Annotated in this window: 56 protein-coding genes (2 of these 56 only partly in view); 23 read left to right on the forward strand and 33 right to left on the reverse strand. The window is 49.9% G+C overall.

The window, feature by feature from the left end:
• The 5 genes in view from OGY13_RS12690 to OGY13_RS12710 are tightly spaced (at most 37 nt apart) and all read right to left on the reverse strand, a layout consistent with a single transcriptional unit that may run on beyond the window.
• Positions 1–186: the beginning of a GntP family permease gene (locus OGY13_RS12690; protein WP_213752255.1), read on the reverse strand. The gene continues 1,209 nt to the left of window position 1, outside the view; 186 of the gene's 1,395 nt are visible here — the first part of the coding sequence; its start codon is at positions 184–186; the stop codon falls past the left edge of the window.
• A 37-nt stretch (positions 187–223) separates the two neighbouring features.
• Positions 224–1,147: a 3-hydroxyacyl-CoA dehydrogenase family protein gene (locus OGY13_RS12695; RefSeq protein ID WP_286637649.1), complete on the reverse strand. Its 924-nt coding sequence runs from the start codon at positions 1,145–1,147 to the stop codon at positions 224–226.
• Positions 1,137–2,342 carry an acetyl-CoA C-acetyltransferase gene (locus OGY13_RS12700; protein WP_060682196.1) on the reverse strand — a complete coding sequence of 402 codons (1,206 nt, stop codon included), beginning with the start codon at positions 2,340–2,342 and terminating at the stop codon, positions 1,137–1,139. Before OGY13_RS12700 ends, OGY13_RS12695 begins: the two co-directional genes overlap by 11 nt.
• Before the next feature lie 10 nt (positions 2,343–2,352).
• Positions 2,353–3,009, reverse strand: coding sequence for a CoA transferase subunit B (locus OGY13_RS12705; protein WP_213752254.1), 657 nt, complete (start codon positions 3,007–3,009; stop codon positions 2,353–2,355).
• Between the two features lie 2 nt (positions 3,010–3,011).
• Positions 3,012–3,719 carry a CoA transferase subunit A gene (locus OGY13_RS12710; protein ID WP_003020020.1) on the reverse strand — a complete coding sequence of 236 codons (708 nt, stop codon included), beginning with the start codon at positions 3,717–3,719 and terminating at the stop codon, positions 3,012–3,014.
• Positions 3,720–3,861: 142 nt separating this feature from the next.
• On the opposite strand from OGY13_RS12710, the gene OGY13_RS12715 reads away from it, so the two are divergent.
• On the forward strand, positions 3,862–4,752 hold the full coding sequence (locus OGY13_RS12715) for a LysR family transcriptional regulator (RefSeq protein ID WP_213752253.1): 891 nt from the start codon (positions 3,862–3,864) through the stop codon (positions 4,750–4,752).
• A gap of 19 nt (positions 4,753–4,771) precedes the next feature.
• On the opposite strand, the gene OGY13_RS12720 is transcribed toward OGY13_RS12715, so the two are convergent.
• Genes OGY13_RS12720 through OGY13_RS12750 form a run of 7 tightly spaced genes read right to left on the reverse strand, consistent with a single transcriptional unit; the run spans position 4,772 to position 11,689 of the window.
• Positions 4,772–5,707, reverse strand: a complete 936-nt coding sequence (locus OGY13_RS12720) for an ABC transporter ATP-binding protein (RefSeq protein ID WP_032943466.1) — start codon at positions 5,705–5,707, stop codon at positions 4,772–4,774.
• Positions 5,700–6,686, reverse strand: a complete 987-nt coding sequence (locus tag OGY13_RS12725) for an ABC transporter ATP-binding protein (RefSeq protein WP_071446392.1) — start codon at positions 6,684–6,686, stop codon at positions 5,700–5,702. The genes OGY13_RS12720 and OGY13_RS12725 overlap by 8 nt, the downstream gene beginning before the upstream one ends.
• On the reverse strand, positions 6,683–7,579 hold the full coding sequence (ddpC, locus tag OGY13_RS12730; RefSeq protein WP_153687242.1) for a D,D-dipeptide ABC transporter permease: 897 nt from the start codon (positions 7,577–7,579) through the stop codon (positions 6,683–6,685). The genes OGY13_RS12725 and ddpC overlap by 4 nt, the downstream gene beginning before the upstream one ends.
• The gene (locus tag OGY13_RS12735) at positions 7,576–8,598 is read right to left on the reverse strand and encodes an ABC transporter permease (protein WP_008784784.1); all 1,023 of its coding nucleotides are present in this window, start codon (positions 8,596–8,598) and stop codon (positions 7,576–7,578) included. The genes ddpC and OGY13_RS12735 overlap by 4 nt, the downstream gene beginning before the upstream one ends.
• Positions 8,599–8,642: 44 nt before the next feature.
• The gene (locus tag OGY13_RS12740; protein ID WP_137377925.1) at positions 8,643–10,205 is read right to left on the reverse strand and encodes an ABC transporter substrate-binding protein; all 1,563 of its coding nucleotides are present in this window, start codon (positions 10,203–10,205) and stop codon (positions 8,643–8,645) included.
• Between the two features lie 15 nt (positions 10,206–10,220).
• The gene (gene ddpX / locus OGY13_RS12745; protein WP_003832991.1) at positions 10,221–10,808 is read right to left on the reverse strand and encodes a D-alanyl-D-alanine dipeptidase; all 588 of its coding nucleotides are present in this window, start codon (positions 10,806–10,808) and stop codon (positions 10,221–10,223) included.
• Between the two features lie 14 nt (positions 10,809–10,822).
• Positions 10,823–11,689 (reverse strand): MurR/RpiR family transcriptional regulator, encoded by an 867-nt coding sequence (locus OGY13_RS12750; protein WP_286637651.1) that lies wholly within the window; start codon positions 11,687–11,689, stop codon positions 10,823–10,825.
• A 401-nt stretch (positions 11,690–12,090) separates the two neighbouring features.
• Here OGY13_RS12750 and hdeB point away from each other — a divergent pair, with 401 nt between their 5' ends.
• The 5 genes from hdeB to OGY13_RS12775 all read left to right on the forward strand — a co-directional run bounded on the left by hdeB (position 12,091) and on the right by OGY13_RS12775 (position 16,850).
• Positions 12,091–12,420, forward strand: a complete 330-nt coding sequence (gene hdeB / locus OGY13_RS12755) for an acid-activated periplasmic chaperone HdeB (protein ID WP_003019999.1) — start codon at positions 12,091–12,093, stop codon at positions 12,418–12,420.
• A 155-nt stretch (positions 12,421–12,575) separates the two neighbouring features.
• Complete coding sequence (locus OGY13_RS12760) at positions 12,576–14,522, forward strand: methyl-accepting chemotaxis protein (protein WP_213752251.1); 1,947 nt, start codon at positions 12,576–12,578, stop codon at positions 14,520–14,522.
• Positions 14,523–14,698: 176 nt separating this feature from the next.
• Positions 14,699–15,013: a helix-turn-helix domain-containing protein gene (locus tag OGY13_RS12765; RefSeq protein WP_032943458.1), complete on the forward strand. Its 315-nt coding sequence runs from the start codon at positions 14,699–14,701 to the stop codon at positions 15,011–15,013.
• Complete coding sequence (locus OGY13_RS12770; RefSeq protein ID WP_213752250.1) at positions 15,006–16,277, forward strand: type II toxin-antitoxin system HipA family toxin; 1,272 nt, start codon at positions 15,006–15,008, stop codon at positions 16,275–16,277. Before OGY13_RS12765 ends, OGY13_RS12770 begins: the two co-directional genes overlap by 8 nt.
• A gap of 54 nt (positions 16,278–16,331) precedes the next feature.
• Positions 16,332–16,850 carry a hypothetical protein gene (locus OGY13_RS12775; protein WP_213752249.1) on the forward strand — a complete coding sequence of 173 codons (519 nt, stop codon included), beginning with the start codon at positions 16,332–16,334 and terminating at the stop codon, positions 16,848–16,850.
• Here the strand turns inward: OGY13_RS12775 and OGY13_RS12780 are convergent.
• From OGY13_RS12780 to OGY13_RS12800, 5 genes are all read right to left on the reverse strand, one after another.
• Positions 16,847–18,214 (reverse strand): glycoside hydrolase family 10-like protein, encoded by a 1,368-nt coding sequence (locus OGY13_RS12780; protein ID WP_213752248.1) that lies wholly within the window; start codon positions 18,212–18,214, stop codon positions 16,847–16,849. The genes OGY13_RS12775 and OGY13_RS12780 overlap by 4 nt on opposite strands.
• 12 nt (positions 18,215–18,226) lie before the next feature.
• Positions 18,227–18,514, reverse strand: coding sequence for a VF530 family protein (locus OGY13_RS12785; RefSeq protein ID WP_213752247.1), 288 nt, complete (start codon positions 18,512–18,514; stop codon positions 18,227–18,229).
• Between the two features lie 134 nt (positions 18,515–18,648).
• Entirely contained in the window at positions 18,649–19,977 is a 1,329-nt protein-coding gene (locus tag OGY13_RS12790; protein ID WP_182315360.1) for an HlyD family type I secretion periplasmic adaptor subunit, read from the reverse strand.
• Positions 19,977–21,716 carry a type I secretion system permease/ATPase gene (locus OGY13_RS12795; protein ID WP_103285216.1) on the reverse strand — a complete coding sequence of 580 codons (1,740 nt, stop codon included), beginning with the start codon at positions 21,714–21,716 and terminating at the stop codon, positions 19,977–19,979. The genes OGY13_RS12790 and OGY13_RS12795 overlap by 1 nt, the downstream gene beginning before the upstream one ends.
• A 10-nt stretch (positions 21,717–21,726) precedes the next feature.
• On the reverse strand, positions 21,727–27,060 hold the full coding sequence (locus tag OGY13_RS12800) for a peroxidase family protein (RefSeq protein ID WP_213752246.1): 5,334 nt from the start codon (positions 27,058–27,060) through the stop codon (positions 21,727–21,729).
• A 644-nt stretch (positions 27,061–27,704) separates the two neighbouring features.
• Here OGY13_RS12800 and OGY13_RS12805 point away from each other — a divergent pair.
• Together OGY13_RS12805 and OGY13_RS12810 are read left to right on the forward strand one after the other, a co-directional pair.
• Complete coding sequence (locus OGY13_RS12805) at positions 27,705–28,892, forward strand: OmpP1/FadL family transporter (protein WP_208744305.1); 1,188 nt, start codon at positions 27,705–27,707, stop codon at positions 28,890–28,892.
• A 237-nt stretch (positions 28,893–29,129) separates the two neighbouring features.
• On the forward strand, positions 29,130–29,759 hold the full coding sequence (locus OGY13_RS12810; protein ID WP_008784772.1) for a winged helix-turn-helix transcriptional regulator: 630 nt from the start codon (positions 29,130–29,132) through the stop codon (positions 29,757–29,759).
• A gap of 117 nt (positions 29,760–29,876) precedes the next feature.
• Here the strand turns inward: OGY13_RS12810 and OGY13_RS12815 are convergent, their stop codons facing one another.
• The gene (locus OGY13_RS12815) at positions 29,877–30,263 is read right to left on the reverse strand and encodes a KPN_03583 family lipoprotein (protein ID WP_111465586.1); all 387 of its coding nucleotides are present in this window, start codon (positions 30,261–30,263) and stop codon (positions 29,877–29,879) included.
• A 254-nt stretch (positions 30,264–30,517) separates the two neighbouring features.
• Here OGY13_RS12815 and OGY13_RS12820 point away from each other — a divergent pair, with 254 nt between their 5' ends.
• From OGY13_RS12820 to OGY13_RS12835, 4 genes are all read left to right on the forward strand, one after another.
• Positions 30,518–32,500: an alkyl/aryl-sulfatase gene (locus OGY13_RS12820; protein ID WP_213752245.1), complete on the forward strand. Its 1,983-nt coding sequence runs from the start codon at positions 30,518–30,520 to the stop codon at positions 32,498–32,500.
• Between the two features lie 153 nt (positions 32,501–32,653).
• Positions 32,654–32,920 carry a type II toxin-antitoxin system TacA family antitoxin gene (locus OGY13_RS12825; protein ID WP_008784769.1) on the forward strand — a complete coding sequence of 89 codons (267 nt, stop codon included), beginning with the start codon at positions 32,654–32,656 and terminating at the stop codon, positions 32,918–32,920.
• Positions 32,908–33,390 carry a GNAT family N-acetyltransferase gene (locus OGY13_RS12830; protein WP_063941970.1) on the forward strand — a complete coding sequence of 161 codons (483 nt, stop codon included), beginning with the start codon at positions 32,908–32,910 and terminating at the stop codon, positions 33,388–33,390. The genes OGY13_RS12825 and OGY13_RS12830 overlap by 13 nt, the downstream gene beginning before the upstream one ends.
• Before the next feature lie 610 nt (positions 33,391–34,000).
• The gene (locus tag OGY13_RS12835; protein WP_016157965.1) at positions 34,001–34,156 is read left to right on the forward strand and encodes a hypothetical protein; all 156 of its coding nucleotides are present in this window, start codon (positions 34,001–34,003) and stop codon (positions 34,154–34,156) included.
• Positions 34,157–34,191: 35 nt separating this feature from the next.
• Here the strand turns inward: OGY13_RS12835 and OGY13_RS12840 are convergent, their stop codons facing one another.
• The 9 genes from OGY13_RS12840 to OGY13_RS12880 form a co-directional block, all read right to left on the reverse strand.
• Positions 34,192–34,479 carry a type II toxin-antitoxin system HicB family antitoxin gene (locus OGY13_RS12840; protein ID WP_016157964.1) on the reverse strand — a complete coding sequence of 96 codons (288 nt, stop codon included), beginning with the start codon at positions 34,477–34,479 and terminating at the stop codon, positions 34,192–34,194.
• Positions 34,480–34,824: 345 nt separating this feature from the next.
• Positions 34,825–36,114 carry a secretin GspD/PilQ domain-containing protein gene (locus tag OGY13_RS12845; RefSeq protein ID WP_016157963.1) on the reverse strand — a complete coding sequence of 430 codons (1,290 nt, stop codon included), beginning with the start codon at positions 36,112–36,114 and terminating at the stop codon, positions 34,825–34,827.
• Positions 36,095–37,156, reverse strand: coding sequence for a zonular occludens toxin domain-containing protein (locus OGY13_RS12850; protein WP_015979776.1), 1,062 nt, complete (start codon positions 37,154–37,156; stop codon positions 36,095–36,097). Before OGY13_RS12850 ends, OGY13_RS12845 begins: the two co-directional genes overlap by 20 nt.
• Entirely contained in the window at positions 37,156–37,497 is a 342-nt protein-coding gene (locus OGY13_RS12855) for a minor coat protein (protein WP_286637655.1), read from the reverse strand. The genes OGY13_RS12850 and OGY13_RS12855 overlap by 1 nt, the downstream gene beginning before the upstream one ends.
• 2 nt (positions 37,498–37,499) lie before the next feature.
• On the reverse strand, positions 37,500–38,912 hold the full coding sequence (locus tag OGY13_RS12860; RefSeq protein ID WP_286637659.1) for a phage attachment proteinphage attachment protein, G3P family: 1,413 nt from the start codon (positions 38,910–38,912) through the stop codon (positions 37,500–37,502).
• Between the two features lie 67 nt (positions 38,913–38,979).
• On the reverse strand, positions 38,980–39,204 hold the full coding sequence (locus OGY13_RS12865) for a major coat protein (RefSeq protein WP_015979773.1): 225 nt from the start codon (positions 39,202–39,204) through the stop codon (positions 38,980–38,982).
• Between the two features lie 91 nt (positions 39,205–39,295).
• Entirely contained in the window at positions 39,296–39,394 is a 99-nt protein-coding gene (locus tag OGY13_RS12870; protein WP_015979771.1) for a tail virion protein G7P-2, read from the reverse strand.
• A 2-nt stretch (positions 39,395–39,396) separates the two neighbouring features.
• Positions 39,397–39,687, reverse strand: a complete 291-nt coding sequence (locus OGY13_RS12875) for a hypothetical protein (protein WP_015979770.1) — start codon at positions 39,685–39,687, stop codon at positions 39,397–39,399.
• A gap of 22 nt (positions 39,688–39,709) precedes the next feature.
• Positions 39,710–40,825, reverse strand: a complete 1,116-nt coding sequence (locus OGY13_RS12880) for a phage/plasmid replication domain-containing protein (RefSeq protein ID WP_016157960.1) — start codon at positions 40,823–40,825, stop codon at positions 39,710–39,712.
• A gap of 178 nt (positions 40,826–41,003) precedes the next feature.
• Here OGY13_RS12880 and OGY13_RS12885 point away from each other — a divergent pair, with 178 nt between their 5' ends.
• The 5 genes from OGY13_RS12885 to OGY13_RS12905 all read left to right on the forward strand — a co-directional run bounded on the left by OGY13_RS12885 (position 41,004) and on the right by OGY13_RS12905 (position 42,861).
• Complete coding sequence (locus tag OGY13_RS12885) at positions 41,004–41,195, forward strand: hypothetical protein (protein ID WP_016157959.1); 192 nt, start codon at positions 41,004–41,006, stop codon at positions 41,193–41,195.
• Positions 41,196–41,315: 120 nt separating this feature from the next.
• Positions 41,316–41,630 (forward strand): hypothetical protein, encoded by a 315-nt coding sequence (locus tag OGY13_RS12890; protein WP_114049861.1) that lies wholly within the window; start codon positions 41,316–41,318, stop codon positions 41,628–41,630.
• Position 41,631: 1 nt separating this feature from the next.
• Entirely contained in the window at positions 41,632–42,108 is a 477-nt protein-coding gene (locus tag OGY13_RS12895; RefSeq protein WP_286637665.1) for a hypothetical protein, read from the forward strand.
• A 35-nt stretch (positions 42,109–42,143) separates the two neighbouring features.
• A complete protein-coding gene (locus OGY13_RS12900) occupies positions 42,144–42,503 on the forward strand; it encodes a hypothetical protein (protein WP_085353958.1) in 360 nt (119 codons plus the stop codon).
• A gap of 31 nt (positions 42,504–42,534) precedes the next feature.
• Positions 42,535–42,861 carry a hypothetical protein gene (locus tag OGY13_RS12905; protein ID WP_286637669.1) on the forward strand — a complete coding sequence of 109 codons (327 nt, stop codon included), beginning with the start codon at positions 42,535–42,537 and terminating at the stop codon, positions 42,859–42,861.
• A 292-nt stretch (positions 42,862–43,153) separates the two neighbouring features.
• On the opposite strand, the gene OGY13_RS12910 is transcribed toward OGY13_RS12905, so the two are convergent.
• The 6 genes from OGY13_RS12910 to OGY13_RS12935 all read right to left on the reverse strand — a co-directional run bounded on the left by OGY13_RS12910 (position 43,154) and on the right by OGY13_RS12935 (position 50,375).
• On the reverse strand, positions 43,154–44,341 hold the full coding sequence (locus OGY13_RS12910; RefSeq protein WP_060682211.1) for an OmpP1/FadL family transporter: 1,188 nt from the start codon (positions 44,339–44,341) through the stop codon (positions 43,154–43,156).
• 92 nt (positions 44,342–44,433) lie between these two features.
• Positions 44,434–45,549 (reverse strand): DUF4056 domain-containing protein, encoded by a 1,116-nt coding sequence (locus OGY13_RS12915; protein WP_079934033.1) that lies wholly within the window; start codon positions 45,547–45,549, stop codon positions 44,434–44,436.
• Entirely contained in the window at positions 45,550–46,662 is a 1,113-nt protein-coding gene (locus OGY13_RS12920) for a BamA/TamA family outer membrane protein (RefSeq protein WP_250153083.1), read from the reverse strand.
• 17 nt (positions 46,663–46,679) lie between these two features.
• The gene (locus OGY13_RS12925) at positions 46,680–47,618 is read right to left on the reverse strand and encodes a hypothetical protein (RefSeq protein WP_008784763.1); all 939 of its coding nucleotides are present in this window, start codon (positions 47,616–47,618) and stop codon (positions 46,680–46,682) included.
• Between the two features lie 28 nt (positions 47,619–47,646).
• Positions 47,647–48,762: a BamA/TamA family outer membrane protein gene (locus OGY13_RS12930; protein ID WP_375714245.1), complete on the reverse strand. Its 1,116-nt coding sequence runs from the start codon at positions 48,760–48,762 to the stop codon at positions 47,647–47,649.
• Positions 48,762–50,375, reverse strand: a complete 1,614-nt coding sequence (locus OGY13_RS12935) for a mechanosensitive ion channel family protein (protein WP_213752217.1) — start codon at positions 50,373–50,375, stop codon at positions 48,762–48,764. Before OGY13_RS12935 ends, OGY13_RS12930 begins: the two co-directional genes overlap by 1 nt.
• A gap of 626 nt (positions 50,376–51,001) precedes the next feature.
• Here OGY13_RS12935 and OGY13_RS12940 point away from each other — a divergent pair.
• The 6 genes from OGY13_RS12940 to OGY13_RS12965 all read left to right on the forward strand — a co-directional run.
• Entirely contained in the window at positions 51,002–52,594 is a 1,593-nt protein-coding gene (locus OGY13_RS12940) for an arylsulfatase (RefSeq protein WP_079934031.1), read from the forward strand.
• A gap of 81 nt (positions 52,595–52,675) precedes the next feature.
• Positions 52,676–53,971, forward strand: coding sequence for an anaerobic sulfatase maturase (locus tag OGY13_RS12945; RefSeq protein ID WP_213752216.1), 1,296 nt, complete (start codon positions 52,676–52,678; stop codon positions 53,969–53,971).
• Positions 53,968–54,972 (forward strand): AAA family ATPase, encoded by a 1,005-nt coding sequence (locus OGY13_RS12950; RefSeq protein WP_213752215.1) that lies wholly within the window; start codon positions 53,968–53,970, stop codon positions 54,970–54,972. Before OGY13_RS12945 ends, OGY13_RS12950 begins: the two co-directional genes overlap by 4 nt.
• On the forward strand, positions 54,972–55,877 hold the full coding sequence (locus OGY13_RS12955; RefSeq protein WP_153753081.1) for a DUF58 domain-containing protein: 906 nt from the start codon (positions 54,972–54,974) through the stop codon (positions 55,875–55,877). Before OGY13_RS12950 ends, OGY13_RS12955 begins: the two co-directional genes overlap by 1 nt.
• The gene (locus OGY13_RS12960) at positions 55,878–56,318 is read left to right on the forward strand and encodes a DUF4381 domain-containing protein (RefSeq protein ID WP_213752214.1); all 441 of its coding nucleotides are present in this window, start codon (positions 55,878–55,880) and stop codon (positions 56,316–56,318) included.
• Positions 56,311–56,784: the beginning of a VWA domain-containing protein gene (locus tag OGY13_RS12965; RefSeq protein WP_071446458.1), read on the forward strand. Its footprint extends 504 nt past the window's final position; only the first 474 of its 978 coding nucleotides appear in the window; the start codon lies at positions 56,311–56,313; its stop codon lies off the right edge, out of view. Before OGY13_RS12960 ends, OGY13_RS12965 begins: the two co-directional genes overlap by 8 nt.

The following is a 56,784-nucleotide window of genomic DNA, read 5'->3' on the forward strand; positions in this document are numbered from 1 at the left end:
CAGCTTCACAAAACCGACCATTTTTTCCATAAACAGGCCGGTGAAGGCAGGGCCGACGGCGCTGGGTTCGGTAAGCAATACAGCACCTAATGCTGCGATGGGGGCAAACAGAATGACGCTGTATCCGCGATAGGCTGCCAGCATCAGCAGGCCCAGCGCTGCCAGGGCGATTAATACACTCATCATGACTCCTTATTATTATATTGGGGTACAGAAAGAGACGTTATGGCTTCAGGGCAAATCGCAGCTGATGCTCCCTGCGTTGCTGGATGTATTCCTTGCGCGAATCATCCCAATGATAAAAATCCTGACCACTGCGTACACCGGTATTACCGTTGGCGACCTTGTCAGCGACCAGCGTCATCATGTCGCTGCCGGTTGCCAGTTCCGGAAGCAGATGCCGACAAATGTCCTGCACCGTAGAAAGTCCGGTCATATCAGCAGCCTCCAGCGGACCGACCATTGCATAGCGACGTCCGAGCGAGGCGCGCATCACCTGATCAACCACTTCTGCGCTGGCGATGCCGCTTTTAACGATATGTAGCGCTTCACGCAGCAGGGCAAACTGCAGTCGATTGCCAACAAACCCTGGAGCGGCGCGGTCGAGCACCACCGCCTCAAGTTGCATCGCGATCAGTTGTTGTTGCAATTCATGGAGATATTCCGGCTTCGTTGCGGTGCCAGGTACAATTTCGACCAGCGGAATAAAATGTGGCGGGTGCCAGAAATGGGCGATCAGCAACCGTTCGGGATGGGCGAGTTTTTCTGCCAGCGCATCCGGCGGCAGGCCGCTGGTATTACTGGCAATAACGGCCTCCGGCGCGATCAGCTCTTCCAGTTGCGCATACAGTGCGTGTTTGAGTTCGAGCCGCTCCGGGATCGCTTCAATCAGTAACCGGCATGCGGCAATATCCTGTAGCGAGGTTGTGCCGTGCAGGCGAGCCACGACCGTCGCTTTTTCACCAATTGCAAATTGATCGGTGACAATCAGCTCATCCAGGATACCGCCAGCAACTCCGCTTATTTCTGCAATTCGGCTGCTATCGGTATCGTATAACCAGACATCGTAACCAAAACGGGCGAAGTGGGTAGCAATGCCGACACCCATTAACCCCGCGCCCAGAATGCAGATAGGCTTACTTTGCATGAGCTACCCCCTGCGGACGTTCTACCGCCAGCGCCACACCTTGACCGCCACCTACGCACAGCGTAGCCAGCCCTTTAGCTGCATTGCTGCGAGCCATTTCGTGCAGCAGTGTTACCAAAATTCGGCAACCTGATGCGCCAATCGGGTGCCCCAGCGCAATCGCACCGCCGTTCACGTTTACCCGGTTGCTGTCCCAGTTCAGGGATTCGCCAACCGCCAGCGCTTGCGCAGCAAAGGCTTCGTTGGCTTCGATAAGATCCACGTCATTTAGCGTCCAGCCAGCACGCTTCAGGCACTGGAGTGACGCTTCTACCGGCCCAATGCCCATAATGGCGGGATCGACGCCAGAAACCGCGTAGCCCGCCACCTGGGCAAGCACTGGCAGATTGAGTTCCGCCGCTTTGGCGGCGCTCATCAACATCACCGCGGCGGCACCATCATTGATGGATGATGCATTTCCGGCGGTCACCGTGCCGTTACCCGGACGAAACGCCGGTTTAAGTTGCGCCAGCTTGTCGGCCTGAGTATCCGGGCGAGGTTGTTCGTCACGGTCCACCACACGTGGCGGCTTTTTGCCCTGTGGGACGCTGACCGGCGTGATTTCCGCGTTAAAACGACCCGCTTCAATGGCGGCGGCAGCTTTTTGCTGGGAGTGCAGGGCAAAAGCGTCCTGCTGCTCACGACTGATTACGAACTTATCCGCCAGATTTTCGGCAGTAATACCCATGTGATAGTCGTTGAACGCATCCCACAGGCCGTCATGCACCACGCTGTCTTTCATACTGGCATGACCCAACCGCAGACCGGCCCGCGCGCCGTCGAGATAATAGGGCGCATTGCTCATGCTCTCCTGGCCCCCGGCAATCACGATTTGCGCATCGCCACAGCGAATCGCCTGTACCGCCTGATGCACCGCCTTCAGACCCGAACCACACACCAAGTTGATGGTTAACGCGGGCGTGGTGACCGGCAGTCCTGCCCGTAACGCCGTTTGTCTGGCCGGATTCTGACCGCAGCCCGCAGTCAGAACCTGACCTAAAATCACCTCATCAATTTGCTCAGGCACCACAGCCGTTTTTTCCAGCAGCGAACGGATCACCACTGAACCAAGCTCAACCGCGGAAAGTGGTGCCAGCGCGCCATGAAAACTGCCAATTGGGGTGCGCGTTGCCGCGACAATGACAACATCCTGCATGGTCAGCTCCTCAGCTAAAGTGCATTTCGGGGACAGTTTCGGGAACGATCAGCTTGCCGGCGGTTCTGGCGACAATTTCATCCACGCTGATGCCCGGTGCACGTTCACGCAGAATGAACGCACCGTCGGTAATTTCCAGCAGAGCCAGGTCGGTAAGCACACGTTTGATGCAGGCCACGCCGGTCAGCGGCAGGGTGCAGGTGGGAAGCAGTTTGGACTCACCGCTTTTGGAAGCATGGGTCATTACCACAATGATATTGTCGGCTCCGGCAACCAGATCCATCGCGCCGCCCATGCCTTTCACCATTTTTCCGGGGATCATCCATGAGGCGATATTGCCGTTAACATCGACTTCAAACGCACCGAGCACCGTCAGATCAACGTGGCCGCCGCGGATCATGGCGAAGGATTGCGCCGAGTCGAAAATCGCCGCGCCTTTACGCGCCGTCACAGTCTGTTTCCCGGCGTTGATCATGTCGGCATCAATTTCGTCTTCTGTGGGAAACGGGCCCATACCCAGCAAACCGTTTTCTGATTGCAGCATCACATCCATGCCATCAGGGATGTAATTTGCCACCAGCGTGGGAATGCCGATTCCAAGGTTGACGTAATATCCGTCTCGCAGCTCGCGGGCGACTCGCATCGCCATTTGTTCACGCGTTAACATGGTCAGGCTCCTTTCTGGCGCAGGGTGCGTTGTTCAATACGTTTTTCAAACTGCCCCTGAATGATGCGGTTAACGAAAATTCCGGGAGTGTGAATCGCAGCAGGGTCCAGTTCTCCAGGAGGGACAATTTCTTCGACTTCCACGACGGTAATGCGCCCGGCGGCGGCCATCAGCGGATTAAAATTCTGTGCGGTGTGGCGATAGATGACGTTGCCGTACCAGTCGGCTTTCCAGCCTTTAACCAACGCAAAATCACCGGTTATCGCCTGCTCAAGGATGTAAGGGCGTCCGGCAAACTCGCGAACCTCTTTCCCTTCCGCCACGGGGGTTCCATATCCGGTCGCGGTAAAAAATGCCGGGATCCCCGCGCCGCCCGCGCGCAACTGCTCTGCCAGCGTACCCTGTGGCGTCAGGATGGCTTCCAGTTCGCCGCTAAGCACCTGTTTCTCAAACAGGGCGTTTTCCCCCACATAGGACGCGACCACTTTGCGCACCTGACGCGTTTCCAGCAGCACGCCAAGGCCAAAGCCATCCACGCCGCAGTTGTTTGATACAACGGTAAGTCCCTGAACCTCCCGACGGCGTACTTCGGTAATCAGGTTTTCAGGGATCCCACATAGACCAAAACCACCTGCCAGCAGCGTCATGTTGTCGGTCAGTCCTTCCAGCGCCTCTTGATAAGTGGCAACACGTTTATCCAGTCCAGCCATACACTTGCCTCCCCAGTTGTCCTTGCCGACATCATTGGGGGTGAAAAATGATTTGTTAATTTTAAATTTGTGACTCACTCATTGGGTTTTTTTATCAATTTAATGTTAATTAAAGGTATTCAACAAGTTAAAGGAATGCGAAATGGGAATGAGCATCAAACAGTTACGCGCGTTTTTAGCGGTAGCTCACACTCTGAATTTTGCTCATGCCAGCGAAAGACTGAATATGTCGCAACCCGCGTTAAGCCTGGCGATTAAAGGACTGGAAGATTCGCTGGGCGGGGCGTTACTGTTAAGAACGACCCGCAAAGTGACCCTGACGCAGGAGGGAGAAACGCTGCTGAATATGGGGCGACAGCTGCTGGCGGACTGGGAGAATACGGAAGAAGCCATGCGCCAGCGCTTTACGCTGCAGCGCGGTAAAATATCGATCGCCGCCATGCCCTCATTTGCCGCCAACGTCCTGCCATCGGTACTGAAAACATTTCGTGATTCTTATTCCGGTATCAACGTAACGGTTCATGATGTGATCAATGAACACGTGATTGAAATGGTCAGTGAAGGGCGGGTCGAGATGGGCATAGCCTTCGAGCCGGACTATTCGGGACATCTGCATTTCACGCCGCTCGGCGTGGATCGTTTTATCGCGATTGTGCCGCCAACCTGTCGGCTGGCAGACAGGGATCGTATTGCGTGGCGCGAACTGCTGACGCTGGATTTTATCACCCTGCAACGCCCGTCCGCCGTGCGGCTGATGCTGGAAGAACAACTGGTGCAAAGCGGACATACGCTGGAAGTAGCGCTGGAGAGCCATCAGCTGGTAACCGTTGGCCGTCTGGTGGCTAACGGTCTGGGCGTTAGCGCCGTACCTGCACTATGCCGCACGCAAATGACAGAGTTAGGCGCAACCTGTATCGATCTGGATACGCCGGTGATTCAGCGTCGGATCGGGGTTTTGCGTTCGGCGCATCATAAATTATCTACCGCTTCCGAGGTGCTGGTGGATTCACTGAAAAAGGCGTATCGCACCTGACTTTTCTCAACGGCTCAGGTCATGTAACCGCCCGCCAGCAGCGAACGTCACAGCCGGTATCACTCTTCAGCAATGCCTGTTTTTTCTCACAACCGTGGGTTGCCAATGGACATCTGTCACGGAAAAAGCAGCCCTGGGGCAACGTTCGGTTTCCCGGTAGCTCGGTTTTACGTAACACCAAATCTTCCGCCAGCGGTGCGCCCGTTTTAGGTACCGAGTCCAGCAATAATCGTGTGTACGGATGGGCGGGGTGAGTGAGAACCTGTTGGGCATCACCCAGCTCAACAATTTGCCCGAGGTACATCACCGCCACACGGTCGCTCATATGGCGGACCACCGACACGTTATGCGATATCAATACGTAGGTCAGGTTTCTGCGCGCCTGTAACGACACCAGCAGGTTGAGAATTTGCGCCTGCACGGAGATATCCAGCGCTGAAGTGGGCTCATCGAGGACGATAACATCCGGCTCTGACGATAGCGCCCGGGCAATAGCAATACGTTGGCGCTGTCCACCGGAAAACGCGTGCGGCAAGCGGTCGAGATATTCAGGACGAATCCCCACCTGCCGTGCCAAATCCTCGGCAAGCATGCGTCGTTCACGTTCCGGGCTCCGTTTTTGGATCCACACCGGTTCGGTAATTATCCGCCACACCGGTAAGCGCGGGTCCAGTGATGAAAGAGGGTCCTGAAAGACCATTTGCATACCGTTATGCTGCTTATCACCACGGCGAGAATAGCTTCCCTGACTGGGTTTCAACATGCCCATCAACAGTTGCGCCAGCGTACTTTTTCCACAGCCGGATTCGCCAACAATCCCCAGCGTTTCACCCTGGCGAATCTGTAAATCCAGACCGTTGAGCGCATGCACCCGTTCCGTAACCTTGCCAAGCCAGTTTTTACGCGCAGGAAAGTTGACATGAACATCCTGCAGCGCCAGTAAAAAATCAGACATGTGTTGTCTCCAGTTGCGGATACCAGCAGGCAGATTGTTGATCTGCACCTCCCTGACTACTTAACGCCGGCGTTTCTTCACAACGAGGACCAGCGGCAAAGCAGCGGTCGCGAAACGCGCATCCGGCAGGTAAGCAGGTTAGGTTCGGCACGGTGCCGGGAATGGCGGGCAGCAATGTGCGCGGTTCGCCGTGTTCCGGCGCACATTTCAGCAAGCCGATGGAATAGGGGTGCGTCGGGCGTTGAATAACGGTTTGCGTCGGGCCACTCTCAATCACGCTCCCGGCATACATGACGTACAACCGGTCGCATAACTGTGAAACCACCGCCATATCATGGCTGATAAATAACACGGCTGTTCCACTGGCGCGCGCTTTTAACTTCAGCAAACGCAGCACCTGCAGTTGCACCGTGACGTCCAGAGCAGTGGTCGGTTCATCGGCAATGATAAGCTCCGGCTCGCACGAAAAGGCCAGCGCAATCATCACGCGTTGGCGCATACCGCCGGAAAGCTCAAACGGAAATCGTTTCATGACCTCCGGCGCGTCCGGGATTTGCATCTCTTCGAGTAGAGCGACGGCTTTCTGGCGGGCATCCGTGCGGCTTAACGCCTGATGATGGCGGATCACCTCCACCATTTGCTGGCCGATACGGCGGGTCGGATTCAGTGCCGTCATGGGCTCCTGAAAGATCATCGCGACACGTGCACCGCGCCATTGGCGCATTTGTTTCTCACTGGCGTTGAGCACATCTTCACCCAGCAGCGAAACGCGTCCCTGGTGAATACGATAGCTTCCCTCCGGTAGCAGACGCATGGTGAGCATGGCGGTCACGGACTTACCGGAACCGGATTCACCCACCACACCAACGATTTCTCCGCGGTTGATGTGCAGTGATACATGGTTCAGCGCATGCACGTCAGCTTTATAGCCGGGGAAACTCAGATGCAAATCTTCGATTTCCAGTACGGGTTGTGTCATGACTGTTTTCCTCCGGCTTTCGGATCCAGCAGATCGCGAATACCATCGCCAAAGAGATTAAAGCCCACGGCGGTAATCAGAATGGCGGCGCCGGGAAAAGCACAATACCACCACTGATCAAGCACGTAATTGCGGCCAATTGCGACCATCGCCCCCCATTCAGCGCTGGGCTGCTGGGCGCCCAGACCGATAAACCCGAGCGTGGCAGCCATCAGGATCGCACTGCCGATATCCAGCGACGCCTGAACAATGAGCGGCGGCAGAGAATTGCGTAAAATGTGCCAGCTAATCAGATGCCAGCGTGAAGCGCCGTAGGTCCGGGCAGCCTGTACAAAAGTAAACTGGCGTACCACTAACGTCTGACCACGGGCGAGGCGTACATAGAAAGGGATACGGACGATTGCAATCGCCAGCATGGCGTTAAACAGGCTTGGACCCAGCGCGGCGGCTAACGCCATCGTCAGCACCAGCGAAGGAATGGACAGCATAATGTCCATCATCCGCATAATTATCGCGTCGGCACGCCCGCCCATGACACCCGACAAGCAACCCAGCAGTGAACCCAATCCCCCGGCGATACCCACTACCACCAGACCCGCAACGACAGATTGCTGACTTCCTACCAGAACGCGGCTGAACAGATCGCGACCGACTTCATCGGTTCCAAACCAGTGAGCGGCTGACGGGGGCAGCAGGCGCGCACTCAAATTGATGGCATTCGGATCGTGGGGTGTTATCCACGGCGACAGCACCATCAGCAGCAGTATCAATACGATGATGACCCCGCCAACCAGCGTCAGCGGGCTACTTTTCATCATCCAGAACAGTTTAGCCCAGTCCGTGCGGCGACGTGCTGTCTGAGGGTGGGTCGGTGTTTCTTGTGTGAGCATCATTCAGCACCTCCACGTCCAATTCGAGGGTCTACCCACAGATAGAGTAAATCCACCACCAAGTTGACCAGCACATAGGCGAACGAGACCACCACCGCAAATCCCATTACCGCCGGGAAGTCGAGTGCCTGAATTGAGGTCACCACCCAGGCACCCATGCCAGGCCAGGCAAAGACCGTTTCGGTCAAAACCGCACCGTAGAGCAGATCGCCCAGCGCCAGGCCGAGGACGGTGATTGATGGGATAAGTGCGTTAGGCAATGCATAGCACAGCACGATGTACCAGCCCGGGAGCCCGCTGGCGCGGGCGGTACGTATGTAATCTTCACTCAGTTGCTCCAGCATGGCGGAACGAATCTGACGAGCAACGATCCCAAGATGTACAAAAGCCAATGTCAGCGATGGCAAAATCAGGTGCTGAAGCGCATTGAAAAAGACTTCGCCGTTGCCTTCCAGCAGAGCATCAATCAGGTAGAAACCGGTGACGTGAGCAGGTGGATCCAGCCAGTCGTCTAAACGCCCACCGCCGGGTAAAATTTGCAGATGACCGTAAAACAGCACGATAACCCCCAGCCCCAGCCAGAATGCAGGCGTGGAGATACCGGTAATTGCCATTAGCCGAACAAGGTGATCAAGCCAGCGGTTACGCCAGACCGCAGACAAAATACCCAGCGGGATACCTATCACCAGCGCCAGCAACAAAGAGCAGAAAGCCAATTCAAGGGTCGCGGGGAAGAAAATGCGCAGCTCATCCAGTACCGGACGCCCGGTGCGAATGGATATGCCTAAATCGCCGTGAAAAATATCGCTGACATAGCGAAAAAACTGGACATACAGCGGCTGATTCAGCCCCAACTGTTGGCGAATATTTTCGACAATTTCATCGCTGGCACGGTCACCCGCCAGCAGCCGCGCGGGGTCGCCAGGTATCAGGTGTGAAATAATAAAGGTGATTACGCAAACACCGATAACCACCAGAATAAGTCCCCAGCATCGCTGGCGTAAAATACTCCAGAACGTCATTAGCTTCCCCTTGCGGAGCCAGAGCGGCTCCGCATAAACGTGGCTTATTTACTCATGGTGGAGATATTGAAGACCTGTTCCAGCATGGGGTTGAATACAAATCCTTTGACGTCTTTGTTCATCGCCAGCTGATAGTTTTTCTGGAATAAATAGACGTAGGCCGCTTCATCAATCACGATGGTTTGCGCCTGCTGGTAGTCATTGGTTCTGGCCACCTGATCGGTTGTGGCCAGCGCGCTGCGCAGCAGTTTATCGACCTCACCGTTTTCATAGAACGAACGGTTACCCGGCAAGCCTTTCTTATCTGACTCAAACCAGTAGTTCATAAACATGTACGGGTCGGCAAAATCCGGACTCCAGTTGCCAATGGCAATGTCGTAATCACCTTTGCCCACGCGGTCGCGCATGGTGGCGTTTGCCAGTTTTTCCAGTTTCACCTTAATGCCCAGTTTGCCAAGGCTTGCCTGGGTGGCGAGCGCGATAGGTTCCCAGTTAGGGTCATTATCGGAGTACAGGAAGCTCAGGCTTTCAGGTTTGGTGGCAACTTTGTCCCACGCTGCTTTGGCTTTGGCTTCATCAAAGCTGTACTGCATGGCCTTGTCGTCAAAACCCCACATGCCTTCAGGGATCGGGCCACGCATTTGCTTCCCGTTGCCGCTCAGGATCCCGTTGACCATGCCTTTATAATCGGTGGCCCACGAGATGGCGCGACGTAAATCCACCTGATTGAGCGGCGCTTTACTGTTGTTGAGATACAGATAGGTCACGCGCAATGAGGGATAATCCGCCACGTTCACTTTGCCTTCCTGTTTTAAAGCGGCAAGCTGGTCAACAGGAAGCGCATCGGCAATGTCGATATCACCACGTGACAGTTGCAGGCGACGGGAGGCGCTTTCACCAATGATTTTGACTGAGACGCGCTTAAATGCCGGTTTCGCCCCGGTATAATGCGGGTTCGGCACCAGTACCAGTTGTTGTCCCTTTTGCCAACTCTTCAGCATAAAGGGACCAGAGCCTGCCGTGTTCTGCGCCAGGAATCCGCGGGCATCGTCTGCGGCATGCTCTTTTAAGATGGCCGGGTTAATGATTGAGGCACCGTCATTTGCCAGCGTATACAGAAACGGGGCAAACGGCTGGCTGAGGGTAAATTTCACCGTGTTGTTATCAATGACGTCGACCTTCAGATCTTTTGGGAAAGCCTCCGCAGGTCCCTGACCAATTTTGAGTAAACGTTCAAAGGATTGCTTTACCGCATCTGCCGTTACCGGCGTTCCGTCGGCGAATTTGGCATCGTTTTTCAGGGTAAACGTCCACTCTTTCTGATCGTCAGATGCTTTCCAGCCGCTGGCTAAATCACCTTCAACTTCCGTGGAGCCTTTGCCTCCGTCGGTTTTGTATTGAACCAACCGCTGGTAGGAAGGATAGGTGACCGTCCAGTCATTGTTATCGATGGTCACGGCGGGGTCGAGCGTCTGCGGATCGGCGGCTTTACCAATCACCAACATATCTTTGGGAACGGCAGCCTGTGCGGCGGGCAGGGCAAACGCTAACGCAACGGCTATCAGAGCGGGGCGGAAAAACGCGTTTAACGCAGGTGTAGTCTTCATAACCAGGCTCCAGAATTAAAGGGGATGTTGTGTTGTTATGGGCGTGACAGTGTAACAATCTATTTGATCGTCAAGCAGCGGGTAACGGGCGGCATCAGGTAATTCAAAATGCCACCACTCGCTGTTGATACCGACAAAACCACCGCCAAACATAATGGCATTGAGCAGCAGGCGGTTACGCTGCGCTGCCGGAGGAACAGATGGATGCCAGGCATGGGAACGGTCGTGCATTTCATCAAAACCGGCCCCCATATCAAGGAGATGGCCGCGATCGTCCATCAACGTGACGTCAATGGCCGTACCCCGACTGTGATTGGAACCAATTGCGACATCGACAACATACTGTGGGTCGGGACAGGCATTCCACAGTATCGCCTGCGCCTGCTGGGGGCGATACGCGTCGTACACCACAAGCTGCAGGCCGGCCAGTTGCGCAATGCTGATGCTTTTAGCCAGCGCGGTAACCGCCTCAGTGTGCAACAGACAACGCGCTTCCCGGTAGATTGGTGCGCCGGTAATGTTGTCGGCAGTAGCGTATTTAAGATCGATATGCAGCGACGGAAATATCACCGACAGATCGACCAGTTCTGGGAGTTCTGACATAGCACGTTTCCTGTTTATTGTTCGAATTGACCAAATTGTTGTTGTAACTGGCGATTGGTTTGCAGGCGTCCTGCGAGGGTGTCACCCAGTTGCGCTACCACCGCAGAAAGTAATAAGTTGAACAGACAGCTCACCGGTGCCAGTGAGTCCCAGAAATGCCCGGTGTCAGTTTTTACCTGAAGTAAATCAATGGAATAATCCCTGGCCCATGGGCACCACACATCGGTAATGAGCGCCAGCGGAATGCAGCGCTCTGTGGCGACACGGCAATATTGTCGCGAAATAGCGGAGTAGGCGCGCATATCGGTAATAACCACGTAAGGCTGGCTGAATCCCGAGTTCAGCGACTCAACCCAACTGCCGGACAGGCCTTCGGAGTAGCTGACTTTAGGTCGCAGGTATTCCAGGTGACTAAAAAAGGCGTTGGCGATCCCGCGGGTGGACTGGATCCAGAGGATGTACACGGCTTCCGCATGCGCCAACTGCTGTGCAATGCGTAAAAACGTTTCGCCTTGTGCGAGCTGGTAGACGTGGGTAATAGCGTCGATCTCCAGCAACAGCGACTGCTGTGCCCGATCCGGCAGGCTTTGTTGCTGGTGCCAGGAGTCCAGTCGTTCATTCATTCCCCAGGGCTGATACGGAACAACGGGCAGTTCACGCAGACTGGCTTTGGCATCCTCCAGGTTACGAAAGCCCAGTTTACGCAGATAACGTCCGACGGTAATGCCACTGGTTCCGGTTGCTTTGGCGATGCCATCCGCGGTTTCAAATGGGATCTGCACAGCATGGGCTAACAGCCACCCGGCCACGCGCTTTTCGCTGGGCGTCAGCTGGCTAAAGGTTTGCTCTATGCGGGTAAATAACTCTGGTTTGGCTGTCATTACCTTCTCGCTGTTAGTTGCCTGTCAGATACCGTATTTCTGTTAGCGAATTAACAATGCAGGACGCGTGCCATGTGCGTAACAGCGGCACGCCGGCTGTTTTTGTTAAAAACCAACCGACATTCATTAACCAATGATCAACATTTGTGCAGCGTAGTTCAGTTTTGGTGCAACGGTAGAGGAAGAGGGGTATGAATCTGCTGATTTCGTCGGAACGATCACATTGTGGGCAACATTTATCCCTCAGACATAAGAATCAGTAATGGGAAATATAAATTTCAGCCATATCAATAACAGCAATCTTTATTCTTATGACGGTAGGGGTATTATTTTTCGCGAGCTACATTAACGGTGTTAAGCGCAAGTGTAGATATTATTTATATTATAAATGGAGTACTACAATGAATAAATTCTCCCTTTCTACAGCAGGTATTCTGGTCGCAGCGCTGTTAACCAGTGTCAGCGTCAATGCAGCAACAGATAACGCTAAAACTGAAGTGACTCCGAAAGGCATGAACTGCCAGGAGTTTATTGATTTAAACCCACAAACTATGGCTCCGGTGGCCTTCTGGGTGCTCAATGAAGACGAAGACTTCAAAGGTGGTGACTACGTCGACTATAACGAAACCGTTACGACTGCAGTTCCTCTGACCGTTGAACTTTGTAAGAAACATCCGCAGAGTGAATTAAGTAAAATAAAAGACGAAATCAAAAAAGAATTATCTAAATAAGATTAAACCGTTATTAAAACCCAGCCAAAGTGCTGGGTTTTGTTATTTGTGACGCTGTCACTTGTTTGTTTTGCAATACTTAAGAAAACTTTATAAAGATATAAACGCCTGTGCCGATACTGGATAAAAGTTAGCCTTTTGCAGAAGGAGTTTGTATGGCCTGGTATCCTACTCGTATTTCAACGCGTTTAACCATCGGCGGCATTCTGCTGCTTGCAGTAACGAGCCTTGTTATCGTGGTGATTATGCTCTGGCGCGGTCAGCCGCGCGTCGTTGAAATCAACACCGCCCTGATCGAAGAAACAGGGCAAGGTTTAACCCGTCAGTTGAGTACCGTATTGTCCCGAATTGAAGGTGAGACCGTCAGCCTGTCGCGATTGGCTGAGGTGTTGCCTAACGATGAATCTCTGTACCAAAGCGTTGTTCCGCATCTTATTGGTGAAGGTAAAGACTCGATTATTACCGGCGGCGGCATCTGGCCAGAACCAGACGCCTTCACCCCAGGTGTGGAGAAAAGAAGCTTTTTCTGGGCGCGTAATGCTGAAGGAAAGCTGGTGTATTCCAATGATTATAACGTCGAAGGATCGAGTGGATACCACAATGAAAGCTGGTATCAACTGGCCAAAGGCCATTCACAAAACAGCTGTTTATGGTCTGACGTTTATCAGGATGCCAGTTCAGGCGTCAACATGGTGACATGCAGCGTGCCTTATCAACAGGCGGGCAAGTTTGCCGGTGTCGCTACCACCGATATCCGTCTGGATAACGTCGCCACTTTCATGCAGCAGCAGGGAAACAGCACCGGTGGTTACGCATTTGTGGTAGACAAGCAGGGACAAATTCTCTATTTCCCGCAGGCCGACCTGGCAAAATATAAAACCATTAACGATTTGGCGCAAAGCGCGCAGTGGCTTATCCCGGTGCAAAACGGTCTGAAATCTTTGCGCCCGACAGATGGGGTGAAGACTATCACGCTGGCAAACGACAACGTCCTGAATACCGCGTCACAGGTAATGCTGTTCCCGATGCCAGATACCGGCTGGGTCGTAGGACTTGCAACCCCGGAATCTCGTATTGTCGGTCTTGCCAAAGTGATGATGCAGGACGTTCTGGAAGTATTGATCCCTATAATGACGCTGTTGCTGGTGGGATCATGGCTGGTGGTTCGTCGACTGATTTCACGTCTCGATGATACCCGTCAGGCACTTGATGACATCGCGCAGGGAGAAGGCGATCTTACCCGTCGTCTGGATGTTCGTGGCAAAGACGAGATTTCGGCTATCGCCGAGGCGTTTAACCTGTTCGTCGATAAAATCTCAGCCATCCTGATCACCGTCAGAAGCAGTAGCACAGTGGTAGCGAATAACGCCGTTAGCCTGGCTGACAGTAATATGGAGCTTTCATCTCGCGTAACGCAGCAGGCCGCTGCGCTGGAAGAGAGTTCGGCGGCTATGGAGCAGTTAAATGCGACCGTTCATCAAAACGCCAGTAATACACAACTGGCGGATGAGCTATCCGATAGCACCGCGCAAACGGCCAACCGCTGCGGCGATGTGATGCAGGGCGTGATCTCAACAATGGATAACGTCAGCGCCTCATCCGGCAGAATGGTGGAAATTGTCGCGGTCATCGACAGCATTGCGTTCCAGACCAATATTCTCGCCCTGAATGCCGCGGTTGAAGCAGCCAGAGCGGGCGATGCTGGCAGAGGGTTTGCCGTCGTGGCCTCCGAAGTGCGCACGCTGGCTCAGCGCAGTGCCACCGCCGCCCAGGAAATTAAAACATTGATTGATGAATCCGTTTCTCATGTTGGTAGCGGAAGTCAGCAAATTCACAATGCCGGTGAACGTCTGGGAGAACTGGTCAACAATGTGCGTCAGGTGCGCCAGTTGATGGGGGAAATACGCGTTGCGGGTGAAGAACAACGTAAGGGCGTTTCCGAAGTTACGCTGGCCGTTACCGAAATGGACAGCACCGTTCAGCAAAACGCCTCATTAATTGATGATGCCGCAGCACGGACGCAGGCGCTGAAAGAGGAGGCGGAACAACTGGCATTGCTGGTCTCTTCATTCAGATTACCTGAGCCTGGCGTTGCCGGATAACCACACCATATCCGGGTACAGACCTTGCGCCCGGATAACTCCAGTATAATGTCCCTTAAGCAAGATTTTCCGGTTTAACTCCCTTTTATTGTGTCTTATAAGATTTTGAATCATTCCCAACTTAACTCTATAATATTGGGTGTAAAGTCGTTTTTATCCCAATAAGAGCCAATATTATGGATTTAACGCTAAATACTGCAGCCGATATCGTCAAACTACTTTGCGACAGATTGCGTAAAGAACGACTCGCCCGGCAAATGACGCAGGCTGATGTTGCCGCGCGTTCAGGGGTCGGTGTGAATACCGTGTCGAATCTGGAAGCGGGGAAAAATGTAGGATTTGAGAATCTGGTCAAAGTCGCGATGGTGTTAGGCTATGGCGATGCACTGGAGGGGTTATTCAAACCCCGGATTGATAGTCTGGATGATATTTTGCGTTACGAAAAGAGCGCGGCACGTCAGCGGATCAAAAGGAAAAATTCTGATGCCTGAGCAAGTTGATGTCTTCTATGAAGGCTGGGGTGAGAAATGGCTGTGGGGCAAACTGGTGTCTTCCACAGCCCTGACCGGACGTCCGTTGATCGCCTTTGAATACAGTGAAGAGGCCTTACGTAAGGGGCTGGAACTGTCCCGACTGATGTTACCGCTGAAAGGTCCCCGTTTACGCAGGGATTTCCCGGCTCATCAGCTGGGATTACCTGGGCCAGTCTATGATTCGCTTCCAGATGGCTGGGGTATGCTGTTGATGGACCGACTATTTAAACGCCGCGGGCTCAACGCAGCACGCATTGGTCCATTGGAGCGCTTAACCTGGGTCGGCAACAACGCGATGGGCGCCATGACATTCCAGCCCGTTCAGTCAGATGCCGAGACGCTGTCAAAAGAGGATGTTCCTCTCGCACAACTGGCCGCTGAGGTTCAGGAAGTCCTGAGCGGCGAAGGCGGGGAATTCTTGCAAAAACTACTCCAGATGGGCGGTTCGCCACAGGGAGCAAGGCCTAAGGCGTTACTTTATCGTGACACTGTCACGTCTAAATTCACCACAGCGCCGCTACCCGGGAGCGAAAGCTGGCTGATTAAATTTCCCGCCAGGCATGAGCATGCTGAGGTATGTGCCATCGAAGCGGTTTATGCTGAATGCTTGCGCCAATGTGGGATCACCACGCCCGATACTGCGTATTTCAATCTGCCCGGCGGACAGGCGGCATTTGCCACTCGCCGTTTCGACCGAGACCAGTCGATACGTATTCCTATGCAGAGCCTGGCGGCACTTACCGGGGCAAATTACCAGATACCCGGCGCTTTAGACTACCGGGATTTTCTGCGCGCCACGCAGATTTGTACCAATGATGTCAGAGAAAAGGCAAAAGCGTTCGAACGCGTGGTTTTCAACGTGGCATTTAACAACCGCGACGATCATCCGAAGAATTTTGCCTATTTAATGTCAGCCGATGGAGACTGGACTCTGGCTCCGGCTTACGATGTCACCTGGTGCGAAGGGCCTGGCGGGTATCACCAAATGGACGTGCTGGGAGAGGCGCTGGATATCGAAAGAAAGCACCTTCAGTCGCTTGGCGTTCAGGAAGCTGAGTTATCTGCTGACCATGTGAACGGCATAATCGAAAAAGTCTGTCACTTTGCCACGGCATTGAGCGCTATCGCCAGGGACAAATACCCCGATCAGATAACGCAATCCACGCTGAAGACGATTCAGAAACAAATTGATGATAATGTCCGTAGGTTAATGTCCCGGTAACGCAGATACAGCCGCTACACTTAGCGAAGAATTAAATCTGAGCGGGGCAATGTTATGGCTGAATTTGTCTTGGGTATGCTGGAACACACGCCAGTTTGGGTGTATCTGCTGTTTGCCTTTCTACTTTACAGAGGGATTAAAGCCAGAACACCCGCCACCGTCACGCTGGAAAAGCTGGCGCTGATCCCGGCTATTTTTCTGTTCTGGGATATCTACGATTTAATAACTTATCGAGACCCGACCCTCATTACCTATATCCAGTGGGCGATAGGTATTATCAGCGGCGCGATAATTGGCTACATATTAATTAACCCAGACCGTTTGAGCCGCAGTAGCGCACCGCGGAGTATTCATCGTCCGGCAGATTATTCCGCATTGCCATTTATGCTGCTGGCATTTGGCGTTAAGTACGTTCTTGGCGTACTTAACGCCACTGCTCCCGACGTTTTACGTCAACCCGCAATGAGCGCTCTGGCTATCATTACAGGCGGCATGTTCGCCGGCGTTTTTGTGGGGAAATTTACCCGCTACGTGAGCGTCTGGCTCAGACTTCCCACTCAGGACAACTATTAACGTCCCCAACGATTACGAATATAGGTCACGGCTTCCTGCGTTTGCGGTTGATTAAGATAATCTTCGCGAAACAGGATCGTGCCGTTGATGTACGGTTCGGATTCGTTTAAATCGAGCTGCTTTTTCAGTTCCGGCACACCGCCTTTTACCGTCCAGTCTGGCTCTTTTCTCGATGGTTCACCAACTTTATACAGCGCTACACCAATGTAGAGGCGGGTGTTGGTTGATTTCACGACATCTGCCCACCATTTTGCCAGTACATCGTAACGCGCTGCGTCACGGGCAAAAGGCCAGTAGAGTTGCGGTGCAATGTAATCCAGTAAACCTAGTTGCACCCAACGGCGGGTGTCTGCATACGACTCATCATACGCTGCCGCGCCGCGCGTGTCGGAGCCCGCTGGATCGTGCGAACGGTTGCGCCACACGCCCGCAGGACTGACGCCGAATTCAACCTCAGGCTTAAGTTTCTTGATGGTCCGCGATACCTGGGCAATCAGCCGTTGCGTGTTATCGCGACGCCAGTCAGCCTTGGAAGCGAATCCCTGGCCGTATCTTCTGAAGGTCTGGCTGTCGTTGAGCGCAGAGCCGGGAGATTCGGTATAGAAGTAATCATCAAACTGCACGCCGTCAACCGGGTAATTCTCAACCACTTCCGCCACGATGCTGGTGATCCAGTCGCGCACGTCGGGAATACCGGGGTCTAACACAAAACGCTCGCCCGCAGTGCGGATCCAGTCCCGATGCAGGACGTATACGCTGGACGGCGTCTGTGACAGCGTGCTGTTTAATTCAGAGACCGTCGAAGGTTTGGTGTTTACGGACACGCGGTAGGGGTTAAGCCAGGCATGAACTTTCATTCCGCGTTTATGCGCTTCATCGAGCATAAACTGCAGCGGATCGTAACCCGGATCCTGGCCAATCGTACCGGTCAGGGTATCTGACCACGGTAGAATCTTTGACTTCCACAATGCGGTCCCATCGGGCTTAACCTGGAAAAAAACGGTGTTAATACCAAGCCGTTTCAGGTTGTCCAGCTTATCCGTCAGCGCTTTTTGCTGCAGGCTGATGCGTACGGCAGGCGAACTGATGTTCACGGATGAGATAGGCGGCCAGTCAAGACGAGAAACCGTGGCCAGCCAGATCCCGCGCACTGGCTCCTTGCTCTGCTGTGGTTTGCTCACCGGAGGTAGCGGAGTGGTTTTGGGGCCGGGCGGTTGTGAAGAACAGCTGCCAAGTAACAACATACTGCCCACAAGTACAGCAAACCATTTCATGTTGGTCAGCGGTAGTCTGGCACGAGAACGGGCGAGAATATTCGCCAGTTTTTTCTGATAATTTCCTGAAAAGAAACCGGATGCTGCCATCTGATTTTGCTCTTATTTCTTTTTATTGCGGCTGTTAGCCCAGGGATCGAAGGCCGGTTCGGGGGGGGTGTTTGAGGCCAGGTCATGCAGCGAATCAAGGTACAGCGCTTCAACTTCTGCCCGCGCCCACGGCGTACGGCGCAGAAACTTCAGACTGGATTTAACGCTCGGTTCATTTTTAAAGCAGTTGATATTAATGCGTTGCGCCAGTTCAGCCCAACCATAACGTTCAACCAGGGCATTGACCTGCATTTCAAGCGTTACGCCATGTAAAGGGTCTTTAGAAATATGAGCATTCATATGAAGTCCAGTTCAGTGGTTCCAGATTTTGTCAGTAGTGTGACGGGAAGAAGGTTACAAGAAAGCAAAGCTGCCAGCAACGGCAGAAAGCGGTATGGCGCGACAAGCCGAACGCCATACCGGCAATGGATGGCTCAATACTCTTTAAAAGCCAGTTCCAGACGGGCAATCAACGGTTTAAACAGGTAACTCATCAGGGTTCGTTCACCGGTCTTGATCGTCACGCTGGCGGGCATTCCCGCTTTAATTTTGTAATCGCCCAGCAAACGCGCGCCCTCTGCTGAAACCTGTACTTCCGCAAGGTAGTAAGGCTGCTGAGTGGTTTCATCAATTAAGCGGTCCGCCGAGATAGTCAGAACCCGGGCCGGAACCGACGGCAACAGGGCATGGTTAAGGGCAGGGAAAAGCACATCAACGGTTAAGCCGGGGACCAGTTTATCAATGGCATGCACGGGTATTTTGGCATCAATTTGCATGGGTTGTCCGGCGGCGACAATATCCATAAGATGTTCGCCGGGTTGAATGACGCCGCCCACGGTACTGACTTTAACATCCAGCACGATACCGTTAATCGGTGAGCGGATCTCGGTGTTATCCAGCTCGTGACGGGTGGACACCAGTTCATCCTCCAGCATTGCCACTTCTTTTTGGTTTTCCGTCAGTTCAGACTCAACTTCACGTAAATATTGATGACGCACCTGGTAGGCTTTAATTTTTAATTCGTTTTGCTGCGATTTCAGTTTAGCAATATTAAGAATATCTTCTGAAACGCTGCCAGATATTTCAGCCGCTTCGCGCTCCAGCACCAGTAATTGCGCTTTGGGGTAATAGTTCTTTTCGCTCAGCGCGCGAATAGCCCCCAACTCCCGGTTAATCAGGGAAAACTGGTGGTCGCGATAGCCTTTTATTTTATTGAGATTATCCGTTTGCCCAACCAGACCATCGAGCGTCTCCTCAATCATCGACAGTTCGTCCTGAATCGTTTTGCGACGCGTATCGAAAAGCTTGGCCTGCAGATTTCTGACTTCTGTCAGCCGTTTATTGCCAGAGAATTGCTGCGTCAGCGTCGTATTAAAGACGATCGCATCCAGACCATCGCGTTCTGCCAACAGGCGATCTTCGATACTTTTTGCAGAAATATACTGGGCATTTAACGCGCTGAAACGCATTTCGAGCTGCATTTTATCCAACCGGACGAGAACCTGATTTTTCTTCACGAAGTCGCCTTCTTTGATAAAGATATCCGTTACCCGACCGCCGCTCAGATGCTGAATAGTTTTGCGGTTACTCGATACGGTTACCGTACCATCAGCGACCACGCCCGCATCTAATGGAGCTTGCACTGCCCAGAATATAAAACTACCGACACCAAGCACAATGACGATCACGCCCCGGATAATCGGCGACCAGATATTGGTATCTACGCCAGCAGATACCGTGTTGTGGGGATTCTTTTTCATCATCAGGCCTCACGTTGCTGTTCAGTCGTGGATGGAGAAGGCGTAGCCACCGGTTTCAGTACGTTGGCCTGACGCAAATGGGCAAAAACCTGATCGCGGGTACCAAACTCCTGTATGGCGCCATCGTTAAGCAGCAAAACCTTATTGACCACGCCGAGCAGCGTCGGGCGGTGTGAGATAATGACGGTAGTTTGTCCCTGTGTACGCAGGGTATTGATGGCTTTAACGAGTGCAAATTCGCCCGCGTCGTCAAGATTAGCATTCGGTTCATCAAGCACGATGAACGCAGGATTGTTATACACGGCGCGTGCCAGTCCGATGCGCTGCCGCTGCCCGCCGGAGAGCTGGTATCCACCTGCGCCCAACAGCGTGTCATAACCTTGTGGCAAGCGCAGGATCATCTCATGAACGCCTGCCAGTAATGCGGCGGCGACGATAAGCTCACTGTCATTCTGCGCGAAGCGGGCAATATTTTGCGCGATGGTACCGTCAAACAGTTCCACATCCTGCGGCAGATAGCCAATAGACGGGCCTAGTAGCGCTTTATCCCACTGACAAATATCTGCGCAGTCTAATCTGACTTTCCCTGATATCGGTTTCCAGACGCCAACCAGAACCTTTGCCAGCGAGGTTTTCCCTGAGGCTGAGGGGCCGATAATCCCCAGAACTTCACCTTGCTCCAGCTGGAATGAGATATTACGCAGTAGCGGGGAAGGCTGGCCGGGGGCTGCAGCGAAGACACTTTCGACGCTGATGTTGCCGTTCGGACGCGGCAGGGTCAGTACCTCTTTCGGTGCCGGATACTCCTTCAGCAAGGTTGAGAGCTGATGCCACGCGCTACGAAACTGCACGAACTGCTTCCAGCTGCCAATAACTTGTTCTACCGGGTTGAGGACGCGGCCAAGAATGATCGAGGCGGCGATCATCAAGCCCGGAGTAATATGGCCGCCGATCACCAGTAAAGCCCCGGCACCCAGCGCAATAGATTGCAGCAACACCCGCACAAAGCGGCTGAGGCTGCTTAACCCGGCCGTTTTGTCGGCAATCTGCGTTTGTAGTGCCAGCACTTTGTTATGTTGCTCCTGCCAGTTGGACTTCAGGGTCGAAAGCATCCCCATCGCCTCAATGGCATCGGCGTTTTGCAGCTGTTTATTCAGCTTGCTGGCATTGTTAATGGTTAAGGCGTGCGCCTGCTGAATCGGGCGCTTGGTAGAGATTTCAGATACCAGCGTCAGAATGAATAATAACGTTATTCCGCCGAGAGAAAGGTATCCCAGCAGGGGATGGACCAAAAAGGCGATGAACAGATATATCGGCGTCCAGGGAATATCCAGTAAGGCGAATAGACTATTCCCGGAAAGAAACTGACGAACCTGATCCAGTTCGGCTAAAGATTGCGCCGGGTTGTTATCGCCGGTAACCATCTTTCTTTTAAAGGCTGCGTTAAAAACCAACTGGCTTAGCTTTATATCAAGCCGGTTGCCAAGCCTGACCATAACCTGCGCACGGGCAGATTCAATCATGGCAATAACGATGTACAAGCCGACAATCAATAAGGTTAACATTAACAGCGTGGTGGTATTTTTACTGACCAGCACACGGTCGTAAACCTGTAGCATATAAATTGCCGGCGCCAGCATAAGCATATTAATCACACAACTAAAAAACAACAGCATCAGAAAAGTGGGCTTCGTTCCCTTTAATGCATCATTCAGTTCTGTTGGCGTATGCTGGCGCGACATAGTCTTCTCCTTATACGATCAATGAACTATTGCCGTTGTTACTGGCAAGGGTAGTGGGCATTTCCAGATAAAAGTCACCAATATTCACGGTGGTCGAATTGACGCCCACCAATGTGATGGTATCTGTACCGATAGTCACAATGGTGTTGCCATTGTTTCCGGTGATAGACACGCTGCTGGCAAAATTACCCGAGTTGATACCTAACAAGACGAGATCAAGGAAGTCCTGCCCGCCGTTGGGGTTACTGTCAAAACCGGTAATTCGGTCCTGCCCAAAGTTGGCACCAAAGGCGAAGATATCGCTCCCGGCACCACCGTCCAGAATGTCGTTACCTTCCTGACCATTGAGAATATCGTCCCCGCTACCGCCGGAAAGGGTATCCGCGCCCGCACCGCCAATCATGACGTCGTTACCAACTCCGCCTTGCAGGTTATCAGCGCCATCTCCGCCATCGAGGAAGTCATTCCCGATACCACCAAACAACTGGTCGTTACCGCCCATGCCGAACAGATAGTCGTTACCGGTCCCTCCCGTAATGGTGTTAGCAATGGCATTACCGGTACCGATAAAACTACCACTGCCGGTAAATACCAGTTCTTCCACGTTATCGGTGAGGTCGTAGCTGCTGAGGTTGGTTCGGACAACGTCCGTGCCACCATTCACACCTTCGATAACTACATCACCGAAATCATCAACGATGTAGGTATCATCGCCCGTGCCGCCGGTCATACTGTCGGCACCAACCCCGCCATCAAGCGTGTCATTACCGGCATCACCTTGCAGAATATCTTGCCCCGCCTGACCAGAGAGGTTGTCGTTTCCCGCACCGCCAATGAGCAGATCGTCACCTGCACCGCCGAGTAAGGTGTCATTACCGCCTTCACCGCGTAGGATATCGCTCCAGGGAGTACCGACGAGGGTGTTAGCCCCGTTGGTACCCACAATCAGATCGCCCACGGGCTGGGTGGTGGTCGACGTCAGGACAACAGGGGGGTTGCCTTCATCGTCGACGACGGTAACGACCACCTGCAACGTTCTGCCAACCATAGCCTGACCCGGTGTATAGGTGGCGGAAGTCGCACCGTTAATGTTGACGAATCCGGTTGGCGAACTCATTCTCCATTGATAAGTGAAATTACCGCCGCTCAGACCATCGGCGTCAGCAATGCCTGAAACCACCGCGGTCAGCGTCAGGCTTTCAGTTGGGGTGAGGTCGTTAATTACCGGCACACCGGTCGTGGCCTGATTTCGCGGTAGGATCGCCTGAGTTTGTGCCGACACCAGGGTTTCAGCGTCACCCATGCGGTCGTTAAAGCTGGCTACCACACGCAGCGGTGCGCCCTGAATAGTGCCAGGCACTCTGAACTCAACGCCGGTTGCCTGATCTCGCCATTGGCCGTTGACGAATGCCTGCCAGGTCATGGTGATGGCCACATCCGCCGCCAGCCCGTTACCATCCAGCAAGTTCGCCACGTTGACGCGCAGCAGGTCGCCCACCGAAGGGTTAGGGTTACTGATGGTCAGATCGCCCGTCGCTTGTTGCCCCGTCACCCACAGCTGCTTCCCATCGCCAAACTCGAGCTTTTCGATGTTCAACAGGCGATCGATGCCATCATTCAGGTTCAGCGCGGCATCCGGCGTGGCGTGATCGACGCGCAGGCTACCGTCCGCCATACGGGTAAAGACATAGTTGCTGCTGACATCACGGTACACCGCGACGTCAGTTTCCGTGCCGTTACCTTCATGCAGGATTTCTCGCACAATCGACAGCTGATTCGGTTTCAGCGTGCCGGCCAGCATGTACGATTTCAGTTCAGCCATACCTTCGGCGCTGGTGAGCCCTGCCATACCCGTAACGGCAATACGCACGTTGAGCCATGCATCACCATCAATGATATCGTTACCGGCTTTACCCATAATGCGGTCGCTACCGCCACCGCCGAGTAAAATATCGCTACCATCATCAGGATTCAGGAGCACCGCGTCCGGATTTGTAGAACGCTCTACGCCGAGAATAGCCTGTAAACCGGTGATCCGATCCGCACCTTCCTGGGTCAGGTTGTTAGAGAGGGGAACGCCCTGAACAGGCGCAGTACCTATCGGCTGTTCTGTCCCGGTCAGGATATCGTCGTATCTCCAGCCCGACAGCCCTTCAACAAGATCAAAACGGTCGCGTAGAATAAACTCCTGCTGGTTGACGAAAATAGGGATCCCAAGGTCAGAGTTAGCGCCATTTGGGTCGCCTTTATGGATTGCCCAGTCGAAACCGGCCATGCCATTATTGCGCTGGATCCCCGCGCCCTGAACCATGATGTCGTCACCGGCTTCGCCATCGTAGTCGGTGTCGTTACCCTGACCGTTGAGGACATCGTGACCGATAATGGTACTGTTGAAGAACAACTCAGAGTTGTCACCCGCCAGCGTGTCAAACCCGTCGCCGCCTTCCAGCCAGTCATCGCCTTCGTTGCCCATCAGGAAATCACCACCCGAGCCGCCAAGCGCAAAGTCGTTATCCTGACCCGAGAAGACCTCCTGCGCATCTTCGCCGACCACCACGAAGTCGCTACCGCTGCCACCAAAGACCAGATCGTTTCCGTTACCGGAGAAGATAACGTCATGTCCGGCATCACCGTGCAGGAAGTCCGCATCACCAACAGGCGTACCGGTATCGGTAATAATGTCATCACCGTCACCACCATGGACCACGTCTGCTTCGTCGCCGCCGTCCAGTCGGTCATCTCCGCCATCACCCCACAGACTGTCGATCCCTTTACCGCCGATTAACGTATCATTGCCTGCCGTCCCTCCAAGCACCACATGCCCATCGCCGGTATATTTCAGATACCCGCCATCGGCAAAACTATCGCCGTCAACATCCACACCTGGGTCGCGACGCACCAACAACGGCGAGAGCAGATCCTTCAGTGGATTTCCCCATTTCGGGTCGATTTCCGTTTGCAGCACGCGGTTCACTTCAAAAATATGGTCCGGTGTCTGGAACAGATTTGCGGGCAGGTGGGAGGATCCCTCATCACCAAGATCGCTGTTACGCATTACTAGTGCGGAAAACGAGTTGGCCTCCAGTTCATTGAGTAAGTTCAATCCCTGAACGCGGCTCAGATAGTAGAAACGATCGCCGTCCTGAAGCATTTCCATTTGTGTTTCAAAGACGAAGTTGAAGGTTGAGCCGAGCATGCCGCCAAATTCATTTTTGCGCTCTGCCAGCCCGCCAATCCAGAAATCGACCATATTCAGGCCGGTCTCTTTGGTTGCCCACGCTCCGGTACTGTTAAAGAAATCCATCGCATCCGCAGGCGGGGCATTGTTAGCATCACCAAACAACAGGAAGTTTACCGCTGCACGCTTACCTTCAAGGCTGGTGGCATTGAGGATCAGCTCATGCTGACCATAGGCGGCCATAAAGTTAATGATTGAAGCGGGATTTTTCAGGTAGGTAGTGAAGTCAGCCCAACTGGTATAAGGCTTCAGTTGACTATCACCGCTTAATGCAAAAAACTGCTCGCGGGCCTGGTTCAGCGTCGGCATTGCGGTGTCACGGCCACGGGCTATATTAAGCGCGCCTAAATCGAGGGGCAGGCCGATGAGATTATTACGCAGAGCATCGGTAATAAATTCATCAATTTCGTTACCCACCTGACGCGTCATACCACGCACAATTGCGCCAATAGCCTGATCGTCCGTGACGGTGGCCCCGTTGATTTGATTAAATGCTACCGGATTCAGGAATGCTGAAATCAGGTCAATATCGCCGCTTTGCATATCAATGTCGGTGCGCGCCACGGTTTCTGTCAGCATTGAATGCCCGAAACGGTAAACCACATGCGCAAACTCGGCAAAGATCATCGGGTTTATATCCGCCGTGTTGGAGAAAACAAACGGATCGACGGCGGGTTGTACGGTACGGGCAAACTCCTCGAAGACGAGGTGCTGATATTGCATTTCCGTGGAGAAACGACCTGCCTGGAATAGGTACTCACCGTTCCATACCAGCGTACTGGTATCGGCAGGTAATTCCGTGATTTGATGATTGGGCATCAACCACTGATTAATGAGGTCGATATCACCGGTTTCCAGCAGTGTTGTTTTATATTGCTCAACCAGACGGTTATGCTCGCTGTGAAAAACGGCGTGCACCGCGGTTAAACCTATATTTTCGTTCCCACGCCCGTCACCGGTAATAAAGTGACGATCGAGCAGTTCGTTATCATAGGTTCCTGCCGGTTGCGCTCCTTCGCCCCCAATCGCAGTGTCATCATCTGCCAGCAGACCCGCTTTTGGCGCGGCAGTATGCGCAATATCATCAAGAAACGCATGTCCGGTGCGGAATGTTCCCTCAGGCAACAGACCGCCGTTGGCTTCAACCAGTCCCCCGGTGGTAACAATCTGTACCTTTCCATTTTCACTTAAAATCAAATTACCATAGCGATCCGTAGCCAGCAGGGGAACATTAAACACATCCTGATCGGTGAGTTTAATGCCAAGCAGAGTTTCAGCCTGGTTTTTAACGTCGGCCCAGGTCGCCAGTCCACCGTTCGCACCGCCTAATAAATTCCCGGTAGGCTCAGGTTTCCCATCAATAATGACGTATTCGCGGATGAAAATCTGATGTGAAGGATGGGAGGTGTAGGTTTGGTTTTGGTCGATGAAGGGGGTAGTCAGGTTTACTGTCTCTCGGTTTTCATCCACCGTTGCCCGGGTTAATAGCATAAAGTTTGTCGACGACCCTTCAACATATAAAGGGTCATCCGGCTGTAGCGGAATGAAAACGATACCGTTGCCTCCTTTGGGAATCAAATCCAGACCGTGGTCAAAAAACTGGCCAAAGAAGGTCATCCAGCCGTTAAAAGCAGGGGAGAGACCGATATCGGGAGACTGGTTAGGAATGGATAACGTTTCTCCGTCTCCTGTAATAGTCCCCCCGCCGGGAGCATCTTTTAATGCGTTAAATACCTCCAGTGCGGCTGGGTTAGATGCCGTTTGATCGGAAATTAAGTTACTAATAATACGTGGGTCGGCATCAATAACGGTGCCACCAATTTGGATATAACTGGTCATTTGGTCCGCATCTTGCCAGTTTAACGCGGTTAATCTCGGCATTGTCTGGTCGGCAGAGCCATATAACTCCTGACCCGGTAGAAGATTATTCCATGAACCATCTACCGTGCGAAGTCCATAAGGCAATAGCGGACTTGAAACTAATTCTCTAAGCAATTCAGCATTAACGCTGCCATCCGGGTTAGTTGCCGCTTCGGATATTTTGATCTGCTTAAGAATAAAAGCAAGATCGTGCAGAGTGACAGTAAAGTCATATTGTGAGGCCATAAGTCATTACCCCTATCTTTACCTGTATTAGCTATCATCACTCTTTTCTTCCGCTTACAAAAAATGACAGAAGAATGAGTCGTATCAGATACCTGATTGTTATTGCATGATTAAAAGTCCATATTTTAAAAATGATGTATCCATGACCAGATTAGCGTTATTCTCCTGAAGATTAGTTTGAAGATTAGTTAGCACAATAAGATATTCACCTCACTTATATATTAGGTTTCAGAGGTTAATGATCATCGTATCTCATTGAAATCAAAGATATATTTGAGACACGAAGTTTTGAGAAGACAAGGTCTCCTCAAGGCTGTAAAGGTTTTACTTTTTAAAACGCATATTACAGTTATGTGATGATCATAACTATGGTTTTTCCGTTGGCGACTTCACTCATACTTTTTTATGAAAAGATTAAATTTTCATTTCTTTACATTAGAATTTATGTCAAATAACTTATTAAGAAGAGTTCTCATTAAGTCGACTTTTAAGATGTCGTTGTGTTGAATTATAAAATTTAATATTGGATGAAATTTAACACGACATCATTCCTGATGCCTGATTATGCTATTAGCATAAATCAATACCGTGTGATAGCTGACCTTACGTTTAGTAAAGAACGACCTCTCCAAACAGGTAATACAATGAAAAAAAATATAATTTTTCTCTCCGGGATGATCTTTTCATCGGTCGGTCACGCCAGTGCGCTCTATTTCTATGAAATCGGAACGGAGGATACCGCACTGGCTGGTGCAGGGCAGGCCGCTCGTGCTCAGGATGCCTCTACGCTGTTAACTAACCCTGCGGGGATGACTCGTTTACCTGACCATATGGTCACCGGAGGATTACAGGCGATGGGCGGAGATATACCCTATACGCTGAATAATACGACAGATGGCAGACAAAGCCCCGGTAATGTAATGACGCTTTTCCCCAATGCCAGCATGTTTTATACGCAACGGCTGAGTGATACCGTTTCTGCCGGTTTGGGTTTGTACGGTAACTATGGGTTAGGTATCGACTTCGGCAACTGGGCAGGGGATCGGTTAATTAAACAAAGTACCATGGTTGCGATGACGCTGAGTCCCGCCGTTGCATGGAAACTAAGTGATAAGGTGTCGGTTGGCGCAGCTGCAGGGCTAAACTATGGTTTTCTGTCGCTAAGCAGAGATGTCGATGGCCACGATGAGAAACAAAGCGATCATGACTGGGCGATGAATTACCACCTTGGGTTATTAATGGACTTAACTGACAATACACGGGCGGGTGTAACCTGGACCAGCAAGACCGATTATCATTTCAATATTGACGGGACAGCGCGTTTTCCCAATATACCTAATATTGGATATGATCTTCCGATCTCCACACAAGTCCGTGCTCCGCAGCAGGTGATGCTTAGTCTGGTTCACGATATCGACAGGCAGTGGTCAGTAATGGGCGATTTAGGCTGGCAGGACTGGAGCCAGTTTGGCAGCCCGCAGATTACAATGAATGGTCAGCAAAGCGATCGTGATAATCGTCTGAAAGATACATGGCATACAGCGCTGGGCGTGCAATATCATCCCGATGAGCAGTGGCGCATTAATGCCGGTATTGCATATGACAGTTCACCGTACAAATCGCAAAGTGATGTAGCGCTTTCGATGCCAACCGGCGATGAATGGCGACTTGCCACCGGTGCACAGTACCAGATTACGCCAGCCAGCAATATTGGCGTTGCCGTTGAGTATTTGCACATGCAGTCGTCCAACGTCAAATCTGATATCTTTGCAGGCCAGTATAAGAACCCGTGGTTATGGTTTGCCAGTGTCAACTACAGCTATCAATTCTAGCGCCGTTATTCCCGATTAAATATCTCACGCATTGTTAATAGTCACCATAGCGGATTATCTATCCGACAGTGTCAAGTAACCGTCTGCTGGTGGTCTTATCACACACGCTCGTTTAAATAAAAATAAATTTGTACTTTTATTATTGAGCAATTTATGGTTTTAATATGAATCTGTACTACCTTCATGGAATATAGGTAAAAGCATATTGTTTTCAATCTAAATAATACAGGTTTGATTATGCAAATTTCACCTCCGGTACGCCCAGAACAAAGCATACAACGTCTAATGCAAGCACTTGAACCGATTGCAGAAAAGATGAAGGTTGTGCCGCGGCGGCGTATCATGTGGAAATACAAGAATAAGCCTCAACTCTACCTTTTTTTGCAAGGGGAGCTGTCCATTTTACGTTCTTCTGATGGTCTGTTAATCGTGACCGTCTATGAACCCCATCTGTTCGGTATTGCCGAAATGATCCAACCGGTACACGGCCATTTATTGCGCGCTGAAGCTGAGTCAACCTTATTACGCGTCGATGCCGATAAAGCACGAGAACTCTTTCATCAACAAGGCTTGTGGGAAGATGCGGCGGCAGTGCTTTCATATCATACGGGTTATCTCTTTTATCGTGATGATTTAGTCGTACAGCAGCGTACTTATTCAGTGATACGTAACCACCTCGAAGAGATGATTTTGTTACCGGAAGAGACTCGCAAGCGAGTCTCTATTTTGGATTATATTCAGGATCGGACCCACTTATCGCGCAGCAGTGTTTTAAATGTTGTATCTGCGTTAAAAAAAGGAGGGTATATTGATTTTGAACGCGGAGGGTATCTTACTTCCATCAATAAATTGCCTGAGCGATTTTAAATAAACCCACAAACAAGTTACAAATCGATTATCTAACTTTAATATTCTATTGTAGTGGCATGCTATATATCAATCGTAAAAAAAACCTCCTCATCATTCTCTGAGGAGGATTTCTTGTTATTCAATAAGAGAGTTCACGGACTGATTAATGCTTAACAGTCCTGTTTGATTATGCTCCTTATAATAAAAATTGTTCATTTGCTGCATTTGTTCGAGCTTGGTTAAAGAAGCATAAACCTGGTATGCCTGGCTATGAACGTCAAACATCTCTCTTGGCTTAACTTCATGAAGATATTCATTTTTTAACGAAATCACGACGTTTTCAATTTGCTGTTTATTATCCTGGTATAAGGACAGGGATGCCGAGTCACTACTTGATTTTGACTCGGGTTGTGCCTGAACAACAGGGATCACCATTTTATTGATTTTAACAACTTTCTCTGGGGGAGAAGTATTACAGCCAGAAAGTATCCCAGTGATGAGAAGTAGATAGAGAGTGCGCATATATAGTGTTCTAAAGGCAATGGATGCCAGCCATTATCTTTTTATACAGCCAGGTGTCTACAGCTATTTTGTTTAAATAAAAACAAAAGGAAATTTAAAAATAAATGTCATTGCATTACATTGTTTCATAAGACCATGTTAGCCTACGAGCATTAGATCATAGAAACCTGATAAATACAGTATTACGGAAGCTTCTCAACAATCAGAGCAGCAGGGTTTCTTTCTTCTTGATAATATATTATTAGCGAGGATTTATGAAACTTAATAAACTAGTAAGTTATCTGGCTTTAGCTGGTGTGTGTTCAACATCATTAATATCACTACCTGTATTGGCACAGGAAGGGGCAAAAGATGCGACTGCTCAGACCAAAAGTGCGAATGACGCCTTATATGGTCAATTGCCATTCACTGATAAAACCGATTTTATAAACGCACATAAAGGTTTTATTGCTCCGCTTCCCAGTGAATTGATTAAAGGTAAGCAGGGAAATGTTGTCTGGGACCCTCAGCAATATGCCTTTATCAAAGAGGGCGAAAAAGCCCCCGACACGGTTAATCCAAGCCTGTGGCGTCAGTCGCAGTTGATCAATATTGGCGGCTTGTTCCAGGTCACCGATGGCGTGTATCAAATCCGTAATCTTGATCTCTCGAATATGACAATTATGGAAGGGAAAGAGGGTATTACGGTCATTGATCCGCTGGTATCGGCAGAAACCGCGAAAGTGGGAATGGACCTTTATTATAAGAATCGCGGTAAAAGACCCGTTGTTGCCGTCATTTATACGCACAGCCATGTTGACCACTACGGTGGCGTCCGCGGCGTGATTGATGAAGCGGATGTGAAATCCGGTAAAGTGAAGGTATATGCACCGGCTGGTTTTATGAAGGAAGCTGTATCTGAAAATATTATGGCAGGTAACGCCATGAGTCGCCGAGCCAGTTATATGTACGGCAATCTGCTTAAACCGGATGCAAAAGGTCAGGTCGGTGCGGGTCTGGGGACGACAACCTCCGCCGGTACGGTGACGCTGATTGAACCCACTAACTATATTACCCACACCGGGCAGAAAGAAGTTATCGACGGTCTAACCTATGACTTCATGATGGCGCCGGGATCGGAAGCACCTTCTGAAATGCTGTGGTATGTAGAAGAGAAGGGAATGATCGAAGCTGCAGAGGATGTCACCCATACGCTGCATAACACTTATTCATTACGTGGCGCGAAGATCCGCGATCCGCTGGCATGGTCAAAATATATCAATGACGTTATTGGCCGCTGGGGTGGAAAGGCAAACATTATTATTGCTCAGCATCACTGGCCGACCTGGGGTAATGAAAATGTGGTGAAGTTAATGAAAAGTCAGCGTGATATGTACCGTTACATCAACGATCAGACGCTGCGCATGGCTAACCAGGGGCTGACCCGTGACGAAATCGCCGCTAACTTCAAACTGCCGTCTGGCCTGGAAAAATCATGGGCCAGCCGTGGATACTATGGTTCTGTCAGCCATGATGTGAAAGCAACGTATGTCTTTTACCTCGGCTGGTTCAATGGTAATCCGGCAACACTGAATGAATTACCGCCCGTTGATGCCGCGAAGAAATATGTCGATTATATGGGCGGCGCCGATGCAATCATGCAAAAAGCGAAAACGGATTACGCCCAGGGCAATTACCGTTGGGTGGCGCAAGTCACTAACAATATCGTTTTTGCTGATCCGAGCAATAAAGAAGCCCGTAATCTGGAAGCCGATGCCCTTGAACAAATGGGTTACCAGGCTGAGTCCGGTCCATGGCGTAATTTTTATCTGACGGGTGCACAAGAATTACGCAACGGTGTGGTAAAAGGCGCGACACCAAATACCGCCAGCCCGGATACCGTTAAGGCCATGTCGCCGGAGATGTTCTTTGATTATCTCGCGGTACATATTAACGGAGAAAAAGCAGCAAATGCGCAGGCAGTCTTCAACGTCGATTTAGGTGCTGACGGCGGTAAATACAAACTCGAACTGGAAAACGGTGTTCTTAACCATAGCGCTGATGCACAGGCCAGCAACGCTGATGCCTCCATTACGCTTAACCGTGCAACGTTGAACAAAATCATTCTCAAGGAAGAATCGCTGAAACAGGCAGAAGAGAAGGGAGATGTACAAATTTCCGGCAATCATGCCAAGCTTGATGAGTTCCTCGGGTATTTAGATAGCTTTGATTTCTGGTTTAACATGGTAACGCCTTAACTTTAGAGCCAAACCATGCCATAACCCGCCAGCACTGGCGGGTTTTTTATTGTTGCTTATCAGAGTATTGAGTTGTACGAGACTGTATAGCAGTTGCTATACATAAGCCTTATGGTATGCTTGTAAAGCAATTGCTATACAAGAGGCTTAATAATGAAATCAGATGTCCAGCTCAACCTTAGAGCTAAAGAATCCCAACGCGCGCTTATTGATGCGGCCGCAGAGATTCTACATAAATCGCGTACAGACTTTATTCTGGAAATGGCCTGCCAGGCGGCAGAGAACGTCATTCTCGATCGCCGAGTGTTTAATTTTAATGATGAACAATACGCTGAGTTTATCGAGATGCTTGATGCTCCGGTTGCCGAAGATCCCGCTATCAGGAAGCTACTGGCAAGGAAACCACAGTGGGATTTGTAACCGCACCAGAGCCACTAACTCACATTCATCAATTGGCGGAATTTGTCAGCGGAGAAATTGTTCTCGATGATTGGTTAAAGCAAAAAGGACTAAAAAATCAGGCTCTTGGCGCAGCCAGGACGTTTGTTGTCTGCAAAACAGACACGCGACAAGTCGCTGGCTTTTATTCACTGGCCACTGGTAGCGTCAACCACACAGAAGCAACAGGCAATCTTCGGCGTAACATGCCAGATCCAATCCCCGTAATTATCCTTGCCAGATTGGCCGTAGATCTTTCTGTTCGTGGAAAAGGGTTAGGGGCCGATCTGCTTCACGATGCGGTACTGCGGTGTTACAAAGTGGCAGAAAATATTGGCGTGCGTGCCGTTATGGTGCATGCGCTCACAGACGAAGCTAAACGTTTTTATCTTCACCACGGATTCAAAGCATCTCAACTGCAGGAACGAACTCTGTTTCTCAGGCTTTCATGATTGTAATGAGCAGAGGAGGTCAATGGCCAACGTGGGCCACATGGGGACTTAACTGAGTACGTATCAAATTGTATTTAACATAATATACATTATGCGCACCAGTAAGCCGTAAGAGAGAATCCAGCATTCTGGCACAGGAAAACCCCGGCCATAAAGTCATTGTCCATCAGAACGGCTCTGGTGAAGCTGCCGCGCCGGATTAGCCCCAAACCTATAATCAATGACTGCGCGGCTTGGCCAACCCCGGTCAGCACCAAAACAAGTTTTGTCACTGCCCGGCGTTACTGTTATAAACATGAATGCCAAAGCCTTTGCAGCCACGATTACTTCTGTCCTATTATCGTTATGCAGTCGTAAGCAATTATGCAAAGCGGATGGTCGTACTGTTTCCTCACCAGTTACACACGACAAATCGTCTGCGATGTTATAGGACGGACAAGCTCTGCGGTTATGCAATGGCTCATTCACCTTACTTGTCTCTTGCCGCAAAATGAGTCCGGATTTCGTGGGCATGTCAGGGTTCACGGTTGTTTACCACTGCTCTGAAAGCAGTTTTTTTCGCATGCGAAAAACTGGCGTTTTGTCATTCGCATAAGGAACGCTTCCCATCATGATAAAAAATGAACAGGAATATTACGCTGCACTAAAAGAAGTCTCACCGCTTTACGATCTCGACCCGCCGGATGGTTCTGAGGAAGCCAGAAAACTGGATGAACTATCAACACTGATTATGCAATATGAGGAAAAAAACTATCCCCTGGATTAGCTGAAGGCGGCACTCTGTTCCCCCTGCGTTACCTTTCACAGATCGACTATGACAGTTAACCAGCGTTCACAATGCGCATAGTCCTGATTTAATGAATATAATTCTATCCCAGCATCTTCAATGTTCAGGACATCATGTCCATCAGTTACCATTATCTGCGCTATGCTCAGGATCGCGTCTGCTGCGATCTCTGGAATCAGCGTCTGCTCGTCACTAGCCGAGCAACAGCTATAACCAGGCAAATCGAATGCCGGAACATAAATTCCGAATGCCGTGTCGTTGTCCTGCGGCAGTTCAATCCCAACTGAAAATTTACGTTTCAATGTTCTGTACCTTCCAATTAGATGAAAGCGGCACTTTGTTCCGGTCTCATTTTTGTTTCCCGTTATGCCAACGGCATGACAGCCCACCTTTAAAGTCAATAATGCAATTTAAATCCTTTTATATCAATGCATTAAATTATCACTGGATAATGATTATTCTTAACGGCATAGCTCCCCACCTTTAGGTGAAGAAGGTCGCACGGTGATTTGTTCCGCCTGTCGATGATTAAAATAGAGATAAGCGGCGATTTGTTCCACCTGATAATCGGGAGGGATTTTCCTGTCTGAGCGCCCTTCTCACCAACGTTCCCCCCGCTGCGCAGGGAGAACGCCGGTGCTACGGGATTAAAGCAGGTTAACGACGCGGGCGCGAATGAGAATGTACAGCGTGCGCTTGTTGGCATTTGAGCTTTTGGACGTGAAAAGCGCACCAATTAAGGGAATTTTTGATACCCACGGTACAGATGAATCACTGTCGCTTTCCCTGTTATCTACCATCCCGCCAAGCAGAACTGTCTGGCCTGATTTTAGCTGAACGGTTGTCGAAATTGAGCGTGTATTTGTGATGATGTCAGAAGCCGTTTGCGAATCAGAAATACTATCCGCATTTGTCGAAACATCCATGATTAACAATCCTCCGGGTGTCACGACCGGAACAACCTTCAGTGAGATCCCCACATCATGACGTTCGATCGTCTGGAATGGATTGTTAACATTTGCAGCTTCTCCCGTAACCCGCCCCGTCACAAAAGGAACATTTTGCCCTGCTGTAAATGTTCCTGGTTGACCTGACATCGTCAGAATGCGTGGCATTGATAAAAGCGTTGATTTACTCGATGTTTCAAGCGCTTTCAGGCTAAGCCCCAGAATGTTCCCGTTAAAAATACCAAAGGAACCGCCAGTGCTGGATAAAACAGACGTGAGACGGTCAGTATTGATCCCTCCCGCAACCGGACTGCCGGAAGGATCCCCCGCAGCAAATGAAAAATCAAAACCATCGGAAGCCGTTGTTTCAAAAATGACTGATTCAACAAGAACCTGAGTTCTTGGCACATCAACAGAAGGAAAAAATGCTGCAAGTTCTTTGTGTTGTGATGCTGATGCCGTTACAGCAAGAATATTCGCCCCATCAAAAGGATAAACTTTAGTACCAGCAATATTTTCCCCCTTCAGGAATATATCAATAACAGGTGCGAGATCCTTTGCTCTGACGTTATTGACCGGATACGTCTGAGTAATCAAATTGGCACGTATCTCAGGTTTAGTGAAAAAGTCTCCAGTTGGAGGAGGAACATCACCATCATAAGAAGATGCAGGAACCGGCTCTGAGAAAGAATCGGAATATTCATACGTATTACGGTTAAATTTTTGAACCACAGCAGGATTACCCGGACTGAGGTCAAAACCGTTCGCCCGGAGAACCGAAGTAAAAAACTGAGGCAGTTCATCTTTGGTGACATCCGCTGAGTAAACCGTAATTTCCCCTTTTACGTCTGGTGAAATAATCACAGGCTTTCCGGTTGTTTTTGAATACCATGAAACAAACTCCCTTACTGGCGCATTATTCAGTTCAACAGGGATAGCAAAGCTCTGAAATGACAATACACAAAGCAAACTAGCAAGTAACTTTTTCATGTTTCCCATCCTTAATAAGCTCTACCGAACAAGGTGTTATATAGACCATGCGAAAACCGTCTTTAATTAGATCGTCAGATGCAATTTTTTGCTTCTTCGCATCCATAAACTCAAAACCAACTGCATTTCCCATTCGATATGATGTTGTTATTCTCAACTCTGATGGTTTATAACGGGATGTGATAATCTGCGTCGTTACTGGTTTTATCTGAGGTGTCGCTTCCGGCTTGGACAGACTGAGGTACGTGAATGCTGATACAAAACCACAAAACAGGCACAATACTCTGGAATATTTCTTTAAATAGATTCTGGTGAGTCTCATATAAAACGTAGCGTCCCTCTTTACGGCATACCTGCCATGTGAAAGATATGGTGTCAGGTATGAAAATGATGAATGCTCATAAGCATCTGAAAATGCCTGTTTGGTATCATAAGCGGCATAAAGGTCACGCCCCGTATAAGTCCAGCGTTCTACGGTCATTGACTGCGGAGAGTCACCATATTTAACAATCCCGACATGTACTTTTGGTAGCGGAAGTTTTGATCCCGTTATTACACTATAAATTGAGCCAATAAATGGAATTGTGATTTTATCGAGGCGTCGGCAATAAACGACATGCTCTGCCAGTGCCACACGAGCTTGCTTATCCATGATGGATAAATCCTGAATAAGAAAAATAATATCCCAGCCCAGTTTTCTTGCATGTAAAAACCAGTTAATTACGGACTGTCTTTCTTTATCAGCCCATGAGCGTGAGTTAAACCATGTCCCACATTCATCAAGAACCAGTAATCCATTTTTATTTTCATCATAGGAATTATTGCCTCTCCCGATTGCCAGTAAGTCATCCAGTGATGGTTTATCAGGTATCCGTATTACATCCGGTGACTTTGCAAATATACCCACTCTCGGTAGCTTATGAATGCGCAAATCGAGATTCGTAGCCACCCTGCAACCAGAAACAATTTTGTCCTGGATTTTACCGACAGCGACAAGTGTTTTACCTGCACCAAGTTTTCCCGTTACGACATATACAGCCATTATGATTTATTCCAGTCAAGGTATCCTATAATTCTGTCTTTAACGTCAAAAATAAAAACTGCTGCTTTAAGAGAAAAAATCGCATACAAACACGGCGCAGCATTAGCCGGAACAACATAAGAGACTGCGCTGGCAATTTCAGGTGGCAATACAGAAGTAAGGTCTGAAAGATAAGAAACTAACAATCCATTCAGACCGATAATAAGGCCAAGAAATAGCGAAATTGCAAGTGCTATTCTGGCGATTCCCAATGTGAAAAATTTTGCAACGTATGCAATAAGAGCACCTGCAAGCCATCCAATAAATCTTGCCAGAACAGGAAGCCCCAGAAAAGCTGGCATGGTTATCCCCTTCCCTTACGTAATATTCCAGAAAAAGAATCGTAAACAGTAACGAATGTCCAGAAATATAATATGAAAGCAAAAATCCCTTTAAACATATCAATGTATTTGCACTCAATAATAAATTCGTACTCTTTGCCGGGAGCAAATACAAATGGTGTACATTGTTTAAATTCAGGTAAGGCAGGAAATAATCCGTCTTTCAGAAATGAGTCCAGCAGAGGCGATTTATCACCGTCACCAATTGCATTCATCGCAGATGATGAACCTGCAAACTCACCAGAAATAGCTGCCCCATTACCAACAAGTCCACCTATGCTGTCGGAAAACCCGCTTAAAGAATCCAGTGTTCCCTGTACAGAACCATCAAGAGATGCCCCGGTATCGGCCTGCAAAGCTGACAAGTCAAATGATTCAGTCAGTGCATCTTTATTGGCGTTTGCCATTTTGACGTAATCAAAATCACCTGTTCCGTTGCCATTATTCCCGGTTCCGCCACCATCATTGCCTGACCCGCCTGACCCGCCTGACCCGCCTGACCCGCCTGACCCGCCTGACCCGCCTGACCCGCCTGACCCGTTGCTACCCTGATAATTAATATTCGACTGTATCGTTATATTTCTGGAATAAGATGGCGTAACCGTATCAGTTATCAAAACAGCACGTGAGGCATCACACTTATTCTGAAAAGTTTCCCAGTTCATTATGCAGACATTTGATGTGTCATAGGAAACTTGTTTTACATTAACGGAATAAGAATAGTTAATGTATGTCGGGTTATTCACGTCAGATTGTTTTGATTCCACATTATAAGAAACAGCCTTATAACTGTTCTGTAGTATTTTAACATGATTGCCGTCACTGTCGGTTTGCTCAAACCACATATCAGGCTGGTTATAATCAGCCTTTACCGTTTCCGTAATGTTAGCAATGGCAATTGAATCAGCATTGTTAGACAGATAATACCCTGAACACATTGTGCAACTGGCATTTGTATAAAGCGAAAACTGAGAACCTATTGAGTCAGATTTAACCACATTAGCAGGAATGCTCAGAGTAGATAAGTCAGACGGTAAATTCACAGTCTGCCCGGGTGTTACTGTATCTGGCGTAGAATTGTTTCCTGAGTCTCCATTACCACCCCCGCCAGATGAATTATCATCACCACCATTGCCAGAGCCATCAGCAGCACGAACAGGCGTCCAGTGCCCATTCCACGAAGTATCATTATCATAACCGATACCAATACCCGAAAGTTCGTAAATGCAGTTTTCAAAATTTGCATAACGTGAGTCTCCTTCTTTCCAGACATTACTTAATGTGCCATCAAATGCGGGTTTACTTAAACATTCAGCGTCTGTAGTTGCATGGGTAAAGAAAGGAGCAAAAAATAAAGCAATAATTATTTTCTTCATTTATGCTACCTTAATAAGGGGTGGCAGACGCCACCCAAATGAATGGTTGAAGCGAAATAATGTTGAATTAGGATGCGCGGCTTACAAATTTCTTAAAGAGCTTAATTCCCACCGTAGCACCAACAACAAGAACAACAAGCGCCCATGCGTACCCGGACATTTCGGTTGCCTGAGCGGTTAAAGAATCAAAAGCAGCTTTAGCCTGACTGGTTGCATCATCTGCTGCAAAGGCAGATGAACCAATAACCAGAGTTGAGCCAGCAATGATTTTTGCAACGACTGATTTTTTCATGTTGAAACCTCAGATAGTTTTTTAAACACCAGAATAGAATGGGATATAACCCATCCAATACAATAAGCAGCAAAGAAGTAAGATAGTGCACTCATCTTTGACCACCACTAATAACGCCAAGGCCAAAACAAATAACAAGCCCGGCATTAAATATTAATTGATACAGAGAATCGAAGTCTGTTGCAGACATGTTTATTCCAGAAGTTCAAGAAGCATGTCTACGTTAAAACCACGGGATTGCTCACCTGTTTGTTTATCTGTATATGGAAAGCTACGTTCATAACCTGTAATTCGGCAGTGAATATCTGCTATCTCATCCCCCACACGGCCAAGTGATTTCTTGGACTTAATGCGTATAACTGGAGGGAAACTATATGCGTCAGCGGCAGGAGAAACCACTGTAGTGTAATAATAGCCGCCGCCGTTATTAAATCGTTTGATTTTTCCGGTAACAGTGGTTTCCAGATTTCCTAACTCACTCATATAAACACCTTTTATTAATCAACTATGCAACGCGTAAATGTGACGGACGTACATACCATGATGGTGCAACGCACTCCTGCACCTTAATTTCCCGTGTTTGTTTCACAATCACAGGAGAGAATTTAGAAACATTGCATTTCTGCGCAATGTCGATACCAATTTTTCGTAACCGCGCCCGATGTGTCTGAACCTGTTTTTTGTTGAAGTCAAATACATGACCGTGAAACCACTGTATTGCATACATTGCGGTAGTATTTGCTGCACGGGTGGTTTCAACAACCCCACTACTTACAAGATGATCACTGATAGTTTCAAAGTCCATAGCATTCACCGATAACTTTTTATCAAGTTCAAGAAAATCAGAATGTAACTTATTTAAAATGGAATAATCAGAAAGCCCCCAGTAATTGAGCGCATTCTTTTGCAAAAATCTGGATTTCAGCTTTTGCTCAAACCTTACGACCCCATTCTCTTTGCAGAAAGATATAATATCGAGTAGGTAATTGTATTCCCGAGATTGTTCGGAAAAACGATTCTTTATCTTTGTCAAAGAATGGAGTTCCATTTCATGAGCTTTATTGTAAACCGTTGGATATATGAGGTTTACATTGCCTTTTTTGGACAGCCAGTCAACGGATTTTCCATTGGAGTGTAGCCGTGGAACGCTGTTCCTGTAGGGTTGCGTAGATAAACCTGAAATATAGTCATCTTCATTCCCCTTACCTGCCGCCCTGTTCGAGGTGATATGTACTTCTTTAATAATTGCACCGTCAGCAACAAGAGGTGCTTTCTCATTCTCTTTTGCCTGGCCGGGCATAAGCCTCTTACATTTCGTAAACTGAGGTAAACCTATTTCAGCAAGGATCGTATTGAAAACCGATACACAGGAATCCAAAGTTGGAAGGCCAAATAAATTATCAAGACGCCCCCACCGGGAAGGATTTCCAGAGACTTTCAGCAATGAGCCTCGGATAGAGATCGAAACAACATCACAAAAAGATCCTTTGTGCTGAAAAGTTGGCTGACTCAGAGCTGACGCTTCCCCGCTTTCGAGGTGGATGCGCTGATAGGCAACATCACTCAAAATCGGTAGCTGAAAGCCAAAATCCTGTTCAATAGTCAGCCAGTCAAAAAACATTGAACACTCACCCTATACATGTATGCAGTTACGCAATGACAAAAATCTATCACGCATTACGCATGTATACAAGCATAATGATATGAGCGCATAAGTGTTTAACTATAATGACGGCAGAATACGACTGGAGAGCATAAGTGTTTAGCTTTATGCCAGCAGAAAACTACTGAGGTGTGGAATGGCAACTCCAAAACGAACAACTATGGCTATCGTGGCTGAACGAAAGCTAAAACTCGAACGGCTGGCGATCGATGCCAGTCATACCGCTGGACGTGCGATCACTTGGACTGATATCGTTAATCATCTGATTGATAATTATGCAAAAGATGCAGCAAAGGATCTGATTCACACAACCAAGTCCAGCGAGTAAGATTAGAAAAATACCGTGGGAAACCACGGTAAAGTTCGGGTGTCACAGAACCCCGAACCGCTTCGCGGCAAAAAACTGCAACACTGGACTCGTTTCGAGGTGTGTTCTTAAGGACGAAAAATGAAAAAACACAAACTGAGAAAACAACTTAAAAAAATTGAACAAGAGCTTGGTCTTATTGAAACAGATCCCAGCGTTGTAGGGTATGCGCTATATCACACTGAAAAGAAAGCATTTGTTGAACTCCTACATTCTGAAATGGGGCTAACAGATGCTTATACTGGAGATCTAGAGGCAGCATATATTGCAGATAGCCAGTTAGAAGCACTCAATACATACAGTAAACTTGAAGATGGTTGGTATATAAAAATCGTACCGTTAATACAAAATGATCTTTTTGGCCTGACACCTAAACCAGACTATTTAAAGGACTAATATGGCAGTCAATATGAAATTAAAACCTAAAACACCAAAAAAAGTAAATGCAGCAATTAAAAAAATCTTAAATGAATTAGGTGTTAAGGAATCCCCTGTCTATCTGCCACTTACATTATCGGAAAACTCACGAGCAGGATATTGCTTCAATAATTGTGAGGATTACGTTAAGTCAAAAAATGCTGACGTTATTTATGGATGGATGTTCTGGGAAGATAGAAAAAATTCATTCACAGAAGCTGAATTTCATGCTGTTATCAAAGAGGATGGTAAATTAAAGGATATAACACCAAGAGTGAATAATGAGTCTGAAATACTTTTTGTTCCAGATATGGAACGTAATCATGGTAGAAAAAATGATGACTCATGGTACTCATGGGCGAATGTAAAAATGTTTGATGATGTCATTGCAGAAAGAACACATCCATTAGAAATCAAAGAGTTAGATGATGATTATAGTGAAATAATTCGTTTGTAATCATATGGTTATAACATACAACAAAGGACTTGCTAATGAAAAGCACAAAGACTCTCGAAATCACGACAAATAAAATCTTCGCAATCATTAAAAACTTTTATAGCAAAAACTTCCCGTATCCTACTAAATTCAATGCAATTGATGCAATTAACCTTTCATTTTCCGACGGCACATATGATCGATGTGTAAAAGGTCGATTGGAAATAAAAGAGAACAATATCCCTGTATATGTCGGCATGCACAACGAATACACCCCAGTATTTAAAAATGAAAATTTATGCCTCAATTTTGTTCAGGATGTAGACGCATTACATTCTTGGTTAGTAAAATATGAGTTTATTGTCGATGATGTGGCAACAGAAAAATTCACACAAACTAAAGACCTTCATTTCTAAGTAAAATAGACAAAAGAGAAAGGAAATAAAAATGTCATTTAAATTTACTGTTCACAGTAATCGATGGAATCATACAGACACCTACACCATGGAAAAAACAGCGACAGGTTGGCATATCTCTCATATAGCAATAAATGGTGATAGCAAGCCGAATGGGGAGCCAATCCTATATGCAAACTTCGATCAAGACTATATTGCATATCCAAGCAAAACTGGAGATTTTTTAGAATGGATTTGGCAAGAGCTGGATAATAATAATATGAATGATCAAGAGGCCCAAACAAAGATAGACGAGCTGGCTGATTGGGTTAGCGTAACAGAGAAAAACACTCCAATGTGGCAAGGCTGGAACTGCTAATACGGTTCGCACAATGACGTTATGCTAAAGAGGCCGCTGCGGGAGGGATTTTCGCAGCGGCCTTTTCAACATAACGTGTCGTACATTATGCGCACCAACGTAGATAGAGGCTGAATCTGATGTTTTATAGTCATCCTTGTGCTGCTCAATAATGACGCCTCAAAACCCTTTCAAGCGCAGTTGCCTCAACAGCGCTAACAGTTCTGGATGATGGCTCTCGACTACAGCTGGTTCTGCAAATAGCTGTTTTATGTCTTCTACAATTCCACCGCGACTCTCACTTCACTGAACATTAGAACTGATAACTGTAGTTCACACTGGCAAACCACAGATACGGATTATCGTAACTCCCCTGATAAATTGATGGTGACTGTACGTGGGACGACTGCATATGCAGATACGACACAGCAGCACCGATATTGCTTTGTGGTGTAATTTGATATTGCGCTCCGGTAGCAAATCGCCATTCATCACCGGTCGGCAACGTCAGCGCCACATCGCTTTGCGAATTATAGACTGTACTATCAAAAGCTACGCCCGCATTCAAACGCCATTGTTCCGTAGGTCGAAATTGCACACCTAAAGCTGTATGCCACGAATCCTTAAGACGACTGGACTTATCAACTTCTTGCCCGACCACCGTTATTTGCGGCGCGCCGAACTGACTCCAGTCCTGCCAGCCAAGATCGCCCATCACTGACCACTGTTTATTAATGTCATGAACCAGACTTAACATAATCTGCTGTGGAGCACGTACCTGCGCAGAAATAGGCAAATCGTATTCCACGTTCGGTAAGTTCGGGAAACGCGCTTTGCCGTCAATATCAAAATCGTACTCAGTTTTGCTGGTCCAGGCGATACCGGCCCGGGTTTGATCGGTCAGTTCCATTAATAATCCCAGACGATAGCTCATCGCCCAGTCATGATCCTTTTCTTTTTCATCGTTGCCATCAACATTTCGAGTGAGTGACAGAAAACCGTAATTGACGTTTACAGAGCCCCCAACGGAAACCCTGTCACTAAGCTTATAAGCCAGCGATGGACTGAGCGTCATCGCAACCATGGTGCTTTTCTTAATCAGCCGGTCGCCGGACCAATTGCCAAAATCGATCCCCAGACCGTAATTCCCGTATAGCCCAATACCAGCATAAAGATCGTCATTCACCTTCTGGGCATAGAATGCGCTGGCATTTGGAAAGAAGCGCATGATGTCACCGGGGCTTTTACGCCCCGTCTCGTCTTCAAGGGTGTAGGACACATCACCATCCATTGCCTGTAATCCACCGGTGAACATATGATCCGGAAGTCGCGTCATTCCTGCGGGGTTAGTCACGATGGTGGAGGCATCCTGTGCACGCGCTGCCTGCCCCGCCCCTGCCAAAGCCGTATCTTCGGTGCCTATTTCATAAAAATAGAGTGCGCTAGCTTGTGCTAACGGCGAGCAAAAAAGACTAAGATAAATCAAGGTCAATTTTTTCATAGGCCACCTGCAGAATTTCTTCATTATTGAAGTAGTTAGCGTCTGTAAAAGCGTAGCTCGCAGCATTTAAATTGTCAGGCAAAAGCACCGGATTAAAAGCGCGACTTGTGCATACGTTCGAGCTGGATTTTGTCTGCTTCACTCGCTGTGTCAGCCAGGGACTGAAAACTATCTGGTGCGTAATAAGTTTTCGGTCGCGGAAGCGATTGCATGGAAGTGCCCGGGTAAATTTGTAACTCGCCCAGGCGCGCAAGCCGATATCCTTCGATCACGGCGGGAAAAGTCAGTTGCAGTGGCGTGGCGTTCTCGTACGAAACTGGGGTTGGTAACCGGTTATGCTCAAGATTATAGTTACGCTTTAACACCAGAAATTTATCTGGAACCCTACGTTTACTGTTCCACCAGTCACCGTCCAATTCGCGAAACTTACGCTCAGTTTCAGTCCGGGTTGCGACGCCAAGTTGCAGTAAAACCCGCTGCAGTTCGCGATCCACCGCCGCGTTGTAGGCCGCAATGGATTCCACCCTGCCCTGTAAAATCACGTTGATGGCGATACGCGCACCCAGTAGATTTGAATAGAGATCTTCCGGGGAAAATGCAGAAATCTGCTCAGAAAAACCGGGAACAGACTCGAATCCATACCACTGTGCAATTTCGTGCCATTGAGCCAGTTCAAAGGCCAGATTCCCCGCCAACCAGGCGGCCAATGTGTAACGCTGCGCCATTGCTGCAGGAGGTGTGAAACCGTGTAGCTGTATCCGTCTGACGCCCAATTCTTCACTGTAAAAAAAACGCCACTGTTGACCAAGTTTTGGATAAATACGAGAAAAGAGGTAAAAGGTGTTATCCGCCGTATCGCGAACGTGCGCTATGTCGATAAAACCCCCACGGTGGGTATAAAGCAGTCCGTTTTTTTCCTCACTCAGTCCAACGATATTTTTCACGGCCCCCAACGCACTATCGTTATAGTGATGACGCCCCAGTGAATCTAACGTTAATACATTGCCAATCTGGTAGACAGGGATCGGCACACCTATCGCCCTGACATGAAGATCATAGCCAAACGCGCAGCATGGGCGTAGTGACTCCGGCGGTGCTAAATGGCCGACAACGGGATATGCCTTATGCGCTTGTTTAAGAGTGAGGCCAGGAACTTCCGCGCAGGCGAATCCGGCTACCAGCAGTAAAAACAGAAATCCTTTAGCCATTCAGAATGCCTCCGCAATTTGAAAATAGAATCCTGCACTCTCTCTCCCAAAACCTAAATCCAGGCGGATATTCATGGCGGGCTTCACTTCAAAGCGATAACCGACACCCGCATTAGGTAAGATCGGATGATGTCCCATATCGTCAATGTTTCTGCCTAAAGCTCCTGCGCCCAACCACAACACGTAACCATGTCGCCAGTTGAGTTTTTTTCGATACTCCACCTGCCCACTTACCACATCCTTATCCCGATAACGCCCCTGGTAATACCCCCGCAGACGGCGGTCGTCTCCGGCCATTGATAAACGATCCCACGGCACGTCTCCACGAGTGAAACGTCCCCATAAATCGAACGCCAGCACAGTCCTGTCATCAAGTAAAAGGTAACGATCGTATTGAACCTGTGCTGCCGTAAAATGAGTATCTGAACCAAAAGACGGATCAAACCAGGTGTACTCCAGCTTAAAATAGTGTCCATGCTGCGGGCGCGTGACAACGTCACGTGTGTCGTAACTCATACTTACACTGGGTCCAGACGATAACGGCGATGTCTGCGCATTATTTAGGCTGAACACGTCCCCCTGATGCGGATCGTCAACGTCCGCCTGCATAGAAGAAAAATCCCAACCCGCGCCGAGATAAACGCGTTCAGCGATTTCTCGCATCAATACAGGATGCAAACTCACGGAGTTGTTGGTGTAATCCTGTTCATTACCCTGGGCTGCGTCGTAGCCAATGCCCCAAAAACCCGTTGGCACTTTGTTCACTGAGCCGTCCACAAACAATCGCCAACGGTCGTCGGTAAAAAAGGTGTAACTGCTGATCCCCATTCCCAACGCCCCGCTGGCACTGACATAACCCGTCAAGGAAACAGAAGAGTTCTGAGTTGTTTTATCTGCCGCATCCACCCGGTAGATCCCCGCCACCGCCATGCCAAGACCCAGCTTCAGCTCTGGAGTGTAAAATGGCCCCGGCAACACGCTCCAGTTCACCCCTTTTGCCGGATCGTACTGGTTATCCGCACCCAGCTTCCCGAGGAAAGCGTCAATTGAGGGTTGATCCAATGTTAACGCCTCCGCAGACCAGGTCGTCAGAGCCAATAGCGATGTCAACATGACGCGAAAACCGTTCATCAGAAGCGATATTCACCGGCAATAAAGAAGCTATTGCGTTCGTTAAATCCAAACTCCGTCAGGACGTTAAATTGTGGCGTCATTTCAAACTGAGTCCCCAGCAGCATGTTCCACGGAGAGGTCAGATTCTGTTTAACATCAAATCGCCCGTTGCCATCCTGGTTTACGGCCTGGATCAGTGGCTGAAGCTCAGCGGGCATATGCAGATCGGAGAGGCTACCCCTGAACTCCTGCTGCACGTTCTGGTACATACTCCCCACCCAGACGCTCAGATGCGATTCGCCCACCGGCCCCTGAAATTTAAAGCGATATCCAACACGGGGAGACACGGTAAGGGCTGAAATTTTGCCATCCAGAATGTCAAAATCAGTACGGGTATAGTTGGTATCCACCAGGGCAAACCAGTTTTCGTATCCTCCTGCCAAAGTAATACCGGTTCCCCAGGTTGTGCCTTTAAAATCGAGAACAAAATCAATATCCTGTAGCTCACCGCTCTGATAAAGCTGATGCACAGATGATGCGATAATGCGGTCAACACCGGTGTAGCGCGAAGGGTCTGCATCTACTGAAACATTCGAGACCGACGATCCGCGTGTGTGCCCTACCAGCCCGTAAATGTTCAAAAACGGGAAGACCCACATGTCCAGACGTAGGTTTTCAGTTTTGCTCTGTTCACGCGTATGGCCGGCATCAATATTGAACATATCGACAGGAATCGGGTGATTGCCAAGCGCCAGTCCGGAAAAACTGATGCTATCGACATCAATATTTTGCCGCATGTTCATATAGCTCAGGTTGATGCCAAACGGTAGCGGAATGGCATATCCCCGCGCCCTGGCCTCCTCGCCCCAAATCGGAAACGTGCTGGCATCAGTTTCAGCTGCGCTGGCCACGCCGGAAACCCACAGCAACGGAACAACCGCGTGGAACCATTTCATTATTTGTCCTCATTCATTCCGCTCATCCCTACAGGCCAGAGCCAACATTAAAATAAACTGCTTGTTCGTTATCGCTAAAAGCGACATCTACACCGGTACGCAGTCCGTATTCGCGCGCAATCAAATATCGAATACCGCTGCCCCAGGCCACTTCTGCGCTACGGTAAAGCTCTGATGTACTGTCTGCCGCACTTCCAGCACCGACAAAACCCAAAACAATCCAACGCGACGACATTTGCCAGGCTAACTGCGTCTGAACGGTACTCACGTCATCCCCCTGGTAGCGATAGCGAGAGATACCACGAAGTTCGATATAAGGGCGCGCCATTGGTGGCAGATGTTTATCCTGCTGCGACAGCGTTTGATAGTCCCCTGCAAGTGAAAGCGTCCAGTCGGCGTTCAGTGGCAGGAAAAACTTGCCTTCGAGCGTCAGCAGGTCGTAGCGATAGTCGCCCCCAAGATAGTGGCCGTAGAATTGATACTCGCCGCTAAGAGAAAGCCCGCGTCCGGGCCAAAAGAAGTTATCAGTTGTGTCGTATTCCGCTACCAGTCCCAATGCAGAGGTGATGCTGCTTTCACCCAATAGCTGCCGCCATACCTGGTTGACGAGCGGATTATTGCGGGCAGAGATATCCATCTTTGCCCAGAACTGTGATGCTCCCAGAAAAACGGGAGAATCCCCTGCGCGAAAGAGAAGCTTTTGCATACCGCCATAACCGCGAGTTTCGGTTTCCACGGCCCGGTTATTGCCAAAGCCAAATACGTCACCGGAATATATATCCAGATTGACATCGGCATAGCCTCCTGCAACCAGATAGCGAATGTGGTCATCCTGCCAGGTGTGGCGATGCCCCCCACCTACAAACCAGGTACCGTTTTGCGTTCCGCCACCGCCAAACGCGCTCATGGCCGGAGGAATAAACTGCCCATCAACCTGTCGTCCCTTGCCATGCAGAAACAGACCGAACAGGCCGCCGCCATAACCAACGGCCGGTTCGGTAATAACCAGCGGAATCGGTAGAAAACCGTACGGGTTTTCTTGTAAATAACGGCTCATGTCCACCATGCCGTCTTCAGGATCAATAAGCCCTGTCGCCATAGCGCGCCAGCACAGCAGAGGAATTAGCAGAAAAAGCCAACGCATTATTTCCCGCCTTCTGGCGGTGTTGCGGGTGCGGTATACCAATTCTCTTTGGCCACCATCACGCTGTTTTCTGGCTGTAGCACAAAATTCGGAGACATAATCTGCACGTTAAATTCGTTGAAGACGTCCTGAATATTGCTGTGCAGTTCATTACGGGCATCTGCCAGAGATACATCCGGCAGCAGGCGCACCTGCAATTCATAGGAAATATACCAGTCCATCAGACTCAGCTGACGCACCAACGGCGGCTGTGAAAGATCGATTCCTTTGGCACGCTTGGCTGCCAACTCCAGCATTGCGTGGACCTGGCGCCAGGGCGTGTCGTAGCCAATGGTAACGCCGACCGTCAGGTTGACGCCGCCGTTGGTGCTTTGCGCGCTAAGGTTAGTAATTTTTCCACTAACCACTACCGCATTTGGCACTGTGACCACGTAATTTTCACGAGTGATAATTTTGGTCGCGAGCATACCAATTTCGCTTACCAATCCCTCGTTGTCCGCTACCCGAATCATGTCGCCTTTGCGCAGCGCGCGCGAATAGATCAAAACCAGTCCGCTCATTGCATGGTTCATCACCCCGGCCGACCCCAGCGTGAGCATCAGGCCAAAGAAAACGCTGATACCTTTAAACGCCAGTGAATTGGCTCCGGGCAAAAAGGGATAGGCTGCAGATAGCGCAAAGAGCCACACCACCACAGAGATCAACTTCCGGGTTGCGCCCACGGTTTCAGGGTGAATTCCAGGCAACTGCAAACGCCCTGCCTCCACCTGGTTGAGAACCACTTTAAGCAACTTCAGGATGAAGGCCGTGATGAGAAAAATGATCAGGACGATCATCAAGCCAGGTAACGCTGAGACAATCGACAATGCAATATCACGCACTACGCGTACAGACCAGTCACCAAGGGACTCTCCCCAGATGCGCGTCCAGGGAAACAGGCTAAAGACCCAACTCAGCCAAACGTAAAGTGCAACGATACCCAGCAGGATCATCAACAGTGCGTACAGGCGTGTCTCGATAGCGCCGATAAAACGCCGCCAACTCTGGGGGATCCAGCTTTTGTTCTCAAAAATGCGACGACGATAAACGCGTCTGACCCAACGCCAGGAACGGTATGCACCGAACCAAAACAGTACCAGTCCCACCAGACCAGCCACCGTTTTCACCGCCGACAGCGCCAACCAGCCGCTGTTATACTGATCGCTCAATGCAGACCGCTGCGCCTCCATGCGCGCCAGTACGCGCTGAGCCGCCTGGTCGAGCGTAAGATCGTCTCCTTCGTCGAGATCGCCTTGTGTCAGCAACATCACCGGTTTACCGTTCATCACGATAAGCCTTCCCGGCTGGTTATAACGCGTGACCGACACAACTTGTAGCGGTTCACGAACATCGGCTTCAGTGAAATTTCGTAGCGTATTGCGGATGCGCAGCACCCGCTCCTCTGGCGTGGTAAGGCCGAATTTCGCCTGGAGCATGACAATCGGTTGATGAAAAATATAAACCGTTCGCGCGCGTTCCTTTTCGGTGGGCTCCTGACGAGGTTCCGCCGCATATGTGTTAACAACCAAAGAGGAAAGAAAGCACATTAAAAAAGCGATCACAATCCTGTTCATATTCGCCACCGAAAACGCGAGAATTATCGTTATTATTCAAAAAGCCAACGCAAATTTGATTGCTTTTTTTAGCATAGACCAGCCTTTCACTTACGCAATGTTAGTGATAAAGAGATCTTCATTTCATGTGAAAGATGACATTGTCTTTCAAAGGTTCTTTTCCTCATCACTAAATATAAGCGTTTGATTATCCCGTCTGATAAAAAGGTAAATAACGCTTCCCTACGGGGTCAGTCAGCGTATCCATTCGTAAAGAAATAGCACCTCTTTGACCTGAATAGAGCATTTGGCAGCTATGTATCCGCGAGGCTTGCATAGCGTCCTGGTGCATAAAATTAACTGTCAGTGTGTGTTGCATCGATTCAGCATTATGTTGAAATCCAATAATGATAACTTCTTCCATAATTTATTATTAAATAACTTCCAGATGGAATAACCCCTCCGCCTTAATTAAGCTGCATTAAATTAATCACGATGCGAAAGATATGCCCTGCATTATTCATATTTTTGCAGGAATTCTCGAATAGTTATCTTGTGAAAGTAATTAACCTCCATTAGAAAAAATTTGGAGGATTTTTTTCGTGTCTATACTCAAAAGGCTTTCCTAATGAACGGAGTTCCCCACCATGCATAAAAGTGTCCCTTTTAGAAGGACGATGATTGCCAGTGTGCTAACGTTAGCAGCTGGCGCTGTGTCCACTGTTCATGCTGCACCGGCGACATCTACCGCACCGGAAAATGCGCCAAAGCAAGACTCATCTAAACCAAATATTGTCGTTATATTTGGTGATGACATCGGCTACTGGAACCTGAGTACCTACAATCAGGGCACCATGGGATATAAAACCCCAAATATCGACAGCATCGCTGCCGAAGGTGCCAAGTTCACCTCCTACTACGCTGAGCAAAGCTCGACCGCTGGCCGTTCTTCATTCATTACCGGACAAATGCCGTTCCGTACCGGGATGAGTAAGGTGGGGATGCCGGGTGCGCCACAGGGTCTGCAAAAAGAAGATCCGACCATTGCGAACATCCTGAAGCAACTGGGCTACGCTACTGGCCAGTTTGGTAAAAACCACCTCGGTGATCGCGATGAATTCCTGCCAACCGCGCACGGATTCGATGAGTTCATGGGTAACCTTTACCACCTGAACGCCGAAGAAGAACCGGAGAACCCGGACTACCCGAAAGATCCGGCCTTCCGCAAAGAGTTTGGCCCACGTGGCGTCATTAAGAGCACCGCCGATGGCAAGATTGAAGATACCGGTCCGCTTACCGTCCAGCGTATGAAAACCGTGGACGAAGAAACGCTCGCGGCCAACAACGACTTCATGGAACGTCAGGTTAAAGCCGGTAAGCCATTCTTCACCTGGTTCAATACCACCCGTATGCATAACAAAACGCACCTGAAAGACGGGAGCATTGGTGCTACGGGCCTTGGAACCTACGCCGACGGCATGGTGGAACATGACAAGATGATTGGTGAAGTGCTGCAGAAGATTAAAGATCTCGGCATCGAAGACAATACGATCCTCGTCTATACCACCGATAACGGCCCGATGACAGCAACCTGGCCGGATGCAGGCGAAACGCCTTTCCGCGGCGAGAAGAACACCGGTTGGGAAGGTGGTTTCCGCGTACCTGCGATGATTCGTTGGCCGGGCCACGTTAAGCCTGGCACCATCGTTGACGGCATTTTCGGCAGTAACGACTGGTTCCCTACCCTGGTTGCGGCTGCAGGCGATCCGAACATTAAAAACGAGCTGTTAAAAGGCTACAAAACGCCGTCCATTACCTACAAGGTGCACCTGGATGGCTACAACCAGCTCGACTACCTTCAGGGCAAGGGCCCGAATCAACGTAAAGAGTTCTTCTACTGGAGCGATGACGGCGATCTGCTGGCTATGCGCTACGAGCGTTGGAAAGTTCACTTTATGATTCAGGAGCATACCGGTCTTGATCTATGGAAATACCCGTTCACCAAGCTGCGTACGCCACTGATCTTTGACCTTGAAGTCGATCCGCTGGAGAAAGGCAGCGACGGTATGGGCTACAACTCCTGGTTCTACGACCGTCTGTTCCTTATGGGCGGCGCGCAGAAATACGCGAAAGAGATGCTGGAAACCTTCAAAGAGTTCCCACCGCGTCAGAAACCGGGTTCGTTCACCATTTCCGACGCTTCGGCGATGCTGGAACAAGGCTCTAATATCAATAAATAACCTAAGCCTCCGGGCAGGCTGTTCAGACAGCCTGCCCGTTTTTTGAAGAGTAGTGACGTTTTCTTGTTAGGGGTCTGCTATATGAAGTACAGCACCACACTACCGGTTAAAGCGCTTCCGTCGGCGGAAAAATATGACGGCAAAGGGCCAGAATACAAGCGCCGCTTTCATGTGATGGCCAAGCCCACCGGCTCGACCTGTAACCTTGACTGTTCCTACTGTTTTTACCTGCACAAAGAAGAGCTGCTGCATCAGGACAGACATACTGGCATGAGCGATGAGGTGCTAGAGAATTTCATTCGCCAGTACATTGATGGCCAGGACGGCGACCAGGTGGTCTTTTCCTGGCAAGGTGGCGAACCCACATTGATGGGGTTGGAATTCTTCCAGAAAGTAGTCAAATTTCAGAAGCAGTACCAGAAGCCCGGCCAGCGCGTCGAGAACGATTTACAAACTAATGGCGTGTTGTTGAACGACAAATGGGCTGAATTTCTTAAAGAACATCAATTTCTGGTGGGGCTGTCAATTGATGGCCCACGAGAACTGCATGACCGCTACCGTGTCACCCGTAGCGGCAAACCGACATTCGACAAAGTGATGGCGGGCGTTGAGGCCCTCAAGCGTCACGGCGTCCCATTTAACGCCCTGGTCACGGTAAACCGCACCAATTCCCGCTTTCCGTTGGAAGTATACCGCTTCGTCACCCGTGAACTGGGCGCAACCTACGTACAGTTTAACCCGTGCGTCGAACCGGTCGATTTCAAGCAAACCGCACCACAGTTCTGGCAGGACGAAAGCATCCCGTTGACCGGTAGCCGCCGCGCGCGCCCTGGCGATCTTGATTCGATCGTCACCGACTGGTCAGTTGACCCGGAGGACTGGGGCACATTTCTGATCGCCGTGTTTGAAGAGTGGGTTAATAACGATCTGGGCCGCGTACAGGTCAATCTGTTCGAAACGGCGGTCGCGCAGACTATGGGAATGCCTGCTCAAATCTGTACCCATTCAGAGTTCTGCGGTAAAGGGCTGGCGATCGAGAAAAACGGCGATATTTTTTCCTGCGATCACTACGTCTATCCCGAGTACCAGATCGGCAATATTGAACATGCCCAACTTTCACACCTGGCTTTTTCCGAACGGCAAAAAGCCTTCGGCATGGGCAAGCGCGACACGCTACCCAACTACTGCAAAACCTGCCCTTATCTGAAGCTGTGCTGGGGCGAATGCCCGAAAAACCGCATTGTACGCGCACCGGACGGCGAGCTGGGGTTGAACTACCTTTGCCCGGGCATTAAAGCCTTTTTTAACTATGCCGAGCCGATTCTGGTGGGCATCACAACCTTACTTAAACGTGATTTTGCAGGGCTACGCCGATGATAAATCGAGAAAAATTATTACAACTTGAACAACGCATGAATGAGCAGGTTCTCGGTCAGGAAGAGCTGGTGCGCATGCTGATCATCGCCCTGCTTTGTGATGGACACGTTCTGCTGGAAGGCCTACCGGGTCTGGCGAAAACTCGCGCTGTGCGTGAGCTTGCGCGCCACGTTGAGGGGGATTACCGCCGTATTCAGTTCACGCCGGATCTTCTGCCTTCAGACATCACCGGCAGCGAAATCTATCAGCAAAACGCTTCCCGCGAAGAGGATCAGTTCCGCTTCCGCCCTGGCCCGGTGTTCGGCAATATCATTCTCGCCGATGAAATTAACCGCGCCTCGGCGCGCGTGCAGTCCGCTCTGCTGGAAGCCATGGAAGAACGTCACGTAACGGTGGCGGGCAACAGTTGGCCTCTGCCCGGTGTTTTTATGGTCCTTGCCACGCAAAACCCGGTGGATCAGGAAGGAACCTGGCCGCTGCCGGAAGCCCAACTGGACCGTTTTTTGATGAAGGTGCTGGTGCATTACCCGTCTAAAGAAAACGAACAGAAAGTGATGCAACTGGTGCGCAGAGAACAGCAGAAAAAGTACCAACAATTGACGAACGTCACACCGGCCGCACCTGACCAACCCGATGCGCTGATGCTTAGCCAACAAGATATTGCCGAATGTTGGCAGGCTATTTCCGCCGTTCATGTTTCCTCTACTGTCGAAAACTATATCGTCAATCTGGTGGACTTAAGCCGCCATCCGCAGTCAGTGAGCGATACGCTGGCCGGGTACCTGACCTTTGGCATTAGTCCCCGTGGCACCCTGGCCCTTGAGAGTTGCGGTCGCGCGCAGGCCTGGCTGGAAGGTCGGGATGCGGTGCTGCCAGAAGACATTAAAAAGATAGCCCCGGCCGTGTTGCGCCACCGCCTGATGCTCAGCTACCAGGCCAGCGCCGACAACTGCACGCCGGATGATGCCGTACGGATGCTCCTTGATGCCGTGGTAGCGTGATGAACAGTGCCGTTCGCGTTGACCGCGATACGCTGCTGAAGCTCGCTGGCGATGCGCGAGCCATTGCCAATCCGCCAGGGCAGATCCCACCAGGCGCACTTGGCGGAGAGCGCACATCACGACAGCAAGGTCGCGGGCTGAACTTTGACAGCCTGCGTCGCTATCAGCCCGGCGACGACGTCCGGCTGATTGACTGGCAGGCCACCGCGCGCATGCGTACGCCGTGGATTCGCCTGTATAACGAAGAGAAAGAACGTCCCGTGTTCTTGTTGGTCGACCAGCGGCGGGATATGTTTTTTTCGACGCGCGTGCAGACAAAATCCGTCGCTGCGGCTAAAACCGCCGGGCTGCTGGCCTGGCGCAGCTGGCACGACGGCGATCGTTTAGGCGGTATCGTCTTTGGTGACCAGGACTTTTCCCTGCGCAAATGCCGTGCGCCAAACGCTTCACTCCCTGCATTTCTCGACGATTTAGTGCAGTACAACCACGCCGTGGCGGACAACTATCCGCATGAAGCCCCCCATCCGCTCACGCTGGCAGCCATCCTGCGCCACAGCCTGCCGTTGATTCCAACCGGCTGCTGGGTCGCGTTAATCAGCGACTTTCACGATATGGATAGTGAATGCGATGCACTGCTGGCGGCCCTGCGCCGTCGGGGAGAAGTGAGCGCGTTCGTGATGCTCGACGATCTGCATTTGCGCCTGCCTGCTCACGGGCGACTGGCGGCCCGTTATGAAGGGCAAGAGGCGGCATTTTCACTCTCGCCTGAACTACAGGACGGCATCAAACAGAGTATTACAGCGCGGCTTTCGGCACAGGCGTCGCGCCTCACGCGGCTTGGCGTCCAGGTGAAGCAGATTGTTGTCGCCGGGGATCTGCTCAGACAGCTACAAAAAGGGGTTTAGATGCTGGAGAAAGGAATTACGGTACCCGAACTGGCGGAACCGGTTCTCCCCGATTCACCGTCATGGTTTCCCCTGCCGCCGGGATGGTTCGCTCTGGGCGGCGTCGTGCTTCTCGTGATACTGGTTTTTCTCATCTTTCGCGTCGCCAGATGGCGCCGTAATCTGTGGCGTCGTCAGGCCCTGACGGCCCTCACTCAACCACAAACGGTGGACAGCTGGCTGCTGCTGATCAAACGTATTTTGCTGGTGCATCAGCCGCGTGAACAGGTTAGCGGTGCGCTGGACCCTGCCCAATGGCTCCCGTCCGTCCCACTGGATAATGCGCTGCGCCAACGTCTTTGCGAACGATACTGTCAGCCAGACAACCAGTTGAGTGATGCCGATACCGCGCGGCTGCGTGTGCAGCTTCGCACCTGGCTTGAAGGACTACCCCATGTCTGAATACTTCTCACGCCTGGCGTTCGCCTGGCCATGGGCCTGGCTGCTACTTATCCTACCGTTGGTAGGCCGCTTTGTGATGGCCAAAGAGCGCTCTCTTAAAGAGTATGTTCGGGTCCCTTTTTTGCCCGGGCTGATCAATGAACTCCAGCTCAATAGCCAGCCTGCCCACAGCGGAAAGTTATCGACCGGGCTGTTCTGGCTGGTCTGGGCGCTGCTGGTCTGCGCGCTTGCCCGCCCGGAATTACTGACTCCGCCACAGCATATTGAAAAACCAATGCGCAACATCATGCTGATTCTGGATGTTTCCGGCTCCATGGAGAAAAACGATGTTGCAGGAGGCATCACGCGCCTACAGGCGGTGCAGGAATCGGTTAAAAAATTCGTGGCCGCCCGCAAATCAGATCGTATCGGTCTGGTGATCTTTGCTAACAGCGCCTGGCCATTTGCGCCCGTCAGTGAGGATAAA

The organism is Citrobacter sp. Cpo045, from assembly GCF_030332875.1.
In the GTDB taxonomy this organism is placed as follows: domain Bacteria; phylum Pseudomonadota; class Gammaproteobacteria; order Enterobacterales; family Enterobacteriaceae; genus Citrobacter; species Citrobacter portucalensis.

What these genes read in the sequence shown, in the direction of transcription:
- OGY13_RS12740 (WP_137377925.1), bottom strand. Translation starts at nt 10,205, where the DNA reads ATGAAGACTACACCTGCGTTAAACGCGTTTTTCCGCCCCGCTCTGATA.
- OGY13_RS12725 (WP_071446392.1), bottom strand. Translation starts at nt 6,686, where the DNA reads ATGACACAACCCGTACTGGAAATCGAAGATTTGCATCTGAGTTTCCCC.
- OGY13_RS12805 (WP_208744305.1), top strand. Translation starts at nt 27,705, where the DNA reads ATGAAAAAAAATATAATTTTTCTCTCCGGGATGATCTTTTCATCGGTC.
- OGY13_RS12930 (WP_375714245.1), bottom strand. Translation starts at nt 48,762, where the DNA reads ATGCGTTGGCTTTTTCTGCTAATTCCTCTGCTGTGCTGGCGCGCTATG.
- OGY13_RS12880 (WP_016157960.1), bottom strand. Translation starts at nt 40,825, where the DNA reads ATGTTTTTTGACTGGCTGACTATTGAACAGGATTTTGGCTTTCAGCTA.
- OGY13_RS12890 (WP_114049861.1), top strand. Translation starts at nt 41,316, where the DNA reads ATGAAAAAACACAAACTGAGAAAACAACTTAAAAAAATTGAACAAGAG.
- OGY13_RS12920 (WP_250153083.1), bottom strand. Translation starts at nt 46,662, where the DNA reads ATGTTGACATCGCTATTGGCTCTGACGACCTGGTCTGCGGAGGCGTTA.
- OGY13_RS12855 (WP_286637655.1), bottom strand. Translation starts at nt 37,497, where the DNA reads ATGCCAGCTTTTCTGGGGCTTCCTGTTCTGGCAAGATTTATTGGATGG.
- OGY13_RS12710 (WP_003020020.1), bottom strand. Translation starts at nt 3,719, where the DNA reads ATGGCTGGACTGGATAAACGTGTTGCCACTTATCAAGAGGCGCTGGAA.
- OGY13_RS12700 (WP_060682196.1), bottom strand. Translation starts at nt 2,342, where the DNA reads ATGCAGGATGTTGTCATTGTCGCGGCAACGCGCACCCCAATTGGCAGT.
- OGY13_RS12955 (WP_153753081.1), top strand. Translation starts at nt 54,972, where the DNA reads ATGAACAGTGCCGTTCGCGTTGACCGCGATACGCTGCTGAAGCTCGCT.
- OGY13_RS12815 (WP_111465586.1), bottom strand. Translation starts at nt 30,263, where the DNA reads ATGCGCACTCTCTATCTACTTCTCATCACTGGGATACTTTCTGGCTGT.
- OGY13_RS12695 (WP_286637649.1), bottom strand. Translation starts at nt 1,147, where the DNA reads ATGCAAAGTAAGCCTATCTGCATTCTGGGCGCGGGGTTAATGGGTGTC.
- OGY13_RS12940 (WP_079934031.1), top strand. Translation starts at nt 51,002, where the DNA reads ATGCATAAAAGTGTCCCTTTTAGAAGGACGATGATTGCCAGTGTGCTA.
- OGY13_RS12750 (WP_286637651.1), bottom strand. Translation starts at nt 11,689, where the DNA reads ATGACAGCCAAACCAGAGTTATTTACCCGCATAGAGCAAACCTTTAGC.
- OGY13_RS12950 (WP_213752215.1), top strand. Translation starts at nt 53,968, where the DNA reads ATGATAAATCGAGAAAAATTATTACAACTTGAACAACGCATGAATGAG.
- OGY13_RS12795 (WP_103285216.1), bottom strand. Translation starts at nt 21,716, where the DNA reads ATGTCGCGCCAGCATACGCCAACAGAACTGAATGATGCATTAAAGGGA.
- OGY13_RS12735 (WP_008784784.1), bottom strand. Translation starts at nt 8,598, where the DNA reads ATGACGTTCTGGAGTATTTTACGCCAGCGATGCTGGGGACTTATTCTG.
- OGY13_RS12865 (WP_015979773.1), bottom strand. Translation starts at nt 39,204, where the DNA reads ATGAAAAAATCAGTCGTTGCAAAAATCATTGCTGGCTCAACTCTGGTT.
- OGY13_RS12860 (WP_286637659.1), bottom strand. Translation starts at nt 38,912, where the DNA reads ATGAAGAAAATAATTATTGCTTTATTTTTTGCTCCTTTCTTTACCCAT.
- OGY13_RS12705 (WP_213752254.1), bottom strand. Translation starts at nt 3,009, where the DNA reads ATGTTAACGCGTGAACAAATGGCGATGCGAGTCGCCCGCGAGCTGCGA.
- OGY13_RS12895 (WP_286637665.1), top strand. Translation starts at nt 41,632, where the DNA reads ATGGCAGTCAATATGAAATTAAAACCTAAAACACCAAAAAAAGTAAAT.
- OGY13_RS12925 (WP_008784763.1), bottom strand. Translation starts at nt 47,618, where the DNA reads ATGAAATGGTTCCACGCGGTTGTTCCGTTGCTGTGGGTTTCCGGCGTG.
- OGY13_RS12960 (WP_213752214.1), top strand. Translation starts at nt 55,878, where the DNA reads ATGCTGGAGAAAGGAATTACGGTACCCGAACTGGCGGAACCGGTTCTC.
- OGY13_RS12845 (WP_016157963.1), bottom strand. Translation starts at nt 36,114, where the DNA reads ATGAAAAAGTTACTTGCTAGTTTGCTTTGTGTATTGTCATTTCAGAGC.
- OGY13_RS12905 (WP_286637669.1), top strand. Translation starts at nt 42,535, where the DNA reads ATGTCATTTAAATTTACTGTTCACAGTAATCGATGGAATCATACAGAC.
- OGY13_RS12850 (WP_015979776.1), bottom strand. Translation starts at nt 37,156, where the DNA reads ATGGCTGTATATGTCGTAACGGGAAAACTTGGTGCAGGTAAAACACTT.
- ddpC (WP_153687242.1), bottom strand. Translation starts at nt 7,579, where the DNA reads ATGATGCTCACACAAGAAACACCGACCCACCCTCAGACAGCACGTCGC.
- OGY13_RS12765 (WP_032943458.1), top strand. Translation starts at nt 14,699, where the DNA reads ATGGATTTAACGCTAAATACTGCAGCCGATATCGTCAAACTACTTTGC.
- OGY13_RS12780 (WP_213752248.1), bottom strand. Translation starts at nt 18,214, where the DNA reads ATGGCAGCATCCGGTTTCTTTTCAGGAAATTATCAGAAAAAACTGGCG.
- OGY13_RS12885 (WP_016157959.1), top strand. Translation starts at nt 41,004, where the DNA reads ATGGCAACTCCAAAACGAACAACTATGGCTATCGTGGCTGAACGAAAG.
- OGY13_RS12835 (WP_016157965.1), top strand. Translation starts at nt 34,001, where the DNA reads ATGATAAAAAATGAACAGGAATATTACGCTGCACTAAAAGAAGTCTCA.
- OGY13_RS12875 (WP_015979770.1), bottom strand. Translation starts at nt 39,687, where the DNA reads ATGAGTGAGTTAGGAAATCTGGAAACCACTGTTACCGGAAAAATCAAA.
- hdeB (WP_003019999.1), top strand. Translation starts at nt 12,091, where the DNA reads ATGAATAAATTCTCCCTTTCTACAGCAGGTATTCTGGTCGCAGCGCTG.
- OGY13_RS12760 (WP_213752251.1), top strand. Translation starts at nt 12,576, where the DNA reads ATGGCCTGGTATCCTACTCGTATTTCAACGCGTTTAACCATCGGCGGC.
- OGY13_RS12810 (WP_008784772.1), top strand. Translation starts at nt 29,130, where the DNA reads ATGCAAATTTCACCTCCGGTACGCCCAGAACAAAGCATACAACGTCTA.
- OGY13_RS12720 (WP_032943466.1), bottom strand. Translation starts at nt 5,707, where the DNA reads ATGTCTGATTTTTTACTGGCGCTGCAGGATGTTCATGTCAACTTTCCT.
- OGY13_RS12910 (WP_060682211.1), bottom strand. Translation starts at nt 44,341, where the DNA reads ATGAAAAAATTGACCTTGATTTATCTTAGTCTTTTTTGCTCGCCGTTA.
- OGY13_RS12775 (WP_213752249.1), top strand. Translation starts at nt 16,332, where the DNA reads ATGGCTGAATTTGTCTTGGGTATGCTGGAACACACGCCAGTTTGGGTG.
- OGY13_RS12825 (WP_008784769.1), top strand. Translation starts at nt 32,654, where the DNA reads ATGAAATCAGATGTCCAGCTCAACCTTAGAGCTAAAGAATCCCAACGC.
- OGY13_RS12915 (WP_079934033.1), bottom strand. Translation starts at nt 45,549, where the DNA reads ATGGCTAAAGGATTTCTGTTTTTACTGCTGGTAGCCGGATTCGCCTGC.
- OGY13_RS12945 (WP_213752216.1), top strand. Translation starts at nt 52,676, where the DNA reads ATGAAGTACAGCACCACACTACCGGTTAAAGCGCTTCCGTCGGCGGAA.
- OGY13_RS12715 (WP_213752253.1), top strand. Translation starts at nt 3,862, where the DNA reads ATGGGAATGAGCATCAAACAGTTACGCGCGTTTTTAGCGGTAGCTCAC.
- OGY13_RS12770 (WP_213752250.1), top strand. Translation starts at nt 15,006, where the DNA reads ATGCCTGAGCAAGTTGATGTCTTCTATGAAGGCTGGGGTGAGAAATGG.
- OGY13_RS12785 (WP_213752247.1), bottom strand. Translation starts at nt 18,514, where the DNA reads ATGAATGCTCATATTTCTAAAGACCCTTTACATGGCGTAACGCTTGAA.
- OGY13_RS12935 (WP_213752217.1), bottom strand. Translation starts at nt 50,375, where the DNA reads ATGAACAGGATTGTGATCGCTTTTTTAATGTGCTTTCTTTCCTCTTTG.
- OGY13_RS12790 (WP_182315360.1), bottom strand. Translation starts at nt 19,977, where the DNA reads ATGATGAAAAAGAATCCCCACAACACGGTATCTGCTGGCGTAGATACC.
- OGY13_RS12820 (WP_213752245.1), top strand. Translation starts at nt 30,518, where the DNA reads ATGAAACTTAATAAACTAGTAAGTTATCTGGCTTTAGCTGGTGTGTGT.
- OGY13_RS12900 (WP_085353958.1), top strand. Translation starts at nt 42,144, where the DNA reads ATGAAAAGCACAAAGACTCTCGAAATCACGACAAATAAAATCTTCGCA.
- OGY13_RS12800 (WP_213752246.1), bottom strand. Translation starts at nt 27,060, where the DNA reads ATGGCCTCACAATATGACTTTACTGTCACTCTGCACGATCTTGCTTTT.
- OGY13_RS12870 (WP_015979771.1), bottom strand. Translation starts at nt 39,394, where the DNA reads ATGTCTGCAACAGACTTCGATTCTCTGTATCAATTAATATTTAATGCC.
- ddpX (WP_003832991.1), bottom strand. Translation starts at nt 10,808, where the DNA reads ATGTCAGAACTCCCAGAACTGGTCGATCTGTCGGTGATATTTCCGTCG.